Here is a 45,471-nt window from a genome sequence, read left to right as displayed (position 1 = left end):
AAGAAGGCGCTGTACCAGCTTCGCTCGCGGGGCGGCACGCGCGGGCCCGGCCACGGCGACGCCCCGCGAGCGAAGCTGGTACAGCGCCTTCTTCGCGGCCTTGACCAGGGGCTTCACCGACGAGGACGCCAGGGCCTCCGGCAGGACGGTGTTCCCGGCCGACACGGCAGCCTCGAGCACGGCCAGGGCCAGGGGCTCCGGAAGGGCCTCCACGCGGGCGAGGGAGGCCTGGGACACGTCGTGCGCCAGGGCGCGGGCGGACTCCACCGCTTCGGCGGGAAAGGCGGGCAGCGGCGCGCCGGAGCGCAGGGCGTCCAGCAGGGAGCGAGGGTCCGAAGAGGTGGAACTCATACCGGACCTTCTACTGCACGGCGCCCGCCCCGGGGCATGCCCCGCGCGGGTATTGCGCCCACCAGGTCACAGTGCCGCGAGCGGCGGAGGCCTCAGCGCCGGCGCACCAGCGCGCTCTTGCCCGGCTCCGCCACCACGGCCAGCTCGGATGGGAGCCGCGGACCGAACACTCGCGACGGTGACGCACCGCGTACGAGGAAGTGGTCGTACCAGACGCCCTGCCGCTCGTAGTCCATCTGCTGCGGCCGCCACTCGGAGGGGAAGGTGGGGGGCTCCTCGCCGGTGTAGCGCAGCGGCGAGTGCGGCGTGGACGCGAAGGTGAAGTTGGGCACGCCACCGCGCGCCCGGGCCAGCACCGCCGCGCTGTGGATGAAGACGGGCTGCCGCACCACCCGGGAGCCGGGGTCGAACATCAACCCCATGACACGGGGGCGCGGGGCGGTGGCGGCCACCAGCGGCCCCCATTCGGCCTGCGCCTCCCGAGAGAAGGCGCGGTAGCCGCGCGCCATGACGAAGGCCAGCACCACCGCGCACGCCAGAGCGGCGACGCGCAGGGGCCTCCGCCACGCGGGAATGGCCGCCGGGACGGTGGCCACCAGGAGCGCGGCGGCCAGGTGCGCGTAGCGCGTGTTGAGGTAGTAGACGTAGCCGCGGATGTCGAAGGGCAGCAGGAAGTAGAGGGCCAGGGCCAGCAGGCCCAGCCCCATCAGCCGAGAGCGCGCCACCAGGCCCTGTGTGGCGGAGCGCTCCGGCCGAAGCAGCCCCGCGACCCAGCCCGCCACCGCCACCGCGCCCACGGCGTACAGGGCCCACCGGTCCGAGCCGTCCCGGAAGGTGTTGGCGAGCACCTGGAAGAACTCGGCGCGGTTCTGCTCGAAGCCCTTCCACGCCAGGTTCTGTGGAGAGAACGTGGGCCCCCACGCCTTCCAGGGCACCCCGGGCTGGATGTCCGCGGGCTCGCCGAAGCGGAGCACCACCCAGCCGAGGAACAGCGCCACGCCGGGCACCACCCCCAGCAGCGCGGGCACGCGAGGCCGCAGCCGCGCGGCGAGCCCACGGGCCTGTGCGTCCTCGGGCACGCGCGTGGTGAGCAGCAGCCAGGGCAGCCCGAAGGCGAGGAACCCGAAGGCCTGCACGTGGAAGAGGAGCACCGCCACCAGGCACACCGCCAACCCCAGGCCCCACGTCCGGCGGCGAGGCGTGTCCTCCAGCGTCCGCACGAAGAGGCCGCAGCACAGCAGCGTCAGCGGCAGCGCGGCGCAGTAGTTGATGAAGCCCCAGTTGAAGCTGTCGCCGTAGGCGAAGGGCAGCGCCAGCAGGGCGGGCCAGGTGGGCCGGCCCAGGCTGCGCAGCAGGAAGCCGAGGCTGAGCGGCAGGCCCACCACGTAGGCGGAGAGGAAGACGCGGTTGGCCATCTCCAGCGGCAGCAGCCAGTTGAGGCCGCTGACCAGGTAGTAGTAGCCCAGGTACGGCGTCAGCGCGTGACGCGCGGCGAACAGCTGCGGGTACAGCGTGGTGGGGTCGTCCAGCCGGTGCAGGACGGAGATGAGGTACAGGTGCTGGGGAAGGTCCACCAGGGGCAGGTGGCGCGACATCCACAGGGGGAGCACGCCCAGGACGAGCGCGGCGGCATGGACGAGGCGGGAGTGTCGGGGCGTCACGGACGGCGCGGACTGTACGCGGCGCCTTCCTGCACGGCGAGCCGTCCTTGCTACCCGGCCAGCGCCTGTTTTCCAGGTAGACAAAGGTATGGCTGTCGGCCTTGGCAGTCGGGGAGGGCTGCGGTATAGGCGCCGTTTGAGCAGGGGCGCCTGGAGTGCCCCGAGGAGAGCAACATGACGCGCATCGGAATGTGGGTGGCCGGCGGGCTGATGGCGAGCGGCCTGCTCCTGGCACCGGGCGCGGCGGAGGCCTGCGAGGCCCACCGGCGTCCGGCCCCGGAGGCGAAGGCCACCGAGGCCACGCCGAAGGCTGTCGAGCCCTCCACCCGCGGCGTGGAGCGCCCGTTGGATGTGCTGGACTCGCTCATGGCCGCCAAGTGCCAGTGCGGCAGCAAGGCGGACTGCACGTGCAAGAAGGGCTCGTGCGACTGCAGCAAGTGCAAGAAGCCCAAGCGCCAGGTGATGGACGCGCTGCGCGGCCAGCCCGCGAACCTGCAGCTTGACGAGGCGCGCTACGACGCGTCCGCGGGCATCTTCATCTAGGCGTCTGGGCGGAGCCCTTCTCCGCCTTCACCACCAACAGCGACGGCAGGGACACGCGCTCGAAGCGCACGAAGCCCGCCGCCGCGGCCTCCCGGCGCAATTCGGCCTCCCCGCGTGGATGCAGGCCCACGCCGCGGTGGAGCAGCGCCCGCGGCGCGCCCGGTGAAGCGTAGGTGCTGGCCACCCAGCGGCCTCCGGGGCGCAGCACGCGGTGGACCTCCATCATCATCCGGGACAGGTCCGCGACGAAGGGCAGCGCGTCACTCATCAACACCGCGCCCAGCACACCGTCGTGGAAGGGGAGGTAGGGGGCTTCGGCGCGCAGGAAGTCCACGGCGACGCCGGCCTCGCGCACCTGGGCCACGCCCTCTTCCAGCATGGCGCGGGACACGTCGAGCGCGGCCACGGGCGGCGCGTCGGGCTCATGGGCCAGCCGCCGCGCGAGCAGCCCCGTGCCGCAGCCCACGTCCAACACGGTGCCTTCGGGTTTGCCCAGGAGGCTGCGGTAGAGGACGAACTCGCTGTCGCCATCCAGCGGCTGGCGGGTGAGGGCGCGCTGGAGCACGGGGCGCATGTAGCGCTCATAGGAGCGCGCCACCCAGCGCTGCTCCATGCCTCGCTGCAGCGGGCCGGACGCGGCGGGCTCCACCACCAGGTCGGCGACGCCCTCGGCCACCGGGTGGCTGGCGCCGCACGCCTGGCAGCGCAGCGGGCCGAAGAAGAGCACCGGGGTGTCTACCTCCGGTTGGAGGGCGCCACGCCGGCACCGGGGACATCGCAGGAGGGGAACGAGCGCGCGCCGCATGGGGCTGGCAAGGCTACCGTCCCCCGTGCGGCGCGAGAACCCGTTTTCCGCCGGACGCCGTCAGGCCGAGGGCAGCGTGCGTGGCACGCGCTTGTCCTCGGCCACCAGCACCGGCCAGCCGCGGGCCATGGCCTCGCGGAAGAAGGCTGCCAGCTCCCGGCGGCTGTGATTCACCGCGCCCAGGAACGGGTCGATGAGGGACTCCTCACCCAGGCTGCGCGTGGCCGCCAGCTCCACCGGCGTGCCGCAGCGCTCGCAGCGGATGGACACCTGGCGCACCAGGGCCACCGGCACCGCGTACCGGGCGCCACAATCTCCGCACTTCCAGACCAGGGCGCGCTCACCCGCTTCGCGGCGCGCCAGGTTCTCCAGTTCGTCCGCCAGCCGCAGCAGCGCCGGGAGGTCCTGGGGGGGATGCGCGAAGATGGCGGACGGGCCGAAGCCCGCCGCGGGCGCGCCCAGCGACGGGGGGCGGTCCCCCTGTAGGAGGGTGCGCAGCCTGTCCTTGGCTCGCATGTCTCGGAATTCAGCGCCGGTGAGCGCGCGCTCCACCGCCTCATGGACCGGAGGCAGCTCCGGCTCGAGGCGCTCATCGTCCGGCAACGTCTGGGGGAAGTTCACCAGTCGGTGCGCGGGGACTGCGAGGAATCGGAAGGCCACGGTGGCTCCATCGCATTGTGCTTCGCGGGGTGCAAGACGCGAGTTGGCAAATGTCCGCTGCTGCCGTTCATCCGCAGACTACTGAGACCAGTCCAGCATGCGTTGCAGCGGCGCGCGAGCACCCTCGCGCAGGTCTTCGGGCATGGTCAGCTCGGGCGTGCGCTCCTTCATGCACCGCCAGAGCTTCTCCAGCGTGTTCAGCCGCATGTACGGGCACTCATTGCACGCGCAGCCGTTGTCCGGCGGCGCGGGAATGAACGTCTTGTTCGGCGCGGCCCGCTTCATCTGGTGGATGATGCCCGCCTCCGTCACCACGATGAACTGCTGCTTCGGACTACGCACCGCGTAATCCAGAATCGCCTTGGTGGAGCCGATGAAGTCCGCGTGGCGCAGCACCGCCTGCTCACACTCGGGGTGGGCCACCACTTCCGCCTCCGGGTACTCCACCTTCAGCTGCACCAGTTTCTTCTCGCTGAAGATTTCGTGGACGATGCAGCTGCCCGGCCACAGCACCATGTCGCGGCCCGTCTGTTTCATCACGTAGCGGCCCAGGTGCTGGTCCGGCGCGAAGAGAATCTGCCGGTCCTTCGGCACCTGGTTCACGATTTTCACCGCGTTGGACGACGTGCAGATGACGTCGCTCATGGCCTTCACCGCGGCGGAGCTGTTGACGTAGCTCACGACGAAGGCGTTCGGGTGTTTGTCCTTGAACGCCTTGAAGGCTCCCGGCGGGCACCGGTCCGACAGCGAACAGCCGGCCTTGAGGTCCGGCAACAGCACCTGCCGGGACGGATTGAGGATCTTCGCCGTCTCCGCCATGAAATGGACGCCACAGAAGACGATGACGTCTGCCTTCGTGCTGGCCGCGGCTTGCGCCAGCGCCAGGCTGTCTCCCACGAAGTCCGCGAGGTCCTGAACTTCGCTCTCCTGGTAATAGTGCGCCAGGATGACTGCGTTCATGGAACGCTTGAACTCCTGGATTTCCTTCGCGTAGTCGACTTCGGCGCGCATGGCACCTCCCGAGTCCCACCTTTAACCGGGACTTGAAGTGCCGGCCAGGGTGCGGTTTGCCCCACTTCGCTGATGCCCGGGAGGCCGCGAATCAAGCGGGCGGCCCTTTTCCAACATCCGCCCTGTCCTCATGCTGGGGCACTCCCTTCCCCATGAGGTCCGGTAAGATGGCGAGCCGGGCCGGACGCCGCGCATGCGGTTCGGCCATTGCATCTGGGAACTTCGAACCACGGGGGGAATGTGAGGGGTCGCCGTCGGAAGGTCCGGCGGGGCGGTGGAGGCTGGCGGTCACATTCCGACCCGTGAAGTGGTTCATCCGGGGGCAGGCGGCTCTGACCCGGTGGAGGAGGACATATGACCGTGACGACGCGCGCAGTGCTGGTCGTGCATCCGGAGGCGGAGCGTCGTGGACGGCTCCGCGCCTTGCTGGATGGCTACGAAGTGCTCGAGGCCTCCAACCGGCAGGAGGCGGTCGAATTCCTCACGAAAACCGTTCCCGCGTTGGTGTTGACGCATCCGGACATCTTTCCCCGGTTGTTGAAGGATCTGGAGCGCTACACCCCGCGCTCCATCCGCGCGGTGCTCTGCCCCAGGGACAATGCGCAGGCCCACCACAGCCTGGTGGACGTGGCCGCCGCGGGGCATATGTTCTTCACGCTGGAGGATGATCCCAGCCCGGCGCTGCGCCGCGCCGTCCAGGAGTTGCTGGAGCTGCGCGAGTCCGAGCGCCGCGAGCCGCACGGCGTCCTGGAGGCCTGCTTCACGGCGGATGGCACGACGTTCCGCGCGCGGCTTCTCGACGTGGCCACGGGAGGCCTGGGCCTGCGCCTGGAGTCCAGCGTGCGCATCGAGCGGCTCACGCCGGGCACGGGGCTGGAAGGGCTCCAGGTGCTGCGCGGCGACACGTTGGTGCTGCGCGCCGGTCATGCCACGGTGCGCATGGTGCGCCCGCTGCGCGCGCACGAAGGCCAGGGCTTCCACCTGGGGGTGTCGCTGGAGCGCCCCGTGGAGCACGCGCGCTCGTCCGCCGCGCCGCTGCTCAACGACTCGGTGCGCATCCGCGGTCTGCTGCGCCGCGCCGTGCGCGCGGGGGTGGGCTTCGGGCTGCGCACGCACGAAGGCAACCGGTTGGTGGACTTCTCCCGCGCGGAGGTGCTGCCGGAGGAGTCCCGCCTGGTGCTGCGCGAGCAGTCGCAGCCGGGCACGCTCTTCCATCCAGGAGACGTGGTGCGGCTGTGCCTGGACTTCGGCGGCGTGTGCCATGTGGGCACCACGGCGGTGCTGGCCTCGGAGCCGAACCAGGTGGAGGTGGCCCTGCCGCGCACGCTGAGCCTGCACCACCGCCGCAACAGCCTGCGCTTCCGCTCCTCCGCGGAGCGGCCCTTCGCGGTGTCCTTCAATTCGCCGCTGACGGGGGAGGCCATCGTCCGCCCGCTGCTGGACCTGCACACCGGCGGCTTCGCCTTCCCCTTCGACGCGGGCCGGGAGGCCTTCCCGCCGGGGCTGGTGCTGGACGACGTGATGCTGCAGTTGCCAGACGGCACGCGCTCGCGCTGCCGCGCCCAGGTACAGGACACCGGGCAGCTCACGGTGACGGAGGAGGGCGCCAGCATGAGCCGCCCGCGCCGCTGCGGCCTGCGCATCCTGGAGCTGGCGCCGGAGGCCCGCGCCGCCATCCTGGACGCCTTCATCAAGGCGCGGTGTCCGGATGCGCGTGATGCGTCCGAGCTGCCCTTCTCCGACGTGTGGGACTTGTTCCGCTCCGCGGACGTCCGCTTTCCCGACTACCCCTTCCACGAGACGGCGACGCCCGAGCCGCTGGTGGACGCGCACCAGCGGCTGGGCAACGGCATCCACGGCCTGTCCAAGGCCATCGTCTATCAGCGCGAGGGCCGGCTCTACGGCCACATCTCCGGGCTGCGCATCTACTCGCGCACCTGGCTGTCGCAGCACCTGGTGGTGCGGCCGGGCTACCACCGGCACGAATCCATCTCCCAGGAGCTGGTGGCGCTCGCGGCCGACTACGCGGAGAGCCTGGACGACGTGGAGTACCTCCGCGCGCTGTGGCGCTGCCGCAACCGGTGGACGTCGCGAATCTACGGCGCCATCGCCAGCCGGTTGGAGCGCCCGGGCCTGAGCTGCCTGCATGCCTTCACGCCGTGCCGGCTCCCCGTGGACGCCGCGTTGCCGCCGCCTCGGAGCGACCTGCGCGTGCGCCCCGCGGAGACGGCCGACCTGCGCTGGCTGGAGCAGCACCTGCGGGAGACGCAGGACGTGGTGCGGCTGCGCAGCTCGGACCTGGTGGAGGGCGAGATGACCATGGGGACGCTGGGCGGGCGCTACTCGGACGCGCGGCTGCGGCGCTCGCGCAGCATCGCCATGGTCGAGGGCAAGGACGGGCCCCAGGGGTTCGTCCTCATGGAGGACTCATCGCCCGGTCTCTTCTGGGCGGAGTGGTACAACGCCTTCTCGCTCGTCATGGTGGAGCCGGACGCGCGGGAGGCGGATGCCGTGCGCCAGGCGCTGGTGACCCACGCGGTGGCGAACTCGGCCCGGCGCGGCCGGTCCACTGCGGAGTGCCTGGCCTCGGACGCGGACCTGCCCGCCTTGGAGGCACTGGGTTTCCACAACCTGGGCAAGGTGATGGAGTTCACGGCCCACCGCCGGCTCGTGCGTGACTGGAATGCCTACCTGCTCGCCGTCTTCGAGCGGCTGGCGGCCCATGGCCGGGGTGGGAGCCGGGTGGATGACAAGGACATCGCGGCATGACCTACCTGATGGAGTCGGCCCAGGAGGTGCACCGCCTGCAAGCGCAGGCGAGCGCCACCTCCTACGCGGAGCGGCTGAGGCTCACCGGGCTGAAGCCCGGGGACGCCGCACTGGATGTGGGCTGTGGTCCCGGCGTCATCACCTCGGAGATGCTGGACGTGGTGGGGCCACATGGCCGCGTGGTGGGGCTCGAGCCGCAGGCCGCACACCTGGCGGCGGCCCGGGGACTGCTGGCGGGCAGGCCCAATGTGGAGCTGCGTCAGGGCGCGCTACCGGAGACACATCTGCCCGCCGACCACTTCGACTACGTCTGGTGCCAGTACGTCTTCGAGTACCTGGGAGAGCCGGGCCCCGCGCTGGCGGAGCTGGTGCGCGTCGTCCGCCCCGGTGGGCGCGTGGTGGTGGCGGACATCGACGGGGTGGGGCTGTGGAACTGGCCCTTTCCGGAGGACCTCCAGGAGGAGAGCCAGAAGCTGCTCGCCGCCCTGCGCGCGGCGCGCTTCGACCTGCACGCGGGCCGCAAGCTGTTCCACCTGTTCCGCAAGGCCGGGCTGGTGGATGTGCGCGTCCACATCTCCCCGTTCTACGTGGCGGCGGGCGCGGTGGACGCGCGGCTCCGCGAGGACTGGGTCATCCGCTTCCGGACGCTGCGCCCGCTCGCCGAGCCCTTCTTCGGGGGCGCCGGCCCCTATGACGCCTTCTGTGAACGCTTCCTCGCACTCCTGGACGACGCCGACACCCTCAAATATGCGATGGTGTTGACGACCGAAGGAGTGAAGCGTTGACCGTCCCCGCGGAACTGGCCTCCGCACCGTCAGCCCCCGACACACCCGAGCTGAGTGTCCGGATGCTGCGCAGCGTGATGTTGTACTACGAGCGGACCTACGGCCGGGACCGACTAGTGCGAGTGTGGCAGCGTGAGGCGCTGCCGCTGACGTTGGCGTACGTGGAGACGCTCACCAACTTCGTCTCCGTGGGGTTCACCGAGCGGCTCTTCGACGTGCTCGACAAGGACTCCGGTGATCCGGACTTCATGACGAAGGCGGGGCGCAGCATCGCCAGCCCGGAGGCGGTGGGCTTCCTCTATTACATGATGAAGGCGCTGGCCACGCCGCGCAGCGTCTACGAGCGCGCGCTGGAGCTGGACCACACGTACAACCGCGTGGGTGGCTTCCATATCGACACGCTCACCGACTCGCGGGTGCAGGTGCGCTACGTCAGCCGCATCCGCGAAAGAGATCGCAACTTCTGCCGCGCTCGCCAGGGCAACCTGTCCGCGTTCCCCGCCATCTGGAACCTGCCCCTGGCGGAGGTGAAGGAGCTGCGCTGTCAGGTGGATGGGGCGGACTGCTGCGAGTACGACATCCGCTGGCAGAGCCTGCCGCCCCTGGCGTGGCGCTACATCGTGGGCGGCATGGCGGGCATGGTGGCCGGCCTGGTGGCCGGCACGTTGAACCTGGCGCCCCCCATCTTCGCGGTCAGCTCCCTGGGCATGGTGGGCGTGGCGGCGGGGGCGTGGCTGGACACGCGGGCGGCCCTGCTGCGCAAGGACGAAAAGCTGTCGGAGCAGCACCAGGGCCTGCAGACGTCCCTGGAGGACCTGCAGCGGCGCAACGAGGAGATCTTCGCCGCCAACAAGGCGCTCGAGGACCGCGTGGCCGAGCGGACGCAGGAGCTGTCCGAGGCCAATACGAAGCTGGAGGCGTCGCTCACGCGGCAACAGGAGCTGGACCGGCTCAAGAGCGAGTTCTTCGACAACGTCAGCCACGAACTGCGCACGCCGCTCACGCTCATCCTGCTGACGCTGGAGGCGCTGGCGAAGCAGGCGGAGTCGTTGCCCTCGGAGGTGCCTCCGCTGGTGACGAACATGGAGCGCAGCGCGCAGCGCCTGCTGCGGCTCATCAACAACCTGCTGGACCTGGCGCAGTTGGAGTCGGGCAAGGCGCGGCTGCGCTACCAGCCGCTGGAGCTGTTCGGCTTCCTGAGCACGGTGGTGCCGCCGTTCCACACCATGGCGGAGCGGCAGGGCGTGACGCTGCGGCTGGAGGGCGCCACGGTGACGCCCGTCCACGTGGACCACGAGCGCATCGACATCGTCTTCCAGAACCTGCTCGGCAACGCGCTGAAGTTCACCCAGAAGGGTGGGGTGACGGTGCGCGTGCGCGAGGACGACCTGGAGGTGCACGTCGAGGTGGAGGACTCCGGCCAGGGCATCGCCCCGCAGGACATCCCCGTCATCTTCGACCGCTTCTCCCAGGCGGATAACAGCGGCACCCGGCGCTTTGGTGGCTCGGGCATCGGTCTGGCGCTGGTGAAGGAGACGCTGGAGCTGCACGCCGGCGGCATCTCCGTGACGAGCGAGCTGGGACAGGGCTCCGTCTTCCACGTGAGGCTGCCCAAGGGCACCGCGCACATCCGCGAGGATTTGCGCGAGCGCCGTCAGGCCGTCATGCCCGTGCGGCGCGAGCGCCGCATCTCCGGGGCCTTCCCCTCGTTGGAGCCGACGGGGCCGGATGTCCTGGGCGCGACGCCCCCGCCGGCCAGGGACCACGCGGGGCCGGGGCCCGAGTCGCCCCGCATCATGGTGGTGGAGGATGACCCGGAGATTCGGAGCTTCCTCGCCCGGCTGCTGGCCCAGCACTACCGGGTGATGGAGGCCATCAACGGCGACGACGGACGCCAGCGCGCGCTGCGCGAGCGGCCGGACCTCATCCTGTCGGACGTGATGATGCCCGTCATGTCCGGCCTGCAGATGCTGACCGCCCTGCGCAACGACCCGCAGACGGTGGACATCCCCGTCATCCTCCTCACCGCGCGCCAGGAGGTGACGGCCAAGGTGGAGGGCCTGGGCACCGGGGCCAATGATTACCTGGGCAAGCCCTTCAGCCCGAACGAGCTGCTGGCGCGCATCGAAACCCAGCTGCGCCTGCGCGAGGCGGCCGTGCGCGCCGCGGAGAACGAGCGGCTGGCGGCCATCGGCCTGCTCACGTCCGGCTTCGCGCATGAGGTGCGCAATCCGCTCAACGGGTTGATGAACGCGCTGCTCCCGCTCAAGGACATGCTGACGGGTGGCGCCGCCGACGTGGAGCTGAGCAAGGCCATGCTGGAGGTGGTGGAGGAGTGCGGCCAGCGCATCCGCCACCTGGCCGAATCCCTGCTCTCCTTCACGCGCACCAGCGAGTCCCCGGTGGTGCTGTCCCTGGACTCGTCGCTGGACTCCACCCTGAGCGTGCTGGCGTGGAAGGTGCCGCCGGGCGTCAAAGTGGAGCGCGCGTACCACTGCACCGAGCCCATCCGGGGCAACCCAGGCGCCCTGAACCAGGTGTGGCTCAACCTCCTGGACAACGCCCTGCGCGCGGTGGGCGACAAGGGCCGCGTGCGCATCTCCACGGCCAACACGGCGGAGGAGGCCATCGTCACCATCGGTGATGACGGGGTGGGCATCCGCCCGGAGGACATGGAGCGGCTCTTCCAGCCCTTCTTCTCCACCCGCGCGGCGGGCGAGGGGACCGGGTTGGGGTTGGCGCTCAGCCGCCGCATCATCATCCAGCACGGCGGGAGCATCGCCCTGAGCAGTGTTCCGGGGGAGGGTACGCAGGTGGAGGTCCGCCTGCCGCTGCGCCCCGTGGCGCCCCGTGTCACGGGAGGCATGCCCGACCTCGCGTCCGAGCCGCGCGCCGGCCGCCTGGGCTGACGCAGGACGTAAAGCCCCCGCCCGAGCCCACGGCGTCCGGGCGGCGGAGACGGGGAATTCAATATCCGCTCAGGTGTCCTCCTGGGCACGGCCCGCGTGTCTGCTACAGTCACGCCACATTTTCGTCGCACCTCTCCTTTTTCAAGGAAACGACCTGCATGCAAGGCACCGTAGCCGCGGGTGATGCCCGCAAGGGGCACCCGCGAGGGCTCTACCTCCTGTTCTTCACTGAGATGTGGGAACGCATGTCGTATTACGGCATGCGTGGCCTGCTCGTGCTCTTCCTCACGAGCAAGGTCAACGGGGGCTTTGGCTGGTCCACTGCGGACGCACTCAGCCTCTACGGCACCTATACGGGCCTGGTGTACCTGACGCCCATCGCCGGCGGCTTCATCGCGGACCGCTATATGGGGCAGCGCCGTGCGGTGGTGCTCGGCGGCGTGTTGATGATGATAGGCCACCTCATCCTGGCCTTGCCCAGCGTGACGATGTTCTACGCGGGCCTGGGCTTCCTCATCATCGGCAACGGCTTCTTCAAGCCGAACATCTCCACCATGGTGGGCGGGCTGTACGCGCCCGGTGACGGCCGCCGCGACAGCGCCTTCACCATCTTCTACATGGGCATCAACCTGGGCGCGGTGCTCGGCAACTTCATCTGCGGCACGCTGGGTGAGCGCGTGGGCTGGCACTGGGGCTTCGGCGCCGCCGGCGTGGGCATGCTCCTGGGCCTGATCGCGTTCCTGTCGTTGCAGAGCAAGCTGCTGGGGAATGTGGGCCTGGTGCCGGAGCGGATGGTGGCCGCAGCCGAGGCGAAGCCGGGCACCCCGGAGAAGTCGGGCTTCACCCGCGATGAGTTCGACCGCATCCTCGTCATCTTCATCATGGCGATTTTCGTCGTCGCCTTCTGGACGGGGTTCGAGCAGGCCGGCGGTTTGATGAACCTCTACACGAACGCGAAGGTGGACCGCGGCATCCTGGGTTGGGAAGTGCCGACGACCTGGTTCCAGAACTTCAACTCCATCTTCATCGTCACGTTGGCGCCGATTTTCGCCGGTCTGTGGAGCTGGCTGGCCGCGCGCGGCAAAGATCCGAGCATCCCGGTGAAGATGAGCCTGGGCCTGCTGTTCCTCTCCGCCGGCTTCCTCTTCATGCTGGGCGCCTCCAGCGAGAGCGCCTCGACGGGCAAGGCGGCGGCGTGGTGGGTGGTGATGGCCTACCTGCTGCACACCATGGGTGAGCTGTGCCTGTCGCCCGTGGGCCTGTCCATGGTGACCAAGGTGGCGCCGGCGCGCATCGTCTCCGCGATGATGGGCGTGTGGTTCCTCGCGAACGCGGCGGCCAACAAGCTGGCCGGCGTCTTCGGTGGCTACTCGGAGAAGCTGGGCGAGTTCAGCGTGTTCCTCTACATCTCCGTGGGAACGGGCATCGCCGGCGTGCTGCTGCTCGTCGTGTCGCCCATGCTCAAGCGGATGATGCACGGCACGGACGAGGTGAAGCCCGACGCGCCCACCTCCGCGCAGCAGGGCGGCTCGGTGGCGGCGGCCTGAGCCGTCGCGGACTCCCCCCTGATTGAAGTCCAGACGCCGGCGTCCCGATGGGGGCGCCGGCGTTTCTGTTGGCGGGCGGCTGGCGCCACCTGAAACACAAACGCCGGCGCACCCCACGGGTGCACCGGCGTTCACTGCCCGAGCCGACCGCCTGGCGGCTACGCGGACTTCGCCGAGCCGGGCGTCACACCGGCAGCGGAGCGCTCCTCGGTGGGGACGGGCGCGGACGTCTGGTAGTAGTCACGCACCACGTAGCGGCGGGCCACCAGGGCCATGCCCACCGCGGCCACCAGGGCGAAGCCGGCGTAGAAGAAGAACTGCCCGGAGCCCGTGAAGACGTTGAGCTTCGCGGTGATGGCCACCGCCGCGTTGGCCAGCGTGTTCGTCACCAGCCACACGCTCTGGATGGTGCCCTTCATCTCGCGGGGGGCCTGCGTGTACGCGAACTCCAGGCCCGTGGTGGACATCAGGATTTCGCCCAGCGTCAGCACGATGTACGGCAGGATCTGCCACGCGATGTTCAGCGTCGTGCCGCCTTCCATGGTGACCTGGAAGATGCCGGCGATGATGAACGACAGCGCGCCCACCACCAGCCCCAGGGGCATGCGCCGCAGCGGCGTCAACTCCCAGCCGAAGCGCTGGAAGGCCGGGTAGACGACGGCCGTCAGGAAGGGGATGAGAATCATCACCAGCAGCGGGTTGATGAACTGCATCTGGCTGGCCTGGAAGGTGAACGGCCCCACCTGCGGGTCCATGGACCGGGCCTGCACCACCCACGTGGACGCCTTCTGGTCGAAGAGCATCCAGAAGAAGGGCACGAAGGGGAGCAGCAGCGCGCTCACCCGGAACACCGCCTTCACGCCGTCCACGGCCTCCTCGGGGTGCTCCCGCTTCGCGCCGTCCAACCAGCCGCCGCCCTGGCCGCGGTTGCGCAGCGCGCTGGCCACCACCTTGAAGAAGCCGTGCGGGTTGGCGCCCGTCGCCGGCACGCGGACGTACTTGTGACGGCCCGCCCAGAAGATGAACGTCGCGATGAACATCAGCACCCCGGGGATGCCGAAGGCCACCGACGGCCCGAAGTGCTTGAGCAGCAGGGGGATGAACAACGACGCGAAGAACGAGCCGAAGTTGATGGTCCAGTAGAAGATGGCGAAGACCTTCTTCACCAGGTGGCTGTTGGACTCATTGAACTGGTCCCCCACCATGGCCGCCACGCAGGGCTTGATGCCGCCACTGCCAATGGCGATCAGCGCCAGGCCCGTGAAGAACCCCGTGACGTTGTTCTCGAAGATGGCGAGGCACGCGTGGCCCAGGCAGTACACCAGGCTCAGCCCCAGGATGATGCGGTACTTCCCGAAGAACCGGTCCGCCAGGTAGCCGCCGATGAGCGGGAAGAAGTACACGCCCGCCATGAACGTGTGCATCAGGCTCTTCGCTTCGGCCTCCCGCAGCGCGTTGTCCGGTATCTGCGTGCGCAGCAGGTAGTCGATGAGGAACACCGTGAGGATGTTCCGCATCCCGTAGAAGCTGAAGCGCTCACACGCCTCGTTGCCGATGATGAAGGGGATTTGCGGCGGGAACTTGTTGCTCTGCGCGGCGGGTGCCTGGGCCATGCGACGGGGTGCTCCCTCGTGACGAAAGGTGGGGGCTCCTAGATTCCGAGAAGCCGCACCCTACCCAACGGGCCGCCGGGACTCCACCGAACGAAAGGGCCCCGCCGCGCTACCCGGCGCTTTCCTGGCCGCACCCACGCCGGAATTCTCCCGCACGACTGCCTGCGTCATTCCGGTGGGCGTGCGTGTTTGTTGATACAACTCAAGTCGCCTGGCTGGGTTTGACAGGCATTGGAATATCCCTATCATTTCCCATGATGTCTTTCCTCCAAGGTGGTGCGAGGGGATGGGGGTGAATGAAGGCACCCCCGTCCCCCCGCTCCATTTTCCCAGGAAGCATTGCGCGGTGCGTCGTCAGCCGCGCGCGCCCTTCTTCACGGGCGCCGGGTCTTCCACACGCACGCCCACGCGGGCCCTGCGGGCCTTGGTCAGTACGTGGCCCAGGTAGCGGCCGGTGTGGCTGCCTTCGACCTCGGCGACCTGCTCGGGCGTGCCAGCGGCCAGAATCCTGCCGCCGCCCGCGCCGCCCTCGGGGCCCAGGTCGATGATCCAATCCGCGCTCTTGATGACGTCCAGGTTGTGCTCGATGACGAGCACGCTGTTGCCCGCCTCCACCAGCCGGTTGAGCACGGACAGCAGCTTGCGGATGTCCTCGAAGTGCAGGCCGGTGGTGGGCTCGTCGAGGATGTAGAGGGTGCGCCCGGTGGCCACGCGCGCCAGCTCGCGGGCCAGCTTGATGCGCTGGGCCTCGCCGCCGGACAGGGTGGGGGAGGGCTGCCCCAGGCGGATGTAGCCCAGGCCGACGTCATGGAGCGTCTGCAGCACCCGCATGATGTCGCGGTGCGCGCCGAAGTGCTCCATCGCCTCGCGCACGCTCATGTCGAGCACCTCGGCGATGTTCTTCCCCTTGTAGCGCACGCGCAGGGTGGCCTCGTTGAAGCGCTTGCCGGCGCAGACCTCGCAGGGCACGTAGACGTCCGCCAGGAAGTGCATCTCCACCAGCTTCACGCCGTCGCCTTCGCACGCCTCGCAGCGGCCGCCCTTGATGTTGAAGCTGAAGCGGCCCGGCCCGTAGCCGAACGCGCGCGCCTCGGGCGTCATCGCGAACACCTCGCGGATGTTGTCGAAGAGCTTGGTGTACGTGGCCGGGTTGCTGCGCGGCGTGCGGCCGATGGGGCGCTGGTCGATGTCGATGACCTTGTCCAGGTGCTCCATGCCCAGCACGGCCTTGTGCTTGCCCGGGGATTCACGGCTCTCGTAGAGGTGCCGCGCCAGGGCCGGGAAGAGAATCTCGTTGATGAGCGTGGACTTGCCCGCGCCGGACACGCCGGTGATCGCGCTGAAGACGCCCAGCGGAATCTCCGCGTCCACGTTCTTCAGGTTGTTCTCCTGCGCCCCCTGGATGACCAGCTTGCGCTTCGGGTCCGGCTTGCGGCGCTCCTGGGGAATCTCGATTTCCTGCCGCCCGGAGAGGTACGCGCCGGTGGAGCTGGCCTCGTTCGCCATGACCTGCTCCGGCGTGCCCTGGGCCACCACCTGGCCGCCCAGTTCGCCCGCACCCGGACCGAAGTCCACCAGCCAGTCCGCCTCCTCCATCGTCTCCTCGTCGTGCTCCACGACGATGACGGAGTTGCCCAAATCCCGCAGGCGCTTGAGCGTCAGCAGCAGCTTGCCGTTGTCGCGCTGGTGCAGTCCGATGGAGGGCTCATCCAGGATGTAGATGACGCCCGTCAGCTCGCTGCCCATCTGCGACGCCAGCCGGATGCGCTGGCTCTCACCGCCCGACAGCGTGGACGCGGTCCGGTCCAGCATCAGGTAGCCCAGGCCCACGTCCACCAGGAAGGACAGGCGGCTGCGAATCTCCTTCAGCAATTCGGTGGCGATCTTCCGCTCGTGCGCCGACAGGGCCATGTCGCCCAGGAAGCCCAGCGAGTCGGAGATGGTCAGCCGGCTCAGCTCGACGATGCTGCGCCCGTGCACCTTCACCGCGCGGCTCTCCGGCTTCAGCCGCTCGCCCTTGCAGGACGGGCAGGGCTTGTCGCTGAAGTACTTCTGGAGCTCGGTGCGGCGCGCCTCGGAGGTGGTCGTCTTGAAGTTGCGCATCATGCGCTCGACCAGCCCCTCCCATTCCATCTTGTACTTGCCGCCCTCGCCCCACGCGACGGTGAAGGACTTGCCACTGGCGCCGTACATCAGCGTGTCCTTCTCGCGCTTGGTCAGCTTCGCGTAGGGCACGTCCAGATCAATCTTGAAGGCCTTCGACAGGCTCTCCACGAAGTCGGCCGTCCAGCCCTCGCCGCGGTTCATGCTGCCGGCCCACGGTTCGATGGCGCCGTCGCGGATGCTGCGTGACGCGTCCGGGACGATGAGGTCCGGGTCCATCTCCGGCTTGGTGCCCAGGCCGTTGCAGTCCGTGCACATGCCCAGGGGGTTGTTGAAGGAGAAGGACGCGGGCGTCAAATCACCGAAGGACAGGCCGCACTTGGAGCAGGCATTGAGCTCGGACATCACCCGGTCGGAGGCGAGCGTGCCCTTCTCGTCGGTGATGATGAGCGTGCCCTTGCCCTCGCGCAGCGCCGTCTCCACGGAGTCGGTGAGGCGCGTCTTCACGTCCGGCTTGAGCACCACGCGGTCGATGACGAGCGCGATGTCGTGCTTGGACTTCTTGTCCAGCTCGATGCGCTCCTCCAGGCTCTTGAGCGCGCCGTCGATGCGGGCGCGGGAGAAGCCGCGCTTCTGGGCCTCGGCGAGCAGGTCCTTGTGCTCGCCCTTGCGGTTCGTCACCAGCGGCGCCAGCACCTGGAGCTTGGTGCCCGCAGGGGCCTTGAGGATTTCATCGACAATCTGCTGCGCGCTCTGCTTGCCCACCTTCACGCCACAGTTGGGGCAATGCTGCACCCCGATGGAGGCATAAAGCACCCGCAGGTAGTCGTGCACTTCCGTGACGGTGCCCACCGTGGAGCGGGGGTTGTTGCTGGCCGCCTTCTGCTCGATGGAGATGGTGGGCGACAGGCCGCGAATGGTGTCGTACTTCGGCTTCTCCATCTGCCCCAGGAACTGCCGGGCATAGGCGGAGAGGCTCTCCACGTAGCGGCGCTGGCCTTCCGCGTAGAGGGTGTCGAAGGCGAGCGAGCTCTTGCCCGAACCTGACACGCCGGTGAAGACGACGAGCTTTTTCTTGGGAATGTCCAAGGAGACGTTCTTGAGGTTGTGCTCCTTGGCGCCTCTGAGGGAAATGACGTCGGGCTCGGACATGGGCGGGCGATCTACCACTGAATAAGTGTTCCGGTAGGGGGAAACATGTCGGAACCGCTCTGGATGCAGGAGAACGCCGTGGGTTGCGCTCCGCATCCCACATCTGGCGACCCCCCAGGCGGGGAGGCGTCCGTGAAATCCCCGGGCCCCTCCGGGTCCAGTCAGAGTGGGCGAAGTCGCGACGCCTGGCTGCCTGCCCCGCCCGGCCGGAGGATTCGTCTGTGTGACACCTGGGGTTCCTGAAGGAATTGCAGGAGTGTTCTGCGAAAGGACACCCGCATTTCCCGGGTGGGCTCTGGCGTTTCCTTGCGAGGCCAGGGGCTTGCCGCGTGGGAGCGCCCTTCGCCTCTCTGTGGGCGGACCGGGCACCGGGGTTGCAAAGGGCCCCCCGCTGAGCCGTGAGGTGATCCAGGGTGTGTTCCTGGCGTCTCCCGGTGGGGCGGGGAGGACGTTATGCGCGGGGCGTTTGGGCTGGTGGCATTGGTGGCGGTGATGGTGGCGGGAGGGGCGTGTGAACGGCCCGCCTCTCAGAGGGCAAAGAGCGCCTTCGTTGTCCGGCCTGAGACTGTGGACTTCGGTCCCGCGGCGCTGGGACATACCAAGACGTTCAAGCTGCGAATCGCCAATGCGGGCCGGGCTTCCTATCGTGTGGAAGGCGCCGTCTCCAGCGTGCCCAACGTCAACATTCCCCCCTTCGAGCCCTTCATCCTGTCCGCGGGTGGCGAGCAGGACATCGAAATCCACTTCCTGCCGCAGGTGGAGGGCGAGATTCAGGGCATGGTGGAAATCATCACCGACGCGGAGGTCCGTGGGCGCGTGCCGGTGTCCGGGCGCGGCGTGAAGGCCTTCATCGAGGTGCCCTCGGAGGCGCTCGATTTCGGCAACGTGGCCATGGGCCTGGTGGAGATGCGCGAGGTGACGGTGCGCAACCCATCGGACGTGGACAGTCCGCTGACGCTGTCGGTGCAAGGCGCGGACGCCGACCAGTTCACCGCCGGGCAGGGCCTGCCCTCCTCGCTGGCTCCGGGGGAGGCGTTGGTGGTGCCTGTGGCCTACGCCCCGCGCCGGCTGGGCGCGGCCGAGGCGGCGCTGCACGTGGTGGTGTGTGACGGGTGTGCGCCGGCGGTGGTCCCGCTGACGGGCATGGGCGTGGCGTCCAAGCTGGAGGTGACGCCGCTGCGAGTGGACTTCGGGCGCGTGGCGCTGGGGGCCACGGCGGAGCAGGTCATCACCGTGCGCAACCAGGGCACGCAGCCGCTGAGCTTCTCGGGCTCTCAGTTGGTGGACAGCTCGGAGGGCGTCTTCCGCATCGCCAGTGAGCCGGTGGTGGCCAACGGGCAGTTGGCGCCGGGCGCGGCGGTGGAGCTGCGCGTGGCCTTCACGCCCGCGGCGGTGGGCAAGGTGCGTGACGGGCGGGTGGAGATTGGCGTGCGCGAGCAGGGCTCCAGCGCGCCGGGCCCCAAGGTGTCGCTGGCGGGGGAAGGTGGCGGCTCGTGCGTGACGGTGCTGCCCCGGCGGCTGGCTTTCGGCACGGTGGCGGAGGGCATGACGGCGACGCGCGACGTCACCGTCTACAACCGTTGCCGCGCGGACGTGAGCGTGACCGACCTCCAACTCGACACGCACCAGGGCGGCTACTTCACCCTGGCGCAGGCGCCCGCCAGCGTGAGGGTGCCCGCGGGGCAGAATGCCCGGGTGAGCGTCACCTTCCGGCCCAAGGCGGGGAGCACGGACGCCAGCCAGGGCCAGCTCTCCGTCACGGTGCGTGAAAGCGGCTCCGCGGCCACGGAAGCGGTGGCGCTGGATGGGCGCGGCCGGGTGTTCGCGCCGTGCCAGTACGTGCTGCCCCAGCAACTGGACTTCGGCAAGGTGCCGGTGGGCGCGGAGGTGGCGCTGGGGGTGACGCTGCGGAACTCGGGCACGGAGGCGTGCTACCTGGCGTCGATGCAGCTCGCCCAGGGGTCGGACGGGGTGTTCTCCGCGTCTCCCGTGCGCAACGGCGTGCTGGAGCCGGGCGCGAAGGCGACGCTGGTGGTCCGCTTCAAGCCGTCCGAAGAAGGAGGCTTCTCGGGGCTGGCCGAGGCCTGGGTGAACAGCCCCACGCAGGGGCACCCGCTGGTGGAGCTGCGGGGCGAGGGCGTCGTGGGGTGCTTCGCGGTGCAGCCCACCACGGTGGACTTCGGCCTCACCAAGCTGACGTGCGGCCCGCGCACACGGGAGTTGGTGGCCGTGAACGCGTGCGTCGGGCCCATCCAGGTGAGCCAGGTGGCGTTCGACGCGGGCGCGGGCGAGTTCACCGTGGCTGGTGGCGGCAACGCCCCGTGGACGCTGGCGAGCCAGAGCACGCGCCCGCTGACGGCGACGTATGCCCCGGTGGATGACGGCGCTGACACCGCGGCGTTGCGTTTCACCCTGGCGGATGGCTCCGTCTACACGGTGGGCATGGTGGGACAGGGCGTGACGAAGGCGGTGCAGACGGACCGCTTCTTCCAGGAGTCCCAGGCGAAGGTGGACGTGCTCTTCGTGGTCGACAACTCGGGGTCGATGATGGAGGAGCAGCAGAGCCTGGGACAGAACTTCGCGGCCTTCCTGAGCGCGGCGGACGGCGCCGCGGTGGACTACCGCATCGGCGTCACCACCACGGGCCTGGACCCGTCGCCGGGCGGCTGGGCCGAGTGCCCGGGTGGCTCGCAGGGCGGAGAGAATGGCCGCCTGTTCCCCGTGGACGGCTCCCGGCCGCGCATCATCACCCCGGCGACGCCGGACGCCGCGGGCGTCTTCGCCAACAACACCCGCGTGGGTGTCTGCCATTGGAACGAGCAGGGGCTGGAGGCCGCCTACCGCGCGCTGGCGGACCCGCTGCTCTACAACGAGGATGACCCCCGCACCGCGCAGCCCAACGACGGTAACGGAGGCTTCCTTCGCGAGGACGCCCGCCTGGCCATCATCTTCGTGTCGGACGAGGAGGACTTCAGCGCGCAGCCTGTCTCCTTCTATGAGACGTACCTGCTGGCGCTGAAGGGCAATGACCGCTCGAAGCTGAGCGTCAATGCCATCGTCGGGCCGCCGGACCTGGCCAGGTGCCCCACGTCCAGCAGCTCGGGCAGCCGCTACATCCAACTGGCGGAGGCCACGGGCGGCGTGGTGGACAGCATCTGCACGCCGAACTGGGCCAGCTCGTTGGAGAAGCTGTCCGACAGCACCTTTGGCGCGAACCGCAAGTTCCCCCTGTCCGAGACGCCGGAAGATCCGGGCAGCATCGTCGTCGACGTGGACGGCGTCCGCGTGACGTCCGGCTGGGTGTATGACGCCCGCGAGAATGCCATCCTCTTCGACCGCTCCACGGCGCCCGATGCGGGTTCGCTGGTAGAGGTGACGTACCCGCTGGGCTGCGGCTGAGCCGGCGTGCGGAGCGTGATGCCGCCGGGCGTCTGTCCCCAGGGGAGGCGCCCGACGGCATCAGCGCGTTGATGATTGGGGAGTCCCGCGCGATGCATGGCGGCGCTCGTGGTCGAGCAGCCACTGCTTGCGCTCCAGTCCACCGCCGTAGCCCGTCAGCGACGCGTTGGCCCCCACCACCCGGTGGCAGGGGACCACCACGCCAATCGGATTGGCGCCGTTGGCCATGCCCACGGCGCGCACGGCCTTGGGGCGGCCGATTCGCTGGGCCAGTTGGCCGTAGCTCGTGGTGGCGCCCGCGGGGATGTCACGCAGCGCACGCCAGACTTCTCGCTGGAACGGCGTCCCCGCGGTGGCCACGGGCAGCGAGTCGATGACGCTGACGTCTCCGCGCAGATAGGTCTGCATCGCGGTCGTCCTGCCGAAGGGGTCGCTCGCGGGCTCGAGCACGTAGCCGTTCACGCCGTAGTGGAGCCGGAGCAGCCGGAGCATCCGGGGCTCGTACTCCTCCCAGTCGACCGCGCGCAGGTTGCCCGCTTCGTCACAGACGACCAGCATCGAGCCGATGGGCGTGGGGGCGCGGTCCATGAGCAAACGCAGCGGCGGGGGCATCGTCATCTCTCTGTCGCGAGGGGGAACGGGAAAGGTGGGGTGTGGGCCCGGGCCGGGCGGAATCCGCGGCCCACAGGTGCTGCGCGGCATAGGCACGCCAGGGGCTCCAGGCCGCGGAGCGGCGGAGCGCTTCGTCTGGAGACGGCCGCACGCCATCCTCGCCCGTGAGTGCACGCAGCAGCGCGACATCCGCCGAAGGGAAGGCATCCGTTTCGCGTACGGCACGCAGCGCGATGTACTGCGCCGTCCAATCTCCGATGCCGGGGATGCGCTTGAAGCGTTCGACGGTCTCCTCCAGCGTGGCGCGTGGCTGGAACAGCCTCGGGTCCGCTGCGGCCGCCGCGGCCAGGCTCGACAGGGTCCGGGCCCTGGCGGCGGGCATGCCGAGCGAGCTCAAGTCCTCCTGGGCCAATCTCTCCGGCCGGGGAAAGGTGCGCATCAGCCGGGCATCTCCCGTCGATTCGACACGGGCGGGCTCGCCATACGCCGCGACCAGCCGCGCCCCGAGTCCGCGCGCCGCGGCGACCGTGACTTGCTGTCCCAACACGGCCCGGACCGCGAGCTCGAAGCCATCCCAGCCTCCCGGTGCTCGCAGTCCCGGCCGCAGCGATACCAGCGGGGCGAGGTGCGGGTCGCGGGACAGGTGTTCCCGGATGACGTCCATGTCCGCGCCCACGTCGAAGACGCGCCGGACCTGCCCCACCACCGTGGGCAGGGCCTGAACCTGGGGGAGGCGGAGCGTCGCGAGCAACCCGTCGCGTCCAGGGACTCGGAAGACTTCGACGGCGCCCGGCCCCCCTGCGGTCACCACGGTCCGCCGGTAGCGCCCGGCCTCGATGTGCTCCAGGCCCGGGAGGGCCCGTGCCTCCAGATGCGCCAGCATCGCTTCCCAGTCATAGGGGGGCTGGTAGGGGATGAAGAGCGTGACACCCGCGGCGGCATCGCCCGCCGGGGCTCGGCTCCGGCGGAGCGCGCTGGGAGGCCGTCCATACAGGGCGCGGAACACGTCGTTGAAGCGGCGGACGCTGCGGAACCCCGAGGCCAGTGCCACCTCGGCCATGGGCAGGGTCGTCTCATGCAGGAGTTGCCGGGCGAACAGCACGCGCCGAGTCTGGGCGACGGCTACGGGCGAGGCCCCCAGGTGCTGCTGGAACAGCCGCCGCAGCTGCCGGTCGCCCACGCCCAGCCGGCCCGCGAGCGCCTCCACCCCGGCGCCGTCGTCATCCAGGCCGCCCTCGGCGATGAGCGCCAGGGCCCGGGAGACGGTGTTGGAGGTGCCGCGCCAGAAGGCGAGGTCCGGTGACGTCTCCGGGCGGCAGCGCAGGCATGGCCGGTAGCCCGCCTCCTGGGCCCCGGCGGCGCTCGGATAGAAGGTGCAGTTCTCGAACCGGGGCGTCCGGGCCGGGCAGATGGGCCGGCAATAGATGCGCGTCGTCCGGACGGCGGTGAAGAACCGGCCGTCGAAGCGGGCATCTCGGGTCTGCATCGCGCGGTAGCACGCGCTGGCGTCCAGGCCGTTCATGGAGGGCAAACTCCCATACCGGGTGGCCGCTGTCTGGCCGCTTTCGGACTTCAATGGCAATGAGCTGGACGGGGTGCGTCATCCGCCGCGCCCCGGGGTTTGGCCGCCCGGAGAGGTTGCGTTCTGTCAGGCATTGGCGACATGAGATGGTCTCGACTCGACAGGGCGGTGCGGCGCGTGCAGCCTTTCAAGCAAGATGCCGGAACCCCTACTTGTCGCGGCCGTGGGCGACATCCATGGCCGCTTCCACCGTGTGGAGACGTGGCTGGACGCGCTGGAGCAGGCTCGTGGCCGCCGGGTGGACCTGGTGCTGGCGGTGGGCGACGTCGAAGCCTTCCGCCGCGCGGATGACCATCGGCGCAAGGCCGCCAAGCGAGCCATGCCCGCCGAGTTCGCGGAATACGCGGATGGCCTCCGGCAAGTGAAGCGGCCCCTGTACTTCATCGGGGGCAACAACGAGGACTTCGAGGCGCTGCACGACCTGCAGTTGGGCGGGACGCTGGCGCCGAACGTGACGTACCTGGGCCGAGCCGGGGTGCGCGAGCTGTGCGGATTGCGGGTGGCGTACCTGTCGGGCATCCACGCGCCGCGCTTCGTCGACCAGCCATTGAAGCCACCCTCCACGCCGGACATGGTGAAGCAGGCCGGCTACTTCCGCACGCCGGAGGTCGAACAGGTGGCGGAGCTCCGCGACGTGGACCTGATGCTGGTCCACGAATGGCCGCGAGGCATCGTCCAGCGCGCGCGGGAGGAGAACCCGTCACCGCCGAGGCCGTTACCCTCGTATTGGATTGGCAATCCCGTGACGCGGCGGCTCGTGGACACGGTGTTGCCGAAGTGGATGCTGTGCGGCCACTCGCACAAGGGCTTCGCGGTGACGCTGGAGGGCCCGGGACGTCCGGCCACCCGCATCGCCTGCCTGGACCAGGCGGCCAGGGCCCAGGAGTCCATCTTCTGGTTGGAGTACGAGGGCCGGCAGGCCCTGCGCGCGGGCTGGGGCCTGTCGGGCGCCATCTCATGGACCGCCGGCCAGCGCTGGGACATGAACTCGCTGCCCCCGCTGGCCGCGGAGGGAGAGGGCGCCCCCGCGGAGTTCGGCGTCGGAGAGGCGATGCCGGCGCGGAACTAGAAGGTGCCGGAGATGCCCATCATCCGCGCGCTGGCCACGGGCGCCATCTGGATCTGCCCTGACTGGACGTTCGGCGTGGCCTCGCCCTTCCGGCCATGAAGCAGCAGGGGCACGGCGACGCCGAACGCTGAGCCGAGCAATGCGCCGGTGGCCACGTCCGTGAGGTAGTGCTTGTCGGCGCCCATGCGCAGCAGGCCCACGGAGGTGGCCACGGGAAGGCCCACCGCCCAGAGCCACGCCTGGTGCTTGTAACCGCGCAGCGCGGCGACGGTGCCCGCGGACACCACCAGCGAGAAGGCGAGGTTGGTGTGGCCGCTGTAGAAGGACAGGTTGTTGTCGCTGGGGTGGTCGGTGAGGCTCTTCTGGTCCTCGGGGAGGATGTGGACGAAGGGGCGTTCGCGGCCGGCGATGAACTTCACCGTCTGGTTCGCCAGGGAGGCGAACACCGCGCTCTGGACGATGATGGTGGCGTCCTGGGCGAAGTAGCGAGTCGGAGCGCCCGAGCCATGGCCCATGGCGTACTGGATGCCGAGCACTCCCGCCGGCAGCGCGCCGAAGCCGATGATGTTGCTCCAGTTGTGGGCCCGTTTGCGGGCGGCCGGCGTCGACCCGACGATGCCGCGTCCCCAGCGGTCCAGCCGGTTGAGGCGGTCCGTCCCATCCGGCGCGCGGTCGCACCAGCGGCACTGCGCCGGGGCCAGGTCGTCCTTGAAGAACGCCTCACTGGAAATCCACAGCACGCCCGCCACTCCGGTGCTCACGCCATCCCGGGTCCAGTCGAAGCGGAGCTCATGGAGCCGCGGCTCGTCCGAGCCGCCTTGCGCGGCGGCGGGGGTGATGGGGACGACGGTCAGCAGGACGGCAATGGCAAACGCTCGATAAGGAAGGCGCACGGCCGGCAGCATAGGGGCGCAATCCCGTCGGGTTCCAGCGAAGTCCCATGACTTCGTGCGTAGACTCGGCCCCGCATGTCATTGGAGGCTTGCCCCCTCATGCAATTGACATCCGCGTCGGAACTGCCGCTGCGCGCCCTCTCCACGCTGTTTGCCCGCGCCTTCGAGGGGTATTTCGTCACCGTGCCGGACGCCCCCGGTCTGTTCGATGCACGCGTGCGCAGTGAGCACATCTCGCTGGAGGAAAGCCGCGTCGCGCGCGTGGACGGGGAGCCCGTGGGGCTCGTCTTGATGGCCCGCCGGGGCGGGGAGAGCCGCGTGGCGGGCATGGGCGTGGTGCCCGCCTGGCGGAATCGCAAACTGGGAGGTGCCATGCTGCGCCCGCTGCTGGAGGACGCGCGAGCGCGTGGCGACACCCGGATGCTTCTGGAGGTCATCGAACAGAACGCACCCGCGGTGACGCTCTACGAGCGGCTGGGCTTCCAGCGCGTGCGCCGGCTGGTGGGCTTCGTGGGGACGCCAGCGCCCTTGGCGGAGACCTCCGCGCTGGAGGAAGTGGAGCCGTGGGAGTGCGCGCGGCTGCTGCCGGAGGGATTGCCCTGGCAGCTGGCTCCCGCGACAGTCATGGGGTTGGCGTTGCCCGCGCGTGCGTTCCGGCTGGGCCCCGCGGTGGCGGTGGTGGCGGATGTGGCGGCGCCCACGCTGGTCGTCCGGTCCGTGGGGGTGGAGCCGTCGGCCCGGGGGCAGGGCGCTGGCCGCAGGCTCCTGGGGGCCCTGGCCGCGCGGTGGCCCGGGAAGGCGCTGGCCGTGAGCGCCGTCGTGCCGGAAGGCCCCCTGGCGCGCTTCTTCCAAGGGGCGGGATTGGGGGCGACTCCGCTCACACAGCTCGAGTTGGAGCTGTCACTGAATGTGCGCTCATGAGCCCCCCGCGACTCGCTGTAAATCCGGGAGGCCCGGCGTGGATATCGATGGACTGGCCGGGAATACGCGGACAGCGGCCGGGCAGGCACGGAAATGACCTGGGCGGCGGGCCTTGAATGGAGCATGAAAGTCACCCGCCCGGTCGTTCTAGAATCCGCCCCGCATGCCCTTCCGCTCTGGCCACACCCTCCACGTGTTCCCCGACGCCGGCCGGCGCCAGGCCGCGTTGCGGGCCATGGGCGACGCCAGCGGCCTGAGCGTGGGCGCGCACCTGCTGACCTGGGAGGAGATGCTGCAGGCGCTGGGCGGCGCGCGTGAGCTCAACCGGCGTCCATGCCCGGCGGTGGCGGCGCGAGCGGTGGTGGCCTCCCTGGGATTGGAGCTGGGGCCCACGCCTTTCGGCGACTATGTGCGAGAGCCCGCCTTCGCGCGCGCCGCGCTGGACGTGGTGCTGGACCTGAAGGCCGGGCGCCTGTCCGCTCGGGAGCTCCAAGACGCGGTGGAGGTCCTGCCGCAGGAGCGCAGGAACCGGATCCGCGTGATTGCGCGCCTGTACCACCTGTACGAGCAGCGGATGGCGGAGCTCTGTCTCGCGGACCGCGAGGACGTGCTGCGCGGTGCACGCGAGGCGCTGGGCCGAGGCGCGTGGCCCGTGGGGTGGGAGGGGCTGAGCACGCTCGTGCTGCACGGCGTATATGACGTGCGGCCCTCGGGGCTGGAGTTGTTGCTGGCGTTGGCGGCGGCGTGTGAGTCCCGTCGGGTGACGTTGCGCGTGGAGACGCCGGTGGGTGGCTCGCCCGCGGCGGACGCGGCGCTGACGGCGCTGTTTCGCGCCTTCGAGAACCGCGGCGATTCCATGACGCACGTGGACCTCTTCAAGGCGGACGTCACCTTCGAAGGCCGGCCTTTCATCGACCTGGGGCGCCACCTCTTCTCGCCTCGGGCGCCGCGCGACGTGTTGAAGGACGCGGTGCCGTCCCTGCGTGTGTGGAACGCGGCCACGGCCCGTGACGAGGCGCGTCTGGTGGCTCGGGACGTGCGGCGCTTGCTGGCCGAAGGCGTGGCGCCCGGCGACATCGCGGTGGCGTACCGGGAGCTGGGGCCCGAGGCGGGCTGGCTCGCGGAGTCGCTGGGGGAGCTGGGCGTGCCGGTGCGCCTGCCCTGGGGTGAACCGCTGGGGCTCGCCGGTCCCGTGCGTCTGGCGCTGGACCTGCCGCTGCTGGTGGAGGATGGCTTCCCGGTGGAGCGCATGGCGGACCTGATGGGCAGCCGCTATGCGCCCACCTTGTCGCGCGGTGGTCCGGACGCGCCCGCGACGCTCTTCGCCCAGGCCGCCGTGCGCGATGACCGGTTGGGCGCGCTGCGGAACCGGGGCGCCTACGACGTGCGGCTGGACGGGCTGGCCCGGCGGATGCTCGCGCTCAGCGGTACGCGCAAGGCGCAGGACAGCAGCCGCGTCCACGCCGTGAAGCTGCTGCGAGAGCGTTGCCTGCTGTTGGTGGAGGCGTGCCGCCGCATCCCCGAAGAAGGCACCGCCGTGGAGTTGCTGGCGGCGTGGTGGCAGGTGGTGGAGCGGCTGGGCCTCGTGGATTCAGAAGGCGCGTTGGCGCCTCGCGAGGAGGGGAATCTGGGCGCGCGCGCGGCGGATGCTCGGGCACGGGATGATGCCGCGCGTGAAGCGCTGCGCCTGCGGGTGCTGGGCCTGACGCGGATGATGAAGGCGGTGGGCGGCGGACCGAAGATGCGCCGCCGCACGTTCGGCCGCTGGCTGCGTGACGCGATGGCGGACGCGCACCTGCCTCCGCGTGGGCCCCGTGGCGCCGCCGTCGAGGTGCTCGACGTGGCCGAGCTGCCGGGCCGCTCCTTCCAGCACCTCTTCCTCGCGGGACTGACGGAAGGCCGCTTCCCCGGTCGTGACGCACCCTCTCCGCTGCTGGCGGACGCGGAGCGCGCGGCGCTCAACAAGCACCTGGGCCGCGACGTCTTCCGGCTCACGGGCGGCGAATTCGACGAGCGCGCGGCGTGGCGCCTCACCGAGGACCGGCTGCTGTTCGCCAGCGCACTTGCCGCCGCCGAGGCGAGCGTCAGCCTGTCCTTCGCGGTGGAGTCCGCCGGAGGTCAGGAGCAGGTGCCATCGGCGTTCCTGGAAGAGGTGCGCCGGCTCACCGCGTTGAAGTGGGAGCCGCGCTCGCTGTCACCCATTCCGCCGCTGGACGAAGTGCTCACCGAGTCCGAGCTGCGCCGCTGCGTGGCCCTGGAGGCCTTGTCCCAGCCCAAGCTGCGCGTCACCGAGCCCGACGCCGCGGCCTCGGTGCTTCGGCGCCGCTTCGCGTCCGAGGCCTGGTACGCGGGGGCGCGCGAGCTGTCGGAAGTGGAGCTGGAGCGCCTGTTCTTCTTCGGCAACGCGAATGCGCAGCCGGGGCCGTACTCCGGCTCGGTGGACGTCAACACCCTGCGTGAGTCCTTGCGTGAGACCTTCCGTTTCGACATCACCCGGCCGCTCTCTGCGTCGGCGTTGGCGCGCTTCGGCAACTGCGGCTTCCAGGGCTTCCTCTCGTATGGCCTGAAGGTGGCCGAGCCGGACGTGCCGGGCGAGGAGTTCGACGCCCGGGGCCGTGGCACCTTCTGGCACAAGGTGGTGGAGGAGGTCTTCGCGGCCTTGAAGGAGAAGCAACTGTTGGGCAAGGCGCCGGAGGAGGTCCCGGACGAGGTGCTGGACGCCGCGCTCAAGGCCGCCATCAAGGACTTCGAGCGCGTGCACCACGTGGGACACCCCGAGCTGTGGAAGCTGGCGCACGAGCGAGCACGCGCGATGGCTCGCCGCATCCTCGTGGACGAGCGGCGCGGCTTGCCCTTCGACGCGATGACGCCGGAGAACTTCGAGTTCCGCTTCGGCCCGGCCGCCCGTGATGACAAGTGGAGCAACGTCGTGCTGCACGCGGGCGAGGAGCCCGTGTACTTCGAGGGCACCATCGACCGGCTCGACAAGTCGGGCGGCGAGGTGGGCGTCATCGACTACAAGTCGGGCCGGCTGGACAAGCGCTCGCTGAAGGAGCGGCTGCTGACGTCCGACTTCCAGCTCCCGCTGTACCTCTACGCGGCGCGCGAGAGTGGCCACAAGGACGCGCGGCAGGCCGCGTGGTTCTCCCTGCGCACGGGCATGGCCATCCGCCTGTCCGAGGTCATCTCCGACGCGGAACTGGATGAGCTGCTGTCGAAGGACCCCGAGGTTCGCGCGAAGGTGGCGGAGAAGGAGGGCCTCAACCTGCCCAACGCCGTGGAGGCGCTGGTGGGCACGCTGCGGCAGGGGCAGTTCGCCGCGCGGCCCCAGGACTGCGGGACGTGTGGCTATCGCGCGGTGTGCCGGATTACGGACAGGCGCGTCACGGAGGACGGTGGATGATCAGCGAGCCGTCCCTCTTCGCGCTGGAGCGCAACCTCGCCCTGATGGCGGGCGCCGGCGCGGGCAAGACTTACAGCCTGGTCACCATGACGTTGCACCTGCTGGCCGGGGCACGCGAGGCAGGCGGGCCGGTGCGCCCGTCGCGGCTGTGCATGCTCACGTTCACGGACAAGGCCGCCGCGGAGATGCGCTCTCGCGTCCGCCAGCGTCTGGACGCGCTGGCCCAGGGGGAGACGCGCCTGGACCAGGAAGAGGCGCTGAGAGCGTCGCTGGCGCGCCTGGACAAGCCCTTCCCCCTTCCAGATGCCTGGCGGCAACTGCGTGAGGAGCTGGGAGCGGCCACGGTAGGCACCTTCCATTCGCTGTGCGGCCAGTTGCTGCGCCGCGCGCCGCCCGCGGTGGGCATCGACCCGAACTTCGAGGTGCTGGACTCGCTGGAGGCGGCGGGGCTGGTACAGGACGTCTGCGAGCGCGTGGTGCTGGACGCGCTGGAGGTCGGTGACGCGCAGGTCCGGGAGCTGTGCCAGGAGCTGGGCTTCTCCGGCTCGGGCTTCTCCGACGGGCTCGTGGCCGCGTTGATGGCCGTCTACGGCAAGCTGCGCGAGGAGGGACTGCGCGCGGAGAAGGCCGCCGTGAGTGACGCCGCCGAAGCGCGCGCGGAGCTGGAGTCGTCCATCACGCAGTGTCTGGAGCTGTGCGCCGAGGCGCGGGGCCTGGACGCGAAGGGTGAGTGGAGCCGGTTGCTGGGTGGGCTGGAGCGCGCGCTCAACGGCATGACGCCGGAGAACTTCGGACAGGGCGAGCGTTACCCCTGGCTGCGCGCGTGCTTCAAGGTGGACGGCCGCAACTTCTCGCGGCTCAGCAAGGGGGCCGCGGGGCCCATTCGAGCGCTCTACTGGCGCATCTTCGGCAAGAGCGATGGCTCCGTGCCCCGGCTGGATGATGCCTGGGCCGCCTGGCGCACCGCGCCCTTCGAGGTGACGTTCCGCGAGCTGCTGACGCGCGTGGAGACGCGTCACGACACGGAGCTGTCCCGCCGCAACGTGCTGGACTTCACGTCCCTGCTGGTGAAGTCACGCGACCTGCTCCGGGCGCACCCGGAGTTCCGCCGACAGGTGCAGGAGCGCATCGGCGCGCTGCTGGTGGACGAGTTCCAGGACACCAACCGTCTCCAGTTGGAGCTGGTGCTGCTGCTGGCGGAGCGGCGTGAGGACGGTCCGCGCGAGCTGGCGCCGGACGTGGACCTGGTGACGGCGCTGCCGCTGGAGCCCGCCTTCCTGTGCGCGGTGGGTGACCGCAAGCAGTCCATCTACGAGTTCCGTGGCGCGGACGTGTCCGTCTTCTCCGTGCTGGCGAAGAAGCTGGTGGAGGAGGGGGGCACGCAGGGCTTCCTCCAACAGAACCGCCGCTCCGTGCCCGGGCTGTTGTCGTTCTTCAACCGCACCTTCGCGGGGGTGCTCGTCGCCGCCGACTCCGGGGCGCCTCGGCCCTTCGAGGTCATCTACGTCCCGGAGAAGGATGACCTCTCCGCGGTGAGGCCGTCACTGACGGACACGCCGGTGGTGGAGCGGCTGCAACTGGAAGAAGCGGACACGTCGGCGGACCTGCGCTGGCTGGACGCGGATGCGATTGCCCGCCGGCTGCGGTGCATGCTGGCGCCGGGGGCGCCTCCTTCCGTGGCGCGTGAGGACGGCGAAGGGCTGCGTCCCGCGCGGGGCGGCGATGTGGCCATGCTCTTCCGGACCTTCACGCACCTGGAGGTGTACCGGCAGGCGCTCATCCGCCACGGTGTCCCGCACCGCGTGCTACGCGGTCGTGGCTTCTACGGCGCGCAGGAGGTGCTGGACCTGGCCTCGCTGCTCGCGCTGCTGGCGGATGCAGAGGACGCGCTGGCCTTCGCGGCGGTGCTGCGCTCGCCCCTGGTGGGGCTGAAGGATTCGTCGCTGTTCCTGCTGGCCGGGGACGCACCGCTGTCCTTGGCGTCGCCCCGGTTGACGGACCCGGAGGTGTTGGCGTCGCTGTCCGAGCGAGAGCGTCAGCGCCTGGAGTGTTTCCTCGCCGCGCTTCCCGGCTTGCGACGCGAGCGCGACCGGCTGGGCGTGCGTGAGTTGCTGGTGTCCGCGCTGGACGTGACGGGCTACCGCGAGGCGCTCGCGGGCTCGCCCTACGCGGAGCAGGCCAGCGCCAACGTGGAGAAGCTGCTGGCGCTGGCGTCGCGCCGGGACGAGCGCGGCACGGGAGGCTGCGTGGCCTTCGCGCGCGAGCTGCGGATGCTGGCGGAGAACAACCCCACGGAGGCCCAGGCGGACCTGCTGGACGCGAGCGACCCTCGCGCGGTGCAGCTCCTCACCATCCACAGCGCGAAGGGGCTGGAGTGGCCGGTGGTGGTGGTGCCCTCGATGGGCAGCCGGCGGCGTGGCACCTCGGGGCGTGTCCACTTCGAGCGCACGCACGGCATCTCCCTGCAGCCGTGGGTGCCGGACTCACTGGATGATGACTACACCTCCAGCCGCTTCAACGCGGTGCGCGCGGAGCTGAAGGCACGCGAGGTCGCCGAGTACCGCCGCTTGCTCTACGTCGCGCTCACGCGCGCCAAGGACATGCTGGTGCTGGCGGGCGGCGCGGAGCGAAGCGGTGGCAAGGACTCCTGGTGGCACCTCATCGACGGGCGCCTGGACGTGGACGCGGAGCTGCGGGGCCTGGTCGATGACCTGGACGTCGATTCGCTCCCGCCGCCAGCGGACCCGGAGCCGCCCGGTCCAGAGGCCTTGTTGCTCGCCGAGGCGCGTGTCGAAGCCGCGCTGCTGCGGGTGCGGGGGCCGCGTGTCGCGCACGCCGAATCACCGGCTGCGGCCGTGGCTTCCGCGGAGGCGTTGCAGGACTTCATCGCCTGTCCACGCCGCTTCCACTACGTGCACCGGTTGGGGCTTCGCGGTGCGCCGTGGCCCTGGGAAGTGCCACCCCGTGGCGCGCCGCCCCTAGTGGAGCCCGACGGTTGGCTCCCTGTCGAGCGTCCGGAGGACCTGGTGCAGCGGCTGCTTCGCGGCGTCGACCTCCGACTCGCGGCGCCGGATGTGGACACTTCGGAGCGCAATGCTCACCTGGAAACGTTGCTGCGTGACGCGGGCGCGTTGCCGGACGAAGCGGGCATGGGCGAGGTGCTGTGCACCGTGGAGCGCTTCCTGACGTCATCGTTCGCGCGTCAACTGGCGAGGGCGCCGTCACAGACAATTCACCGAAGCCTTCCGTTCATGCTTGCCCTGGAGGGCGAGGTGGGTGTCGAGGGGGCGGTGGACCTGCTGTGGGAGTCACCCCACGGGGAGGCCGTGGTGGTGGCCTTCAAACACGGCGGGCGTCATCCGTTGGGAGCGGCCGCGTACACCTACGAACTGGCGGCGCTGGGGCTGGTGGCCCGGCGGATGGTGCGAGAAGGGGTGCCGGTGCGGGTGGGAGTCGTCTTCCTGAAAGAGTCCCAGCCAGAGCCCGAGTGGCTGTCCGGGACGAGGGGCCTGGAGGAGGCCGCCGGGCGGCTCGCGGGGGCAGCACGGGCAGTGGCACGCGGTGAAGCGAGGGGTGAATGGGATGGGAGGGAGAAGGCAGCCTGCCAGGCCCTGCATTGTGGCTTCGCGGAACACTGTCACCCGGCCCCCCGCGCGTGCTAAGCGGCGAGCACCATGCCGAACGTCGTCGTCATTGGAGCGCAGTGGGGAGATGAGGGGAAGGGCAAGGTCGTTGACCTGCTCACCGAGCATGCCCAGGTCGTCGTCCGCTTCCAGGGCGGCAACAACGCGGGCCACACGCTGGTGGTGGGTGGGCAGAAGACCGTCCTCCACCTGATTCCCTCGGGTATCCTCCACCCTGGGAAGACGTGTGTGATTGGCAACGGAGTGGTGGTGGATCCTGCCGTCCTCGTCGGGGAGATTGACGCGCTGAAGGTGCGCGGCTTCCTCAAGGACGACGCGCAGCTCCTCATCTCCGACAATGCCCACGTCATCTTCCCGTGGCACAAGCTGCTGGACAGCTTCCGCGAGAAGGCGCGCGGCGGCAGCGCCATTGGCACCACGGGCCGGGGCATTGGCCCCGCGTACGAGGACAAGGTGGCCCGTCGCGGCATCCGCGTGCGGGACCTGCTCAACGCGGACCGGCTGCGCACGCGCATCGAGGCCCGGTTGCCGGCGGCGTTGGAGGAGCTGAAGGACCTGTGCGCGAAGACGGGCGACACGGTGCCGCAGCTCGAGGTGCCGCAGGTGTTGGCGGAGTTCACCGGCCTGGGCGAGCGCCTCAAGCCCTTCGTCCACGACGCCTCGCTCTACCTGTCCGGCCAGGTGCGCCGCGGCGCCCGCATCCTCTTCGAGGGCGCGCAGGGCACGCTGCTGGACGTGGACCATGGCACCTATCCCTTCGTGACGTCCTCCAACTGCGTGGCGGGCAACGCGGCGGTGGGCTCGGGCCTGGGGCCCACGGCCATCGACAAGGTGATGGGCATCAGCAAGGCTTACACCACGCGCGTGGGCGGCGGTCCGTTCCCCACGGAGTTGCACGACGCCATCGGCGACCAGCTGCGCAAGATGGGTGACGAGTTCGGCACCACCACCGGCCGGCCCCGTCGCTGCGGGTGGCTGGACGGCGTGGTGCTGCGCTACGCCTCGCGCGTCAACGGGCTGTGGGGCATGGCCCTCACCAAGCTGGACGTGCTCAGCGGCCTCAAGACGCTGCAGATCTGCACCGCGTACGAACTGGACGGCCAGAAGGTGACGGAGCTGCCCGGCGACTACGAGGACCTCGCGCGCGTCAAGCCCATCTACGAGACGCTCCAGGGCTGGGACGAGCAGATCGCCGGCGTGCGGACCTTCGACGAGCTGCCGGAGAACGCCAAGCGCTACGTGCGCCGGGTGGAGGAGGTCAGCGGCGTCCCCGTGGTATGCGTCTCCGTGGGCGCCGACCGCGGAGAGACGGTGCTGCTCCAGAACCCGTTCCGGAGCTGAGCGGAGGCGAAGGGCTGGCGTCGCTCGCGGGCGTGCTGACGCGGCCCTGGTTTTTCTGCTACGGCTTCCGGTTCGATACCCCGGGAGCCGTCATGGTCGTCTTGCGCAGGTTCGTCATCGCGCTGTCCGCGGCAATGCTGCTGGGGGCCGCGGAGCCATCCGCCGCGGCCCGGGCCGCATTCCTGCGCGGGGAGTCGGCGCTGGCGCGTGGTCGCTGGGATGACGCGGCCACCGCCTACCGCGAGGCCCTGGCCGACACGCCCGGCTATCCCTCCGCCCTCAATGGCCTGGGCAGTGTGCTCTTCCGCAAGGGGCAGGTGCAGGAGGCGCTCACGCTCTTCCGTGACGCCGCGAAGGCCGACCCCGGCTTCAAGATGGCCTGGTTCAACCTGGGCTATGCCGCGCGGAAGACGGGGGATGCGGCCACGGCGGCACAGGCCTACGAGCGCTACACCGAGCTCGAGCCCGGCGACGCGGACGGCTTCTACGGCCTGGGGGAGAGTTACCGGCAGCTCGGCCAGAAGGACAAGGCGATCCCCGCGTACCAGGCGTACATCGCCCGTGAGCAGCGCAAGGGGGAGCAGGTCTGGGTCCGCAAGGCGACCGAGCACCTGAATGCCATGGGCGCCGAGCCGCTCGCGGTGGCCACCGCGCCGGCCGTTGCGACGCCCTCGGCGGCGCCCGTTGCGGAATCCGTGACGTCCAATCCGGCGCTGGCGGCGTCGCGCATCCGTGACGGCGACGCCTTGATGAAGGAGCGCCGCTACCGCGAGGCGGCCTTCGCCTTCCTGGATGCATCCCACGCGGATGCGGGCCATGTGGAGGCCTTGTTCAAGCTGGGCAACGCCTTGGCGGTGCTGGGCTACTACGGGCAGGCGGTGGCGCAGTGGGAGCGGGCCACCGCGCTCACGAAGGACGCGGCCATCCAGCAGAGCGCGAAGGAGAACATCGACCGCGCGCGGGCGAAGATGGCGCAGGCGGGCGCTTCTCCCCAGGCCGCGGGACAGGCACCGGGCTCCGGGCCCGTGGCCGACACGACGCGCGCGCTGGCGCGCCGGGCGTATGAGCAGGGCGTGCAGCGCATCGCCAGCAAGGACTTCAGTGGCGCGCTGAGCAGCCTCACCCAGGCCATCCAACTCGAGCCCATGCTGACCGTGGCCTTCGTCGCGCGAGGCAGCGCCAACATCGGCCTGCGTCGCTACGCGGAAGCCGCGGCGGACTATCAGTACGCCTTGGAGCTGGAGCCCGGCTCGGCGTCTCCGCTTTACGGACTGGCCGAATCTCTCCGCGCCATGGGCCGCACGCTGGAGGCACGCGACCTCTACGAGCGCTATGCCGCCTCCTCCTCCGCGGACGTCCGCCCCCAGCTTCAGGAGGAATCCCGACAGAAGGCGGCGCGCCTGCGTTGACCGGCAGGCAGGAAGCCTGAGGGGCGGTGGACCGTGTCAGCCCCAAGCATTAGCTTCCATGGATGACCGGGCGCGACGCGGAACCGAACGGACGGCAGGTCTTCAGACCCCGACGGGTCCTCGCAGCGGCCATGGCCGCCGCGGGTCTCCTCTGGGTTGCCGTGCTGGTGTACCTCCTCCGATTCTTCGATGAGGTCCCGCTCAAGACCTTCCTCTCAGCGGGATTTTTCGTCCTCTTCTTCGCGGTGTCGCTCATGTACTACGGGCGCACGCACATCGTCGTCGATGCCCGGGGGTTGACCTACCGAGGCATGGTGCGGACGCGGCGTTTCACCTTCGCGGACATCCGCAAGCTCGATGTCCTGCCCGGGCCCGTGACGGTCTACGCCATCCGGGGCAAGGCGGGCCTCGTCCACTTCACCAGCTTCTTCAGGCACCATCGGCAGCTCGCGCGGCTCCTCGTGGAGCGTGCGGGGCTGGGGCCCATTCCAGGCTGAGCCTCGCGTCAGCTTCCCGTGGCGAGCAGCCACGTGACGGCCACGCCCACGGAGGCCGCCACCGCGCCCAGTCCAATCAGCCACCATTCGCCGCGAGGCTTGGGCACGCTGGGAGGGGCCTCGGGCGTGGGCTCCGCCGTGACTTCGGTGGAATCAGGGCAGGCCGTGTCAGAGGGCGATTCCTGCTCGCCAGCAGGCGAGGCGGGGGGCGGGGGCTCTTCCACGGCGGCCTGGAAGCGGAGCAGTGAGCGGCCCATTTCAATGACGTCGCCATCCGCCAGCGGAACCCGGGATTCGACGCGCTGGCCGTTGAGGAAGACGCCGTTGGGGCTGCCCAGGTCCTCCAGGGAGAATCCTCCTTCGCCGTGGAGGACGCGCGCATGCGTCCTGGACACGGCCCGGTCTCTCAGCCGCATCGCGACGTCGCTGCCCCGGCCGATGTCCGTCTGCGCCTCGGCGAGCGCATGGACGCGCCCGACATCCAGTCCCGTGAGGCAGGTGAGGGTGGCCGCGCGCGATGGGGCCGGTTCATCCGTTCCCGTCAGCAGTCCCTTGAGGAGCGCCACGGTGCCCAGCCCGCGCTCACTGACGGCCTCCTGAAGCACGCGCAGTCCCATGTCGTCGGGCAGGCCGAGCGCCTCTCCGGGAATCACCAGTCTCGGGACGCCCGGGGGGACCAGCACGCCATTGACGGAGAAGGTGCGCGCGGCCTCGACCATGAGCCGCTGTGCCTCGATGCGCAGGCTGAGAAGGCTCGGCGGCAGGCCCTCCAGTCGGATGTGGTCATCCGGACCGCCTCCCAGGAGGTGGATGCCATCGGAGAGCTCGAAGGGGGTGGTGGAGCCCAGGTGTTCGAATTCGAAGCGCATGAGACAGCCCGGAAGCAACGGGCTGGCCGTCCCAGGAGGCCAGGGTTCCGCGGACTTGCCGTCCATGTGCGTCCCGGCGGCGATGGGGCCGTCCGAAGCGCGAGACACCCGCGGAGGAAGCGCGGACCTGGCTCAGGCGGCGCGCGGCTTCTCGGAGGCTGGCGACTGGCCGGTACCGGAGCCCGTTCGCGTGCCGGGATACACGGCCACGGCCGATCCGTCCGCGACGAAGGCGGAGCTGGGCTTGCCGCGCAGGAAGGGGACGAACCTCGCGCCGTACATGCCTTCCACGTCGATATCGAGCGCGGTGGTGTCCACCTGCCACACGGACCAGCGGGGATGCTCCACGCGGTACTCCGCGCAGCCGCCGTCCCGTTGCGCGGTGTAGCCCCAGTAGTGCTCGGTGATGAACTCCGCCTCCGAGCCAGGCTCGCTGGCCTGCGGCGGACCGAGCGTCGTCGCCGCCAGGTGCTGCCACTTTCCCCCCGCCTTCCACGCATATTCGACGCGGCCAGGGGCGCCGGTGTGCGCGCCTTCCATCTCCACGACGTGCCGCATGGGCAGCGCGACATACGGCTCGTTGTAGAGCACGCGCGCCACGGTGGCGATGGCCTGTCGCGGGACGATTTCCTTCACGAACACCACGCCTCGCCGCCAGCCTTCAGGGCCGAGATGGCGCACGTAGAAGCGCAGGTTCACCTCGTCGAAGTTGCGGTGGAACGGCACGGGCAGTCCCCGCACGCGCGTGTCTAGGAACCGGAAGCCCACCATGCTGGCGAAGGTCCGGCCCTGCCAGGTGTCCAGCTCCGTGTCACGAGGGACGAGGGGGCGCAGTACCTCCGGGTCCACCTCGTAGTTGAGCATGACGAGATACCGCCACTCCGCCGTGAGGAAAGGGCGCATGCCTCCGTCCTAATGCGGGGGCGTCTCCCGACGCCACTCCCTCTGACTGCGGGCGTGCGTCGCGCTCACTCCTCGCAGAAGCCGGCATTCTGCGAAGGGGAGCGTTCGGCGGAGGCCCGGTGTCCGGGCTTGCTCCATGCCCAGGCACAGGTGGCCGCGTCGCTACCAGGTCGCGCCGACGTTGACGGTGCCCGCGTAGCTGCCGCCGCTGCTGAAGCTTCGGTCGCCAATCGTGACGTCGCCGGGCGGGGCGTTCGCCGCGAACTGCTGGTCCAGGAGGAAGCTGTACTGGAGCCGGGCATCAGCGGTGAAGTTGCCCATGTGGACGCGCAGGCCGCCGCCCAACGGGATGTTGCCCGCCGTGTCATCCGCGAAGGCGACCGTGGGTGCCCGCACGTTGTACCGGCTGATGCCCACGCCGCCCAGGATGTAGGGCTGCACGGGCGCGGCACCCAGGCCCAGCGTGGCCACCACGTGCGCGCCGTTTCGTACCAGGTCCGGGCCGCTCCGGGCGCCCGTCACCACGCGCGGGTCGAACTCGTTGAGGGCGCCCGAGTAGCCCAGCTCGATGCCCAGCACCTTCGTGGGCTTGATGGCCACCGTCACGCCGTAGCCAAGGCCCGGGTTGATGTCGGAGCCCAGTGCGCTCGTGTAGCCCTCGACACCGCCGCCCACCAGGAACGTCAGTCCGCGCATGTCCGCGGAGGACTCCAGCCGCTCCTGTGCCATGGCGCTCCCTGCTCCCAGCACACCCACCACCGCGCCCACCTTGAGTAGAGTTTTCATTCGCGCCTCCCTTGGGCCTGAACCGCTGGTTGAGGCGAGAAGATGGGAGCCGCCGCTCGGCATGACAATTGCCGAGACCCCAGGGTGAGAGGGGTACGATGGTCGCCTGCCCGCCCACCTCGTGGTGAACCCATTGGACGCGAAGCCCGCTAGGATGCGCGGCCTCGATGCGTCTCCCGTCCTCCGTCATCGCTCCGCTGCTGGCCGTCACCTGTCTTGCCACCGCCTGTCGTGATGAGCAGGCCGGGCCGCGTCAGCAGACACCCCGCATTCCCGCGCCCACGCAGCTCCGCACCCTGGACGCGGCGCCCGCGGACCTCACGTTCCGCAGCGGCGCGACGTTCGCCGGTGGCGCGGTGGTGTACCTGGGCTCCAAGGTGTCACCGGAGAAGGCCGCGCCTGGCACGCAGGTGAGGTTGGCCCATTACTTCCAAGCGGTTCGTCCGCCGCCGCAGGGCTTCGCCTTCTTCGTCCACGTCGTGGACCCGGCCAGTGGCGGCATGCTCACGAACGCGGACCATGAGGTGCAGGGGGGCGCCGCGCCGCTGGCGTCATGGCCGGTGGGCAAGGTCATCGAGGACGTCCACTCGGTGCCCATGCCGGGCACGCCCGCGCGCGTGATGCTCGGCTTCTGGCGGGGAAACTCCCGGCTGCCTGTGGACGACGCCCAGGCGCATGACGGCTCGCAGCGGATGCTGGGGCCTCAGTTGGGCGGTGCCGCGCAGGAGCTGCCCGAGTACTCCGTCCCGCGCGTGAGCCAGCCGCCCACCATCGACGGCGTGCTCGACGACGCGGCGTGGAAGCAGTCCAAACCGGTGGTGCTGCGCCGGAGCTTCGACGGGAGCGCAGCGCGCCAGCGCACCGAGGCGCGGCTCGTCCATGACGGCAAGTTCCTCTACGTGGCCTTCGACCTGGATGACCCGGACGTGTGGGGCACGCTGCGCAAGCGCGATGACCCCATCTACGAAGAGGAAGTGGTGGAGATCTTCCTCGACGCGAACGCGGATGGCCGCACGTACAACGAACTTCAGGTGTCACCGCACAACGTCATCTTCGACGCGTACTTCCCCGCCCGTCGGCAGGGCATGGACCGCTCCTGGGATTCAGGGATGACGTCCGCCGTGAAGGTGCGGGGCACGTTGGATGATGCCTCGGACCGCGACGAGGGCTGGTCGGTGGAGATGCAGATTCCCTTCGACAGGCTGGCCGAAGTCCCGCACATCCCGCCCCAGCCCGGTGACCGCTGGCGCTTCAACCTCTACCGGCTGGAGCACCATGACCGCCGCACGGTGGAGGGGCAGTCCTTCTCGCCCCTCTTCGTCGGCGACTTTCATGCGCTGCCGCGCTTCGGTTGGCTCGTGTTCGAATAGGGGCGCCCGCGCTCACGCGTGGGGGCTGATGTCCCAGTGAGCGTCCGCGACGGACCGCTCGGTGGGGTCCCCCAGGAAGCGGAGGAAGCCGCGAGTCTCCAGCGTGTCGATGAGCTCCTCCGCCTCCAACTGCGAGAAGCCGCGCAGGTCCACGAGCAGGTTGCGCATCACGGACTTGCCACGGAGGTACCCGATGGGTTCTCCCGGACCGAGCGCGTTCTTCAGGTCGGCGGTGAGCTGCTGGAGGTCGATATCCTCTGGAATCATCGGCCCCAATCTGGTGATGCGCCCCCAGCCCGCGCAACCGGCATGACCCGGGGAGAGGGCTCGTGGGGCAGGAAGGTGAGCAGGCGGACGTCCTGGCCGTCGCTTTCCACGGTGATGGCGCCATGCTGGTCCGTTCTCCAGCACTCGCTTCTCAGCGCCCGGTATCGCGCCTCCACGTCGTCGTGGGGAAAGCCGTACCGGTTGCGCCGGCCCACGCAGAAGACGACGTGCCGTGGGCGTGTTCGCGCCAGCAGGGCTTCCGTGGAGGACGTCCGTGAGCCGTGGTGAGGGGCCTTCATCACCGTCACCGGGCCCAGGTGTTCCGCCAGGGCCTCCTCGCCATCCGCCTCCACGTCGCCCGTGAGCAGCACGGTGACGTCGCCGTGGCGCACCAGGAGCACCACGCTTCGGTCGTTCGCGCCTTCCAGCAGGTCGCGTGCCTCCAACGCCGGAGGTCCGAGCACTTCGATGGTCGCCTCGCCCAGGCGCAGGGGGGGATGGCCCACCTCGACTTCCTCCACGAGCGCCGTCCCCGCCGCGGCCACCACCTGCCGTGAGAGCGGACCGTCTCCGTCGCCCGCGGGCATCCACAGTCGCTGGGTGGGAATCTGCTTCAACGCGGAGGCCAGCCCGAGCGCATGGTCCGGATGCGGATGTGACAGCACGGCGAGGTCCAGCCGGGAGATGCCCGCGTGTTTCAGGTAGGGGAGGATGAAGCGTTCCGCGGTGTCCATGCCGCCTGGAACGCCGCCGCCATCCACGAGCATGTGCTCACCACCGGAGCTGACGACCACGCCGTCGCCCTGACCCACGTAGAGAAAGGTGACGCGCAGCCCGGGCTGCGGCGTGAGCACCGGCGACAGGATGGCGGCGACGACGGCCGCGGGAGCCAACAATCCGCCCAGCCGCCAGCGCCCCGTGCCGAGCGCCCATGTCAGCAGCCCCGCCGCGTAGAGCGCCGACAGGAAGCCCAGTGACGGCACCTCGACCGAGGCCAGCGGCGCCGCCGCGAAGAGCCGGGTGATGACCAGCAGCAGCTCGGACGCCCAGGCGCCGGCCCACAGCACCGGCGTCGCCAGCGCGGGGGCGACGACGAAGAGCGCGGCGCCACCCGCGGCCAGGCCGGTGAGCAGCCCGCACAAGGGCAGGGCGACCACGTTCGAGATGAGCCCCGCGAGGCTCACCCGTCCGAAGGTCGCCGCGACGATGGGGAGTCCTGACAGCGTCGCGGCCGCGCTCGCGCACAGCGTCTGCGCCACCGTCTCCCGTGCCTGTCCCCACCAGCGCCGGACGCGGTGGGGCTCGGACGGGTCGGGCTCGGCCAGGGGCAGCGCTTGCCTCAGCGGCGGCGACAGCAGCACCAGCCCCAGTACGGCGAGGAATGACAGCCGCAGCGACAGGTCGGCCACGCTGGAGGGTGCCCAGGCCACCAGCACCACGGCCGCGGCGGCCAGTCCGTTGAGCCCGTCCGCGCGCCGCCACAGCGCCAGCCCCAGCAGCACCACCGTGGCCATCACCGCGGAGCGCACCGCGGGCGGCTGGTTGTCGGTGAACACGACGTAGGCCCAGACGAAGGGCACCGCCGCGGGGGCCGCCACCTGCCGAGCATCCAGCATCCGCCACCGCTCGCCGGTGCGCACCACCAGCCGCCGCAGCACCGCGAGCGTCATCAGCGCCAACGCCGCCACGTGAAGCCCGCTGACACTCAACACGTGGGCCAGTCCTGCGCGAGAGAAGGCCTCTTCCCACGAGTCATCCAGCGCCGCGCGTTGCCCCGCCGCCAGGGTGAGGAAGAGCGCCGCCGCATCCGCCGATGGCGACACCGAATGGACCGCCGCCGCCAGCCGCGTGCGCGTGTCCTCCAATGACACCCGCCACGCCGGGGCAGGGGAGAGCACCATCAGGCGCCGCGCGTCCATGCCACCGGTGAAGGCCACGCCCTGTCGTCGTCGCGCTGCTCCGAAATCCTTCTCGCCCGGGTTTGATGGGGGCGCGTCTGGCTGCAGCTTCGTCTCTGCCCGGACACGTTGCCCGGGTAGGAGCGGCGGTGGCTCGCCGCGCAGCGACAGGTTCATCCGGAACCGGACGGGCGCGAGCGGTCCGGGAGAGACGCCCGCCCGCGCGACGGCCAAGCGGACACGCGTTGTCCCGTCGAAGCGGTCCACCCGCTCCGTTTCTCCCTCGATGACGACGGTGTTGCCTTGGGTCAACTCCGCCGGCACATCCACTTGGGACTCCCAGCGCGCCAGCCCCGCGCCCGCCGCCCAGAGCGACGCCAGCACGGCGAGATGCGCACCAGGCAGCCGGGCAAGCGTCAGCCCGAGCGCTCCCAGTAAAAGCCCACAAACGAGAAATGGCTCGGCGTACGCGCTTGTTACCGGGGCGCAGAGGGCTCCGAGTGACAGGCTCAGGGCGGGAAAGAAGAGAGGACGCGCGCCCAGGTCGCGCCAAGCATGACGTTCCACCTTCCGACCCCCACCCGCCGCCCGTCACGCCGGTGCACACATCTGCCGACACCGCGTGTAGAAACCGACAACGTAGTCGGGAGCGTCCTGGGTGGTCAAGGCGTTATCGTTGCCCGTGGATGTGGTTTGTGGTAGTAGTGCCCGGCTGAAAGGCCGGGAACGAGTCTTTCAAGGAGGCAGTGAGTGCAGACCAGCTTCAAGACTGGTGACAAGGCGGTCTACCCGGGCCAGGGCGTCGGTGAAGTGATGGGTATCGAACACACCGAGGTGGCCGGGCAGCGCCAGTCCTTCTACGTGCTGCGCATCCTGGAGAACGGAATGCGGATCATGATCCCGATCAACAAGGTCGGGTCGGTCGGTCTCCGGGAGATCATCAGCGAGGAGGACGTCAAGCAGGTCTACTCCATCCTCAAGGAGAAGGACATCTCCGTTGACTCCACGACGTGGAACCGTCGTTACCGGGAGTACATGGAGAAGATCAAGACGGGCTCGGTGTTCGAAATCGCCGAAGTGCTCCGCGACCTCTACCTCCTGAAGGGCGATAAGGACCTCTCCTTCGGCGAGCGGAAGATGCTGGATACCGCGCGTTCGCTGCTCATCAAGGAGCTGTCGCTGGCCAAGGACTGCTCCGAGGAAGAAATCGAGTCGGACCTGAAGAAGATCTTCAATCTGGCCTGAGCCGTCCAGCTGCCGTCCAAGACTCGTCGCCCCGGGTTCCCAGTCAGGGAGCTCGGGGTTTCGTCTTTCCACGCCACATCATGTCCGCCCATGAGTGAGCAGCTGCCGCAGTCCCCCTCGGAAGAGGCGCGAGCGCGCCGCATCGCGGAGCTCGAGTTCCGGTTGGCGCGCCGCCGCGTGGGTGTACGGCCCATGGCCGCGGTCGTGGCCATCGCCGTGGGACTGGTGCTGCTCGGCATGCAGTGGAAGGACTTGTCGTATTTCCTGTCCACCAGCGTGCCGCTGACGTTGGGGGCGGAGGGGGCGTACCGCTTCGAGGCGCTCGTTTCCAACCGGTACGCCCAGGTGCATGGCGTGCCCACGGTCCGGGGCGCCTATGAGCGCGCGGACGGCGCGCTGTATGTCCTCGTGGGGCTGCGGGACTCGCCCTTCGTGGTGCGCCGGCCAGCGCTCCCGGGGGAGCAGTGGACGGATGGCCGTCCACCGCCGCAGCCGGACCAGCGCCCCTTCGCCGTGCGAGGGCGGCTGCTGGCGCAAGAGGATGCCCCTCGCTATCGCGATGCGCTGGCCCTGATGGAGCGGATGGGCGAGCTCCAACCGCGGGGCGGTCGGTTGTGGCTGCTCATCGAAGGCGAGCGGCCCGGCGCGGACAGGGGCCTGCTGCTCGTGTGCCTGGCGCTGGTCACCTTCGTGGTGCTCAACGCGATGCTGCTGGTCAGGGGGCTGAAGCGCCGGTGAGCCGGCCGAGTTGCTCGCGGGCCTCGCGGTTGCCAGTGTCGTGCTTCAGGGCCTGCTCGAAGGCGGCGCGCGCCTCGCTCACCCGGCCCGCGATGGCATGCTCCGTTCCGACCTGGACATGGAGCCGCGACAACTGCTTGCGCAGGGGCGGTCCGTGTTTGCTCCAGCCATGTGCCAGGGCGTCGTCCACGGAAATGGCGAGCGTCAGCTGGGCAATGGCCTCCGTGAAGTCTCGCTGTGCCAGGGCCTTCTTCGCCTGCGCCTCGGCGGTCTCGAAACGGATGAGCTGCCCGTGCAGCGCGGTGAGCTTCTCCGCCTGGGCCAGGTCCCGGGCCGCCGCCAAATCTCCCGCTTCGTAGCGGCGCAGGACTTCGGCCTCCTTCGCGGAGGTGGCGTCGGATGGCGCCGCCGCCGAATCGCGAGCCCCAGCCGCCCGCTTGTTCGAGGGGGCCACGGCCACGGGACGCACCTGCTTCGTGGTGCCACGCGCCACGTTCAGGGCGCTGATGCCCGTGGCCTTGGGCGTCAGGGCCGCGTTCTCCGCTTCGGGAGGTGGATTCTCAGGGGGGGCCGTCACGGCTCCAGCCTCCGTGTCGCCTGTTTTGTCGGCGCTGCTGGCTGCGGGTGTTTCCATGTCGAGCCGTGTGGGCGCACCCGACACGGCCACGGTCGGCGGAGCGGCGGCTGCGCTCGGGGGGGGCGCCGGTGGCGGGGCG

General features: G+C 70.0%; 31 protein-coding genes and 1 pseudogene. 16 read left to right on the top strand and 16 right to left on the bottom strand.

Annotation, left to right across the window (positions count from 1 at the left end):
- Positions 1-351, bottom strand: a pseudogene (locus HNV26_RS21220) (hypothetical protein); the annotation flags it as partial.
- A 92-nt stretch (positions 352-443) separates the two neighbouring features.
- Positions 444-2,012, bottom strand: coding sequence for a hypothetical protein (locus HNV26_RS21215; protein ID WP_171440647.1), 1,569 nt, complete (start codon positions 2,010-2,012; stop codon positions 444-446).
- 174 nt (positions 2,013-2,186) lie between these two features.
- Between HNV26_RS21215 and HNV26_RS21210 the strand changes: the two genes are divergently transcribed.
- Positions 2,187-2,555: a metallothionein gene (locus tag HNV26_RS21210; RefSeq protein ID WP_171440646.1), complete on the top strand. Its 369-nt coding sequence runs from the start codon at positions 2,187-2,189 to the stop codon at positions 2,553-2,555.
- Here HNV26_RS21210 and HNV26_RS21205 read toward each other — a convergent pair.
- The 3 genes from HNV26_RS21205 to nadA all read right to left on the bottom strand — a co-directional run bounded on the left by HNV26_RS21205 (position 2,548) and on the right by nadA (position 5,031).
- The gene (locus HNV26_RS21205) at positions 2,548-3,360 is read right to left on the bottom strand and encodes a class I SAM-dependent methyltransferase (protein ID WP_253816862.1); all 813 of its coding nucleotides are present in this window, start codon (positions 3,358-3,360) and stop codon (positions 2,548-2,550) included. The two genes, HNV26_RS21210 and HNV26_RS21205, sit on opposite strands and share 8 nt — an antisense overlap.
- A 60-nt stretch (positions 3,361-3,420) precedes the next feature.
- The gene (locus HNV26_RS21200) at positions 3,421-4,020 is read right to left on the bottom strand and encodes a zinc ribbon domain-containing protein (protein WP_171440645.1); all 600 of its coding nucleotides are present in this window, start codon (positions 4,018-4,020) and stop codon (positions 3,421-3,423) included.
- A 78-nt stretch (positions 4,021-4,098) separates the two neighbouring features.
- Positions 4,099-5,031, bottom strand: coding sequence for a quinolinate synthase NadA (nadA, locus tag HNV26_RS21195; protein ID WP_141257111.1), 933 nt, complete (start codon positions 5,029-5,031; stop codon positions 4,099-4,101).
- Positions 5,032-5,385: 354 nt separating this feature from the next.
- On the opposite strand from nadA, the gene HNV26_RS21190 reads away from it, so the two are divergent.
- The 4 genes from HNV26_RS21190 to HNV26_RS21175 all read left to right on the top strand — a co-directional run bounded on the left by HNV26_RS21190 (position 5,386) and on the right by HNV26_RS21175 (position 13,041).
- The gene (locus HNV26_RS21190) at positions 5,386-7,800 is read left to right on the top strand and encodes a hypothetical protein (protein WP_171440644.1); all 2,415 of its coding nucleotides are present in this window, start codon (positions 5,386-5,388) and stop codon (positions 7,798-7,800) included.
- Positions 7,797-8,585: a methyltransferase domain-containing protein gene (locus tag HNV26_RS21185; RefSeq protein WP_171440643.1), complete on the top strand. Its 789-nt coding sequence runs from the start codon at positions 7,797-7,799 to the stop codon at positions 8,583-8,585. Before HNV26_RS21190 ends, HNV26_RS21185 begins: the two co-directional genes overlap by 4 nt.
- Entirely contained in the window at positions 8,582-11,494 is a 2,913-nt protein-coding gene (locus HNV26_RS21180; protein ID WP_171440642.1) for an ATP-binding protein, read from the top strand. Before HNV26_RS21185 ends, HNV26_RS21180 begins: the two co-directional genes overlap by 4 nt.
- 158 nt (positions 11,495-11,652) lie before the next feature.
- Positions 11,653-13,041, top strand: a complete 1,389-nt coding sequence (locus HNV26_RS21175) for a peptide MFS transporter (protein WP_171440641.1) — start codon at positions 11,653-11,655, stop codon at positions 13,039-13,041.
- A 158-nt stretch (positions 13,042-13,199) separates the two neighbouring features.
- On the opposite strand, the gene HNV26_RS21170 is transcribed toward HNV26_RS21175, so the two are convergent.
- Positions 13,200-14,654, bottom strand: coding sequence for a POT family MFS transporter (locus HNV26_RS21170; protein ID WP_171440640.1), 1,455 nt, complete (start codon positions 14,652-14,654; stop codon positions 13,200-13,202).
- A 354-nt stretch (positions 14,655-15,008) separates the two neighbouring features.
- Positions 15,009-17,909, bottom strand: a complete 2,901-nt coding sequence (uvrA, locus tag HNV26_RS21165; protein ID WP_171440639.1) for an excinuclease ABC subunit UvrA — start codon at positions 17,907-17,909, stop codon at positions 15,009-15,011.
- 453 nt (positions 17,910-18,362) lie between these two features.
- Between uvrA and HNV26_RS21160 the strand changes: the two genes are divergently transcribed.
- On the top strand, positions 18,363-21,308 hold the full coding sequence (locus tag HNV26_RS21160; RefSeq protein ID WP_171440638.1) for a choice-of-anchor D domain-containing protein: 2,946 nt from the start codon (positions 18,363-18,365) through the stop codon (positions 21,306-21,308).
- Positions 21,309-21,368: 60 nt separating this feature from the next.
- Here the strand turns inward: HNV26_RS21160 and ogt are convergent, their stop codons facing one another.
- Together ogt and HNV26_RS21150 are read right to left on the bottom strand one after the other, a co-directional pair.
- Positions 21,369-21,896 (bottom strand): methylated-DNA--[protein]-cysteine S-methyltransferase, encoded by a 528-nt coding sequence (gene ogt / locus HNV26_RS21155; RefSeq protein WP_171440637.1) that lies wholly within the window; start codon positions 21,894-21,896, stop codon positions 21,369-21,371.
- Positions 21,850-23,442, bottom strand: coding sequence for an AlkA N-terminal domain-containing protein (locus HNV26_RS21150; RefSeq protein ID WP_171440636.1), 1,593 nt, complete (start codon positions 23,440-23,442; stop codon positions 21,850-21,852). The genes ogt and HNV26_RS21150 overlap by 47 nt, the downstream gene beginning before the upstream one ends.
- Before the next feature lie 196 nt (positions 23,443-23,638).
- Here HNV26_RS21150 and HNV26_RS21145 point away from each other — a divergent pair, with 196 nt between their 5' ends.
- The gene (locus HNV26_RS21145) at positions 23,639-24,571 is read left to right on the top strand and encodes a metallophosphoesterase (RefSeq protein WP_171440635.1); all 933 of its coding nucleotides are present in this window, start codon (positions 23,639-23,641) and stop codon (positions 24,569-24,571) included.
- On the opposite strand, the gene HNV26_RS21140 is transcribed toward HNV26_RS21145, so the two are convergent.
- Complete coding sequence (locus tag HNV26_RS21140) at positions 24,568-25,476, bottom strand: phosphatase PAP2 family protein (RefSeq protein ID WP_171440634.1); 909 nt, start codon at positions 25,474-25,476, stop codon at positions 24,568-24,570. The two genes, HNV26_RS21145 and HNV26_RS21140, sit on opposite strands and share 4 nt — an antisense overlap.
- A gap of 87 nt (positions 25,477-25,563) precedes the next feature.
- Between HNV26_RS21140 and HNV26_RS21135 the strand changes: the two genes are divergently transcribed.
- From HNV26_RS21135 to HNV26_RS21110, 6 genes are all read left to right on the top strand, one after another.
- The gene (locus HNV26_RS21135; RefSeq protein WP_171440633.1) at positions 25,564-26,385 is read left to right on the top strand and encodes a GNAT family N-acetyltransferase; all 822 of its coding nucleotides are present in this window, start codon (positions 25,564-25,566) and stop codon (positions 26,383-26,385) included.
- A 163-nt stretch (positions 26,386-26,548) separates the two neighbouring features.
- On the top strand, positions 26,549-29,788 hold the full coding sequence (locus HNV26_RS21130; RefSeq protein ID WP_171440632.1) for a PD-(D/E)XK nuclease family protein: 3,240 nt from the start codon (positions 26,549-26,551) through the stop codon (positions 29,786-29,788).
- Complete coding sequence (locus tag HNV26_RS21125; protein WP_171440631.1) at positions 29,785-33,450, top strand: UvrD-helicase domain-containing protein; 3,666 nt, start codon at positions 29,785-29,787, stop codon at positions 33,448-33,450. The genes HNV26_RS21130 and HNV26_RS21125 overlap by 4 nt, the downstream gene beginning before the upstream one ends.
- A gap of 12 nt (positions 33,451-33,462) precedes the next feature.
- Positions 33,463-34,773 (top strand): adenylosuccinate synthase, encoded by a 1,311-nt coding sequence (locus HNV26_RS21120; RefSeq protein ID WP_171440630.1) that lies wholly within the window; start codon positions 33,463-33,465, stop codon positions 34,771-34,773.
- A 92-nt stretch (positions 34,774-34,865) separates the two neighbouring features.
- Positions 34,866-36,182 carry a tetratricopeptide repeat protein gene (locus HNV26_RS21115; RefSeq protein ID WP_171440629.1) on the top strand — a complete coding sequence of 439 codons (1,317 nt, stop codon included), beginning with the start codon at positions 34,866-34,868 and terminating at the stop codon, positions 36,180-36,182.
- A gap of 62 nt (positions 36,183-36,244) precedes the next feature.
- A complete protein-coding gene (locus tag HNV26_RS21110) occupies positions 36,245-36,679 on the top strand; it encodes a PH domain-containing protein (RefSeq protein ID WP_171440628.1) in 435 nt (144 codons plus the stop codon).
- 8 nt (positions 36,680-36,687) lie between these two features.
- On the opposite strand, the gene HNV26_RS21105 is transcribed toward HNV26_RS21110, so the two are convergent.
- From HNV26_RS21105 to HNV26_RS21095, 3 genes are all read right to left on the bottom strand, one after another.
- Positions 36,688-37,548, bottom strand: a complete 861-nt coding sequence (locus HNV26_RS21105) for an FHA domain-containing protein (protein ID WP_171440627.1) — start codon at positions 37,546-37,548, stop codon at positions 36,688-36,690.
- 132 nt (positions 37,549-37,680) lie between these two features.
- On the bottom strand, positions 37,681-38,451 hold the full coding sequence (locus HNV26_RS21100; protein WP_171440626.1) for a YqjF family protein: 771 nt from the start codon (positions 38,449-38,451) through the stop codon (positions 37,681-37,683).
- Positions 38,452-38,613: 162 nt separating this feature from the next.
- A complete protein-coding gene (locus HNV26_RS21095; RefSeq protein ID WP_253816860.1) occupies positions 38,614-39,237 on the bottom strand; it encodes a hypothetical protein in 624 nt (207 codons plus the stop codon).
- Between the two features lie 167 nt (positions 39,238-39,404).
- Between HNV26_RS21095 and HNV26_RS21090 the strand changes: the two genes are divergently transcribed.
- Positions 39,405-40,607 carry a carbohydrate-binding family 9-like protein gene (locus tag HNV26_RS21090; RefSeq protein ID WP_171440624.1) on the top strand — a complete coding sequence of 401 codons (1,203 nt, stop codon included), beginning with the start codon at positions 39,405-39,407 and terminating at the stop codon, positions 40,605-40,607.
- Positions 40,608-40,619: 12 nt separating this feature from the next.
- Here HNV26_RS21090 and HNV26_RS21085 read toward each other — a convergent pair whose 3' ends face one another.
- On the bottom strand, positions 40,620-40,874 hold the full coding sequence (locus HNV26_RS21085; protein WP_171440623.1) for a hypothetical protein: 255 nt from the start codon (positions 40,872-40,874) through the stop codon (positions 40,620-40,622).
- Positions 40,871-43,339, bottom strand: coding sequence for a DNA internalization-related competence protein ComEC/Rec2 (locus tag HNV26_RS21080; protein ID WP_171440622.1), 2,469 nt, complete (start codon positions 43,337-43,339; stop codon positions 40,871-40,873). The genes HNV26_RS21085 and HNV26_RS21080 overlap by 4 nt, the downstream gene beginning before the upstream one ends.
- A 183-nt stretch (positions 43,340-43,522) precedes the next feature.
- Between HNV26_RS21080 and HNV26_RS21075 the strand changes: the two genes are divergently transcribed.
- Both HNV26_RS21075 and HNV26_RS21070 read left to right on the top strand, forming a co-directional pair.
- Positions 43,523-44,017: a CarD family transcriptional regulator gene (locus HNV26_RS21075; RefSeq protein ID WP_013939202.1), complete on the top strand. Its 495-nt coding sequence runs from the start codon at positions 43,523-43,525 to the stop codon at positions 44,015-44,017.
- A gap of 90 nt (positions 44,018-44,107) precedes the next feature.
- On the top strand, positions 44,108-44,755 hold the full coding sequence (locus HNV26_RS21070; protein ID WP_171440621.1) for a hypothetical protein: 648 nt from the start codon (positions 44,108-44,110) through the stop codon (positions 44,753-44,755).
- Here HNV26_RS21070 and HNV26_RS21065 read toward each other — a convergent pair.
- Positions 44,733-45,332: a hypothetical protein gene (locus HNV26_RS21065; RefSeq protein ID WP_253816859.1), complete on the bottom strand. Its 600-nt coding sequence runs from the start codon at positions 45,330-45,332 to the stop codon at positions 44,733-44,735. The two genes, HNV26_RS21070 and HNV26_RS21065, sit on opposite strands and share 23 nt — an antisense overlap.
- Between the last annotated feature and the right edge of the window lie 139 nt (positions 45,333-45,471).

This window comes from Myxococcus xanthus (assembly GCF_013116825.1).
Lineage (GTDB): Bacteria > Myxococcota > Myxococcia > Myxococcales > Myxococcaceae > Myxococcus > Myxococcus xanthus_B.
The sequence above is the reverse complement of the archived record's forward strand: the minus strand, read 5'-3'. Positions and strand labels throughout refer to the sequence as shown.

Excerpts from the sequence above, each read along its gene's own strand:
- HNV26_RS21210 (WP_171440646.1), top strand. The coding sequence starts at position 2,187 with ATGACGCGCATCGGAATGTGGGTGGCCGGCGGGCTGATGGCGAGCGGC.
- HNV26_RS21205 (WP_253816862.1), bottom strand. The coding sequence starts at position 3,360 with ATGCGGCGCGCGCTCGTTCCCCTCCTGCGATGTCCCCGGTGCCGGCGT.
- nadA (WP_141257111.1), bottom strand. The coding sequence starts at position 5,031 with ATGCGCGCCGAAGTCGACTACGCGAAGGAAATCCAGGAGTTCAAGCGT.
- HNV26_RS21190 (WP_171440644.1), top strand. The coding sequence starts at position 5,386 with ATGACCGTGACGACGCGCGCAGTGCTGGTCGTGCATCCGGAGGCGGAG.
- HNV26_RS21185 (WP_171440643.1), top strand. The coding sequence starts at position 7,797 with ATGACCTACCTGATGGAGTCGGCCCAGGAGGTGCACCGCCTGCAAGCG.
- HNV26_RS21175 (WP_171440641.1), top strand. The coding sequence starts at position 11,653 with ATGCAAGGCACCGTAGCCGCGGGTGATGCCCGCAAGGGGCACCCGCGA.
- HNV26_RS21170 (WP_171440640.1), bottom strand. The coding sequence starts at position 14,654 with ATGGCCCAGGCACCCGCCGCGCAGAGCAACAAGTTCCCGCCGCAAATC.
- uvrA (WP_171440639.1), bottom strand. The coding sequence starts at position 17,909 with ATGTCCGAGCCCGACGTCATTTCCCTCAGAGGCGCCAAGGAGCACAAC.
- HNV26_RS21160 (WP_171440638.1), top strand. The coding sequence starts at position 18,363 with ATGCGCGGGGCGTTTGGGCTGGTGGCATTGGTGGCGGTGATGGTGGCG.
- ogt (WP_171440637.1), bottom strand. The coding sequence starts at position 21,896 with ATGGACCGCGCCCCCACGCCCATCGGCTCGATGCTGGTCGTCTGTGAC.
- HNV26_RS21150 (WP_171440636.1), bottom strand. The coding sequence starts at position 23,442 with ATGAACGGCCTGGACGCCAGCGCGTGCTACCGCGCGATGCAGACCCGA.
- HNV26_RS21145 (WP_171440635.1), top strand. The coding sequence starts at position 23,639 with ATGCCGGAACCCCTACTTGTCGCGGCCGTGGGCGACATCCATGGCCGC.
- HNV26_RS21140 (WP_171440634.1), bottom strand. The coding sequence starts at position 25,476 with ATGCTGCCGGCCGTGCGCCTTCCTTATCGAGCGTTTGCCATTGCCGTC.
- HNV26_RS21135 (WP_171440633.1), top strand. The coding sequence starts at position 25,564 with ATGCAATTGACATCCGCGTCGGAACTGCCGCTGCGCGCCCTCTCCACG.
- HNV26_RS21130 (WP_171440632.1), top strand. The coding sequence starts at position 26,549 with ATGCCCTTCCGCTCTGGCCACACCCTCCACGTGTTCCCCGACGCCGGC.
- HNV26_RS21125 (WP_171440631.1), top strand. The coding sequence starts at position 29,785 with ATGATCAGCGAGCCGTCCCTCTTCGCGCTGGAGCGCAACCTCGCCCTG.
- HNV26_RS21120 (WP_171440630.1), top strand. The coding sequence starts at position 33,463 with ATGCCGAACGTCGTCGTCATTGGAGCGCAGTGGGGAGATGAGGGGAAG.
- HNV26_RS21115 (WP_171440629.1), top strand. The coding sequence starts at position 34,866 with ATGGTCGTCTTGCGCAGGTTCGTCATCGCGCTGTCCGCGGCAATGCTG.
- HNV26_RS21110 (WP_171440628.1), top strand. The coding sequence starts at position 36,245 with ATGACCGGGCGCGACGCGGAACCGAACGGACGGCAGGTCTTCAGACCC.
- HNV26_RS21105 (WP_171440627.1), bottom strand. The coding sequence starts at position 37,548 with ATGCGCTTCGAATTCGAACACCTGGGCTCCACCACCCCCTTCGAGCTC.
- HNV26_RS21100 (WP_171440626.1), bottom strand. The coding sequence starts at position 38,451 with ATGCGCCCTTTCCTCACGGCGGAGTGGCGGTATCTCGTCATGCTCAAC.
- HNV26_RS21095 (WP_253816860.1), bottom strand. The coding sequence starts at position 39,237 with ATGAAAACTCTACTCAAGGTGGGCGCGGTGGTGGGTGTGCTGGGAGCA.
- HNV26_RS21090 (WP_171440624.1), top strand. The coding sequence starts at position 39,405 with ATGCGTCTCCCGTCCTCCGTCATCGCTCCGCTGCTGGCCGTCACCTGT.
- HNV26_RS21085 (WP_171440623.1), bottom strand. The coding sequence starts at position 40,874 with ATGATTCCAGAGGATATCGACCTCCAGCAGCTCACCGCCGACCTGAAG.
- HNV26_RS21070 (WP_171440621.1), top strand. The coding sequence starts at position 44,108 with ATGAGTGAGCAGCTGCCGCAGTCCCCCTCGGAAGAGGCGCGAGCGCGC.